At 63.0% G+C, this 57,152-nt stretch carries 54 protein-coding genes (2 of these 54 only partly in view); 31 read left to right on the top strand and 23 right to left on the bottom strand.

Annotation, left to right across the window (positions count from 1 at the left end; all coding sequences use genetic code 11):
* The 6 genes from VGE08_RS15810 to VGE08_RS15785 form a co-directional block, all read left to right on the top strand.
* Positions 1–509, top strand: the 3' portion of a protein-coding gene (locus tag VGE08_RS15810) for an NADPH-dependent FMN reductase (protein WP_331068874.1). Its footprint begins 70 nt before the window's first position; 509 of the gene's 579 nt are visible here — the last part of the coding sequence; the start codon falls outside the window, past its left edge; the stop codon is at positions 507–509.
* Positions 510–655: 146 nt separating this feature from the next.
* On the top strand, positions 656–1,741 hold the full coding sequence (locus VGE08_RS15805) for an efflux RND transporter periplasmic adaptor subunit (RefSeq protein ID WP_331068873.1): 1,086 nt from the start codon (positions 656–658) through the stop codon (positions 1,739–1,741).
* Between the two features lie 3 nt (positions 1,742–1,744).
* A complete protein-coding gene (locus VGE08_RS15800; protein ID WP_331068872.1) occupies positions 1,745–4,939 on the top strand; it encodes an efflux RND transporter permease subunit in 3,195 nt (1,064 codons plus the stop codon).
* Positions 4,940–4,960: 21 nt separating this feature from the next.
* A complete protein-coding gene (locus VGE08_RS15795) occupies positions 4,961–5,920 on the top strand; it encodes an MBL fold metallo-hydrolase (RefSeq protein ID WP_331068871.1) in 960 nt (319 codons plus the stop codon).
* A gap of 201 nt (positions 5,921–6,121) precedes the next feature.
* Positions 6,122–6,475, top strand: coding sequence for a hypothetical protein (locus VGE08_RS15790; RefSeq protein WP_331068870.1), 354 nt, complete (start codon positions 6,122–6,124; stop codon positions 6,473–6,475).
* 82 nt (positions 6,476–6,557) lie between these two features.
* Positions 6,558–6,824 carry a GlsB/YeaQ/YmgE family stress response membrane protein gene (locus tag VGE08_RS15785; RefSeq protein WP_293848062.1) on the top strand — a complete coding sequence of 89 codons (267 nt, stop codon included), beginning with the start codon at positions 6,558–6,560 and terminating at the stop codon, positions 6,822–6,824.
* A gap of 207 nt (positions 6,825–7,031) precedes the next feature.
* Here the strand turns inward: VGE08_RS15785 and VGE08_RS15780 are convergent, their stop codons facing one another.
* Entirely contained in the window at positions 7,032–9,113 is a 2,082-nt protein-coding gene (locus VGE08_RS15780; RefSeq protein ID WP_331068869.1) for a S9 family peptidase, read from the bottom strand.
* 198 nt (positions 9,114–9,311) lie between these two features.
* Between VGE08_RS15780 and VGE08_RS15775 the strand changes: the two genes are divergently transcribed.
* The 8 genes from VGE08_RS15775 (at position 9,312) to VGE08_RS15740 (ending at position 17,089) form a co-directional block, all read left to right on the top strand.
* The gene (locus tag VGE08_RS15775) at positions 9,312–11,282 is read left to right on the top strand and encodes an ATP-binding protein (protein WP_331068868.1); all 1,971 of its coding nucleotides are present in this window, start codon (positions 9,312–9,314) and stop codon (positions 11,280–11,282) included.
* 126 nt (positions 11,283–11,408) lie between these two features.
* Positions 11,409–12,221: a hypothetical protein gene (locus VGE08_RS15770; RefSeq protein WP_331068867.1), complete on the top strand. Its 813-nt coding sequence runs from the start codon at positions 11,409–11,411 to the stop codon at positions 12,219–12,221.
* A 96-nt stretch (positions 12,222–12,317) separates the two neighbouring features.
* Positions 12,318–13,604 (top strand): MFS transporter, encoded by a 1,287-nt coding sequence (locus VGE08_RS15765; protein ID WP_331068866.1) that lies wholly within the window; start codon positions 12,318–12,320, stop codon positions 13,602–13,604.
* A gap of 42 nt (positions 13,605–13,646) precedes the next feature.
* On the top strand, positions 13,647–15,251 hold the full coding sequence (locus tag VGE08_RS15760) for an ABC-F family ATPase (RefSeq protein ID WP_331068865.1): 1,605 nt from the start codon (positions 13,647–13,649) through the stop codon (positions 15,249–15,251).
* Positions 15,252–15,649: 398 nt separating this feature from the next.
* Positions 15,650–15,928 carry an RNA-binding protein gene (locus VGE08_RS15755; protein WP_331068864.1) on the top strand — a complete coding sequence of 93 codons (279 nt, stop codon included), beginning with the start codon at positions 15,650–15,652 and terminating at the stop codon, positions 15,926–15,928.
* 154 nt (positions 15,929–16,082) lie between these two features.
* On the top strand, positions 16,083–16,325 hold the full coding sequence (locus VGE08_RS15750; RefSeq protein ID WP_331068863.1) for a hypothetical protein: 243 nt from the start codon (positions 16,083–16,085) through the stop codon (positions 16,323–16,325).
* A 246-nt stretch (positions 16,326–16,571) separates the two neighbouring features.
* Complete coding sequence (locus VGE08_RS15745; RefSeq protein ID WP_331068862.1) at positions 16,572–16,823, top strand: hypothetical protein; 252 nt, start codon at positions 16,572–16,574, stop codon at positions 16,821–16,823.
* The gene (locus tag VGE08_RS15740) at positions 16,823–17,089 is read left to right on the top strand and encodes a DUF167 domain-containing protein (RefSeq protein WP_331068861.1); all 267 of its coding nucleotides are present in this window, start codon (positions 16,823–16,825) and stop codon (positions 17,087–17,089) included. The genes VGE08_RS15745 and VGE08_RS15740 overlap by 1 nt, the downstream gene beginning before the upstream one ends.
* 57 nt (positions 17,090–17,146) lie before the next feature.
* On the opposite strand, the gene VGE08_RS15735 is transcribed toward VGE08_RS15740, so the two are convergent.
* Positions 17,147–17,965, bottom strand: a complete 819-nt coding sequence (locus tag VGE08_RS15735; protein WP_331068860.1) for a class I SAM-dependent methyltransferase — start codon at positions 17,963–17,965, stop codon at positions 17,147–17,149.
* A 442-nt stretch (positions 17,966–18,407) separates the two neighbouring features.
* Between VGE08_RS15735 and VGE08_RS15730 the strand changes: the two genes are divergently transcribed.
* The 5 genes from VGE08_RS15730 to VGE08_RS15710 all read left to right on the top strand — a co-directional run bounded on the left by VGE08_RS15730 (position 18,408) and on the right by VGE08_RS15710 (position 22,790).
* Positions 18,408–19,049: a hypothetical protein gene (locus VGE08_RS15730; protein ID WP_331068859.1), complete on the top strand. Its 642-nt coding sequence runs from the start codon at positions 18,408–18,410 to the stop codon at positions 19,047–19,049.
* A gap of 112 nt (positions 19,050–19,161) precedes the next feature.
* Positions 19,162–19,368, top strand: a complete 207-nt coding sequence (locus VGE08_RS15725; RefSeq protein ID WP_331068858.1) for a hypothetical protein — start codon at positions 19,162–19,164, stop codon at positions 19,366–19,368.
* 134 nt (positions 19,369–19,502) lie between these two features.
* Complete coding sequence (locus VGE08_RS15720) at positions 19,503–21,329, top strand: PQQ-dependent dehydrogenase, methanol/ethanol family (protein ID WP_331068857.1); 1,827 nt, start codon at positions 19,503–19,505, stop codon at positions 21,327–21,329.
* 236 nt (positions 21,330–21,565) lie between these two features.
* Entirely contained in the window at positions 21,566–21,877 is a 312-nt protein-coding gene (locus VGE08_RS15715) for a DUF2845 domain-containing protein (protein WP_331068856.1), read from the top strand.
* Between the two features lie 37 nt (positions 21,878–21,914).
* Positions 21,915–22,790, top strand: coding sequence for an alpha/beta hydrolase family protein (locus VGE08_RS15710; RefSeq protein ID WP_331068855.1), 876 nt, complete (start codon positions 21,915–21,917; stop codon positions 22,788–22,790).
* A 51-nt stretch (positions 22,791–22,841) separates the two neighbouring features.
* Here the strand turns inward: VGE08_RS15710 and VGE08_RS15705 are convergent, their stop codons facing one another.
* Positions 22,842–24,251: an amino acid permease gene (locus VGE08_RS15705; RefSeq protein ID WP_331068854.1), complete on the bottom strand. Its 1,410-nt coding sequence runs from the start codon at positions 24,249–24,251 to the stop codon at positions 22,842–22,844.
* A 56-nt stretch (positions 24,252–24,307) separates the two neighbouring features.
* On the opposite strand from VGE08_RS15705, the gene VGE08_RS15700 reads away from it, so the two are divergent.
* The 3 genes from VGE08_RS15700 to VGE08_RS15690 all read left to right on the top strand — a co-directional run bounded on the left by VGE08_RS15700 (position 24,308) and on the right by VGE08_RS15690 (position 26,416).
* Positions 24,308–24,916: a 5'-nucleosidase gene (locus tag VGE08_RS15700; RefSeq protein ID WP_331068853.1), complete on the top strand. Its 609-nt coding sequence runs from the start codon at positions 24,308–24,310 to the stop codon at positions 24,914–24,916.
* Between the two features lie 42 nt (positions 24,917–24,958).
* Positions 24,959–25,576, top strand: coding sequence for a family 20 glycosylhydrolase (locus VGE08_RS15695; protein WP_331068852.1), 618 nt, complete (start codon positions 24,959–24,961; stop codon positions 25,574–25,576).
* Positions 25,577–25,798: 222 nt separating this feature from the next.
* Positions 25,799–26,416, top strand: a complete 618-nt coding sequence (locus VGE08_RS15690; protein ID WP_331068851.1) for a LysE family translocator — start codon at positions 25,799–25,801, stop codon at positions 26,414–26,416.
* Positions 26,417–26,422: 6 nt separating this feature from the next.
* Here VGE08_RS15690 and VGE08_RS15685 read toward each other — a convergent pair whose 3' ends face one another.
* A complete protein-coding gene (locus tag VGE08_RS15685) occupies positions 26,423–28,927 on the bottom strand; it encodes a TonB-dependent receptor (RefSeq protein ID WP_331068850.1) in 2,505 nt (834 codons plus the stop codon).
* A gap of 366 nt (positions 28,928–29,293) precedes the next feature.
* Between VGE08_RS15685 and VGE08_RS15680 the strand changes: the two genes are divergently transcribed.
* Entirely contained in the window at positions 29,294–30,337 is a 1,044-nt protein-coding gene (locus tag VGE08_RS15680; RefSeq protein ID WP_331068849.1) for an NAD(P)-dependent oxidoreductase, read from the top strand.
* A gap of 104 nt (positions 30,338–30,441) precedes the next feature.
* On the opposite strand, the gene VGE08_RS15675 is transcribed toward VGE08_RS15680, so the two are convergent.
* The 3 genes from VGE08_RS15675 to trxC form a co-directional block, all read right to left on the bottom strand.
* On the bottom strand, positions 30,442–31,740 hold the full coding sequence (locus tag VGE08_RS15675) for a serine hydrolase domain-containing protein (RefSeq protein ID WP_331068848.1): 1,299 nt from the start codon (positions 31,738–31,740) through the stop codon (positions 30,442–30,444).
* A gap of 221 nt (positions 31,741–31,961) precedes the next feature.
* Complete coding sequence (locus tag VGE08_RS15670) at positions 31,962–32,186, bottom strand: hypothetical protein (protein ID WP_331068847.1); 225 nt, start codon at positions 32,184–32,186, stop codon at positions 31,962–31,964.
* A 271-nt stretch (positions 32,187–32,457) separates the two neighbouring features.
* Entirely contained in the window at positions 32,458–32,916 is a 459-nt protein-coding gene (gene trxC / locus VGE08_RS15665) for a thioredoxin TrxC (RefSeq protein WP_331068846.1), read from the bottom strand.
* A 110-nt stretch (positions 32,917–33,026) separates the two neighbouring features.
* Here trxC and VGE08_RS15660 point away from each other — a divergent pair, with 110 nt between their 5' ends.
* Complete coding sequence (locus VGE08_RS15660; RefSeq protein ID WP_331068845.1) at positions 33,027–34,382, top strand: MATE family efflux transporter; 1,356 nt, start codon at positions 33,027–33,029, stop codon at positions 34,380–34,382.
* Here the strand turns inward: VGE08_RS15660 and VGE08_RS15655 are convergent.
* Positions 34,321–35,703 (bottom strand): sorbosone dehydrogenase family protein, encoded by a 1,383-nt coding sequence (locus VGE08_RS15655; RefSeq protein WP_331068844.1) that lies wholly within the window; start codon positions 35,701–35,703, stop codon positions 34,321–34,323. The genes VGE08_RS15660 and VGE08_RS15655 overlap by 62 nt on opposite strands.
* A gap of 155 nt (positions 35,704–35,858) precedes the next feature.
* Here VGE08_RS15655 and VGE08_RS15650 point away from each other — a divergent pair, with 155 nt between their 5' ends.
* Positions 35,859–36,380, top strand: coding sequence for a gamma carbonic anhydrase family protein (locus tag VGE08_RS15650; protein WP_331068843.1), 522 nt, complete (start codon positions 35,859–35,861; stop codon positions 36,378–36,380).
* Here VGE08_RS15650 and VGE08_RS15645 read toward each other — a convergent pair.
* The 6 genes from VGE08_RS15645 to VGE08_RS15620 form a co-directional block, all read right to left on the bottom strand.
* Positions 36,377–36,970 (bottom strand): GNAT family protein, encoded by a 594-nt coding sequence (locus VGE08_RS15645; protein WP_331068842.1) that lies wholly within the window; start codon positions 36,968–36,970, stop codon positions 36,377–36,379. The two genes, VGE08_RS15650 and VGE08_RS15645, sit on opposite strands and share 4 nt — an antisense overlap.
* Before the next feature lie 71 nt (positions 36,971–37,041).
* Positions 37,042–38,769: a GGDEF domain-containing phosphodiesterase gene (locus VGE08_RS15640; protein WP_331068841.1), complete on the bottom strand. Its 1,728-nt coding sequence runs from the start codon at positions 38,767–38,769 to the stop codon at positions 37,042–37,044.
* 208 nt (positions 38,770–38,977) lie between these two features.
* Positions 38,978–40,258: a dihydrolipoamide acetyltransferase family protein gene (locus VGE08_RS15635; RefSeq protein WP_331068840.1), complete on the bottom strand. Its 1,281-nt coding sequence runs from the start codon at positions 40,256–40,258 to the stop codon at positions 38,978–38,980.
* Positions 40,255–41,271 (bottom strand): alpha-ketoacid dehydrogenase subunit beta, encoded by a 1,017-nt coding sequence (locus VGE08_RS15630; RefSeq protein ID WP_331068839.1) that lies wholly within the window; start codon positions 41,269–41,271, stop codon positions 40,255–40,257. The genes VGE08_RS15635 and VGE08_RS15630 overlap by 4 nt, the downstream gene beginning before the upstream one ends.
* On the bottom strand, positions 41,268–42,512 hold the full coding sequence (locus VGE08_RS15625) for a thiamine pyrophosphate-dependent enzyme (protein WP_331068838.1): 1,245 nt from the start codon (positions 42,510–42,512) through the stop codon (positions 41,268–41,270). Before VGE08_RS15625 ends, VGE08_RS15630 begins: the two co-directional genes overlap by 4 nt.
* Before the next feature lie 2 nt (positions 42,513–42,514).
* Entirely contained in the window at positions 42,515–42,880 is a 366-nt protein-coding gene (locus VGE08_RS15620; protein WP_331068837.1) for a hypothetical protein, read from the bottom strand.
* Positions 42,881–43,044: 164 nt separating this feature from the next.
* Between VGE08_RS15620 and VGE08_RS15615 the strand changes: the two genes are divergently transcribed.
* The 3 genes from VGE08_RS15615 to VGE08_RS15605 all read left to right on the top strand — a co-directional run bounded on the left by VGE08_RS15615 (position 43,045) and on the right by VGE08_RS15605 (position 46,358).
* Complete coding sequence (locus tag VGE08_RS15615; protein WP_331068836.1) at positions 43,045–43,596, top strand: Lrp/AsnC ligand binding domain-containing protein; 552 nt, start codon at positions 43,045–43,047, stop codon at positions 43,594–43,596.
* A 214-nt stretch (positions 43,597–43,810) separates the two neighbouring features.
* Complete coding sequence (locus VGE08_RS15610; protein ID WP_331068835.1) at positions 43,811–44,287, top strand: hypothetical protein; 477 nt, start codon at positions 43,811–43,813, stop codon at positions 44,285–44,287.
* 388 nt (positions 44,288–44,675) lie between these two features.
* The gene (locus VGE08_RS15605) at positions 44,676–46,358 is read left to right on the top strand and encodes a serine/threonine-protein kinase (protein ID WP_331068834.1); all 1,683 of its coding nucleotides are present in this window, start codon (positions 44,676–44,678) and stop codon (positions 46,356–46,358) included.
* A 12-nt stretch (positions 46,359–46,370) separates the two neighbouring features.
* Here the strand turns inward: VGE08_RS15605 and VGE08_RS15600 are convergent, their stop codons facing one another.
* From VGE08_RS15600 to VGE08_RS15565, 8 genes are all read right to left on the bottom strand, one after another.
* On the bottom strand, positions 46,371–47,918 hold the full coding sequence (locus VGE08_RS15600; RefSeq protein WP_331068833.1) for a PH domain-containing protein: 1,548 nt from the start codon (positions 47,916–47,918) through the stop codon (positions 46,371–46,373).
* A complete protein-coding gene (locus VGE08_RS15595; protein WP_331068832.1) occupies positions 47,908–48,363 on the bottom strand; it encodes a PH domain-containing protein in 456 nt (151 codons plus the stop codon). Before VGE08_RS15595 ends, VGE08_RS15600 begins: the two co-directional genes overlap by 11 nt.
* A 225-nt stretch (positions 48,364–48,588) precedes the next feature.
* A complete protein-coding gene (locus VGE08_RS15590) occupies positions 48,589–48,999 on the bottom strand; it encodes a type II toxin-antitoxin system VapC family toxin (protein ID WP_331068831.1) in 411 nt (136 codons plus the stop codon).
* A 21-nt stretch (positions 49,000–49,020) separates the two neighbouring features.
* Positions 49,021–49,299 (bottom strand): type II toxin-antitoxin system prevent-host-death family antitoxin, encoded by a 279-nt coding sequence (locus VGE08_RS15585; protein WP_331068830.1) that lies wholly within the window; start codon positions 49,297–49,299, stop codon positions 49,021–49,023.
* 50 nt (positions 49,300–49,349) lie between these two features.
* A complete protein-coding gene (locus VGE08_RS15580) occupies positions 49,350–50,207 on the bottom strand; it encodes a DNA ligase (RefSeq protein ID WP_331068829.1) in 858 nt (285 codons plus the stop codon).
* Positions 50,208–50,464: 257 nt separating this feature from the next.
* Positions 50,465–51,082 (bottom strand): TIGR02466 family protein, encoded by a 618-nt coding sequence (locus VGE08_RS15575; protein ID WP_331068828.1) that lies wholly within the window; start codon positions 51,080–51,082, stop codon positions 50,465–50,467.
* A gap of 64 nt (positions 51,083–51,146) precedes the next feature.
* On the bottom strand, positions 51,147–52,628 hold the full coding sequence (locus VGE08_RS15570) for a nitronate monooxygenase (RefSeq protein ID WP_331068827.1): 1,482 nt from the start codon (positions 52,626–52,628) through the stop codon (positions 51,147–51,149).
* Positions 52,625–52,993 carry a DUF488 domain-containing protein gene (locus VGE08_RS15565; RefSeq protein ID WP_331068826.1) on the bottom strand — a complete coding sequence of 123 codons (369 nt, stop codon included), beginning with the start codon at positions 52,991–52,993 and terminating at the stop codon, positions 52,625–52,627. Before VGE08_RS15565 ends, VGE08_RS15570 begins: the two co-directional genes overlap by 4 nt.
* 177 nt (positions 52,994–53,170) lie before the next feature.
* On the opposite strand from VGE08_RS15565, the gene dgcA reads away from it, so the two are divergent.
* Positions 53,171–54,151 (top strand): N-acetyl-D-Glu racemase DgcA, encoded by a 981-nt coding sequence (gene dgcA, locus VGE08_RS15560; protein ID WP_331068825.1) that lies wholly within the window; start codon positions 53,171–53,173, stop codon positions 54,149–54,151.
* A gap of 256 nt (positions 54,152–54,407) precedes the next feature.
* Positions 54,408–55,610: an ornithine--oxo-acid transaminase gene (rocD, locus tag VGE08_RS15555; protein WP_331068824.1), complete on the top strand. Its 1,203-nt coding sequence runs from the start codon at positions 54,408–54,410 to the stop codon at positions 55,608–55,610.
* A gap of 82 nt (positions 55,611–55,692) precedes the next feature.
* Here rocD and azu read toward each other — a convergent pair whose 3' ends face one another.
* Positions 55,693–56,154 carry an azurin gene (gene azu, locus VGE08_RS15550; protein WP_331068823.1) on the bottom strand — a complete coding sequence of 154 codons (462 nt, stop codon included), beginning with the start codon at positions 56,152–56,154 and terminating at the stop codon, positions 55,693–55,695.
* A 166-nt stretch (positions 56,155–56,320) separates the two neighbouring features.
* Between azu and VGE08_RS15545 the strand changes: the two genes are divergently transcribed.
* Positions 56,321–57,152: the 5' portion of an autotransporter assembly complex family protein gene (locus tag VGE08_RS15545; protein ID WP_331068822.1), read on the top strand. It continues 932 nt past the right edge of the window; the window shows 832 of its 1,764 coding nt (coding positions 1–832); the start codon lies at positions 56,321–56,323; the stop codon falls past the right edge of the window.

The following is a 57,152-nucleotide window of genomic DNA, read 5'->3' as shown; positions in this document are numbered from 1 at the left end:
AGAAGGCGCTGCAGGCCTGCCTGGCCGCCGCCGCACGGCTGGGAGCGGCAATTGAGATCATTACCGGGGCGCAGCTGGCCACGCTGCCGCTGTACTCGCCGGAAGAAACCGCCCGGACTGCCCAGCAACAGCAATTCGTCGCCAGTGTGCGCGATGCGGACGGATTGATCCTGGCCACGCCCGCGTATCACGCCGGCATGTCGGGATTGTTGAAGAACGCCATCGATTTGCTCGAAGACTTGCGTGAGGCGCCACGGCCATACCTCGATGGCCGGGCGGTTGGCTGCATTGTGACGGCGTATGGCTGGCAGGGCGCAGGGACGACACTGACCTCCGTCCGGAGCATTGTGCATGCTTTGCGCGGTTGGCCCACTCCGCTCGGCGTCACCCTGAACACGGCGCTGCCGCTGTTCGATGCGGCCGGCGCCTGTACCGACGAGCGCACGCAAGCGCAGTTCGAGATGCTTGCGGCGCAAGTTGTCGGCTTCGCGAGGCGCTTCGCCGCATGAATTCGCCCCAAGCCTGTTCGGGGACCGCCCGAAAACCAGTGTTTGCCTGAAGTATTAAAGGTTTATCAGCTACGCCCGCGCCCACCGGGCGCCGAGTTACCATCGCGTCTCGAGTCCCGCGACAGTCAAGATTTACGGAAACCCTCATGGCAGATCGACGATTCCGCCCGCTCCCCTGGGCCCTGTGCGCGATGCTCGTGATCGCGGCCACGGGTTGCTCGCGCGAGCAGTCTGGCAACGGCCGGGCCATGGAGCGGGAAGCGGTCGATGTCGTGACCGCCGAAGCCATCATCAAGCAGCTCGGTGTCGAGGTCGAGGCGGTCGGCACCGCGCGTGCCAACGAGTCCGTCGAAGTCACGTCCAAAGTTTCGAACACCATCACGGCCATCCGTTTCAAGGAAGGCGATCGCGTGCGCAAGGGCGCCGTGCTGGTCGAGCTCGATAGCACCGAGGAGCGTGCCGCGCTGGCTGAAGCCGAAGCCGCACTCGCCGAAAGTCAGAACAATTTCAAACGCAGCCGCGATTTGTATGCGCAGCAGGCGCTGTCGGTGTCGCAGCTGGATCTGATCGAAGCCACCTTGAAGGCCAATCAGGCGCGAGTCGATGTGGCGAAGGCGCGCGTCGACAACACCATCATCCGCGCCAGTTTCGATGGCAACACCGGCTTCCGTCGCGTCAGCGTCGGCAGCTTGGTGAGTCCGGGCACCGTCATTACCACGCTGGATGACACATCGCTGATCAAGCTCGATTTCACGGTGGCGGAAACCAACCTGTACATGCTCAGGAAAGGGCTGCCGGTACTGGCGACTACCGCGGGCCTGCCCGGGCGCGAATTCACTGGCGAGGTCACGCAGATCGATTCGCGCGTCGATCCAGTGAGCCGTTCCATTGCGGTCCGGGCCGAGCTGCCCAACCCCAAGGGCGAGTTGCGTCCCGGCATGTTCATGACAGTGAAGCTGTCGGGTGCGGTCGCGCCGGCGCTGGTCGTGCCGGAGGGTGCCATCGTTCCCGAGCAGGGCCGCACCTATGTGTTCGTGGTCGCCAATGGCGAAGCAACGCGGCGCGAAGTGAAGTTGGGCAAGCGCCGCCCCGGTGAGGTGGAGATCGTCGAAGGCCTGAAGGAGCACGAGCGCGTGGTGGTCGAGGGCACGCATAACCTGCGCGATGGCGGGCCGGTGCGCGAGCATCAGGCTCGAGCGCAGCCGCAGGCCGAGCCGAGCACGAGTTCTTAAGTCATGAAGCTGTCCGAGATCTCGGTCCGCCGCCCGGTCTTCGCTACCGTCATCAGCCTGCTGCTGATCATTTTCGGCCTGGTGTCGTTGCAGCGCCTGTCGGTGCGCGAATATCCCGATATCGATCGCCCGGTGATCTCCATCACCACCACCTACACCGGCGCCTCGGCTGCGGTCATCGAGACCAAGATCACGCAGGTCATCGAGGATTCGATCGCCGGCATCGAAGGCATCCTGAAGATCGAGTCGGATAGCGAGGACGAGCGTTCCTCGGTGCGCATCGAGTTCGATGTGAGCCGCGAGATCGACGGCGCCGCCAACGACGTTCGCGATCGCGTGGCGCGAGTGCTGGCCAAGCTGCCGGAAGAGGCCGATCCGCCGGAAGTGCTGAAAGCCGACGCCAGCGCCGATCCGATCATGCACATCATGTTCGGCTCCGACAGCATGTCGACGCTGGAGCTCAACGACTATGCCGAGCGCAACCTGATCGACCGGCTCTCGACCGTGCCCGGCGTCGCGCGCGTTTCCATCAATAGTGGCCGGCGCTACTCCATGCGCATCTGGCTGGATCGGCAGGCGCTGGCGGCGCGCCAGCTGACGGTGACCGATGTCGAAGACGCGCTTCGCCGCGAGAATGTCGAGCTGCCCGCGGGGCGCATCGAATCGCGAACCCGCGAGTTCACATTGCGCACACTGGTCGGGTTGGATGACGAGCAGGACTTCCGCGATCTCGTCATCGCTCGGGGTCCGGACGGTCATCTCATCCGCCTGGGTGAAGTGGCCAAGGTGCAGTTGGCCGCGGAGAACGAGCGCTCCGACGCGCGCTTCGATGGGAAGTCCGGCGTGTCGATGTCGGTGGAAGCGCAGTCGAAGGCGAACACCCTGGACATCGTCCGTGGCGTACGCGCTGAAATCGAAAGATTGCAGGAGACGCTGCCGCGCGGCTCGACGCTAGTGATTGGCGTCGACAACGGCGTCGCCATCGAAGCAGCGCTGCGCGAGGTGATCATCGCGGTCGTGTTCGCACTGATCTCCGTGCTCTGCGTCATCTATGCTTTCCTCGGCAGCCTGCGTGCGACGCTGATTCCCGCAGTGACCATTCCAGTGTCCATCATCGCTTCGTTCACGGTGATGTATGCGATGGGCTACTCGGTCAACGTGCTCACCCTGCTCGGCCTGGTACTGGCCATCGGCCTGGTGGTGGATGACGCCATCGTGGTGCTGGAGAACGTGCACCGTCGCACCGAGATGGGCGAGCCGCCACTGGTGGCTGCCGTCACGGGCAGTCACGAAATCGGCTTCGCAGTGATCGCGACCACGCTGACGCTGGCGGCGGTGTTCGTTCCGATCTCGTTCCTGCCGGGCGAGATCGGCCGTTTGTTCAGCGAGTTCGGTTTCACCCTGGCGGCATCGGTGCTGTTCTCGGCGCTGGTGGCGTTGACACTGACGCCGATGCTGGCGTCCAAGTTGCCCGAGTCCAGGATGCATCGCAACCGCTTCGCGCGGGCGGTGGATAGTTTCTTTCGCAAGCTCGCCGAGGCGTACCACCGGCGCTTGCGCTCGCTGATTCGCCGGCCCTGGCTGATTGTCGGTGCGGTCGGTGCGCTGTTCGTGCTCGGTGCATTGACCTTCCTGTCGGTGCCCTCGGAATTCACGCCACCAGGCGATCCGGGCCGCGTCAGCGTGGGCATCGAAGGTCCGGAAGGCTCGAGCTTCGAATATATGTATGACTATGCCCTGCGGCTCGAAGCCATCGTGCTCGAGGAGCAGCGGCAGCATGGCGACATCGAGCATATTGTGCTGCGCGTGCCCGGTAGCGGTGGTGGCGGTCCGCTGCGTACCGGCGACGTGAATTCAGCGCGTGTCTTCATGATGCTCACCGACTGGCACGATCGGCAGCGTTCGTCGCAGGAGATCGCCAACACGATCGTCAGGAAGGCACAGCAGACCATGCCCGGCGTGCGCGTCATGGCCAATCAGTTCGGCAGTCTCGGCCGGCGCGGTTCGGGACGTCAGTTCGAGGCTGTGATCGGCGGTCCCGACTATGAATCGTTGGCTCAGTGGGCCTACAAGATGATGGACGTGGCGCGCCAGAATCCTGGGTTGCGCAATCTCGACAACAGCTACAAGGAGCGCAAGCCGCAACTGCGTGTCTCGGTGGACCGCAGCCGTGCGGCCGAGCTGGGCGTGTCGTTGCAGACCGTCGGCCGGACGCTGGAGACGGTGCTCGGTTCGCGCATCGTCACGACCTACGTCGATCGCGGTCGCGAATACAACGTGATCCTGCAAGCGGCCAGCGATGCACGCGAAACCATCACGGATCTCACGAATATCCGCGTGCGCTCGGCGCGCGGCGATGCGCTGATCCCGCTCTCGAATGTGGTGCGTGTGGAAGAGACGGCCGGCGCGGTGCAGTTGCCCCGGTTCAATCGGCTGCGGTCGGTGGAGATTCGCGCCGATCTGACACCAGGTTACACCATGGGCGAAGCCATCCGATGGTTCCAGGAGGCCGTAGCGCGCGAGTTGCCTCCCGAAGCGGTGCTGATGTGGGACGGCGAGTCCGAGCAGTATCTCCGCTCCGGCGAGCAGATGTACCTCACGTTCTTCTTCGCGCTGGCGATCGTGTTCCTGGTGCTGGCGGCACAGTTCGAGAGCTTCGTGCATCCGGCCATCATCATGGTCACCGTGCCGCTGGCGCTGCTTGGCGCGGTGTTCGGACTGAAGCTGTACGGCGCAACCATCAATATCTTCAGCCAGATCGCCGTGATCATGCTGATCGGCATCGCGGCCAAGAACGGCGTGCTGATCGTCGAGTTCGCCAATCAGTTGCGCGACCAGGGTGTGGAGTTCATGGAAGCGGTGGTGAAGGCGGCCGAAACGCGCCTGCGGCCGGTGCTGATGACCAGTATGTGTACCGCCTTCGGCTCGCTGCCGTTGCTGTTTGCGACGGGCGCCGGCGCCGAGCAGCGCATTCCCATCGGCATCGTGGTGTTCTACGGCACCATCGTTTCGGTGTTCCTGACGCTGTTTGCGGTGCCGGCGGTTTATTCGCTGCTCGCGCGGCGCACGAAGTCGCCGCAGTACGTCAGCAACTTGCTCGATCGGCTGCTCAGCCAACAGAAGCCCCTCGCAAGTCAGCATGCGCCCGGTGCTCAGGCTGCCGACGATCCGCAGGGCGACAGCAGACCCGCGGCGTAACGATTGGCTATGATGGCGTCCATGACCGCCACAACCGCCGATTTCTGCCAGCAGGTGAGCGAGGGCATCACCGTCATCGACACCGGCTTCGTCCGGCCTCGTTTCGATGCCGCGTATCTGCTCGTCGACAACGGCAGGGCAGCGTACATCGATACGGGTCCCAACAATGCGGTGCCGAGGTTGCTGGCCGCGTTGCAAATGGCCGGGCTCGATCGAAGTGCCGTCGACTACATCATTCCCACGCACGTCCATCTCGATCATGCCGGCGGTGTCGGGTTGCTGATGCGAGAGTTGCCGAATGCGCGAATGCTGATTCACCCGCGCGGTGCACGTCACATGATCGATCCAACGGCGCTGATGGAAGGCGTGCGGGCCGTGTATGGCGTCGAAGTGGCGAACCGCGATTACGGTGAGCTCGTGCCCGTGCCGGAAGAACGGGTGATCACGACCAGCGAGGGCATGGTGGTGACCGTCGGCAAGCGACCGCTGCGCTTCATGGATACGCCGGGCCATGCGAAACATCACCATTGCATCTGGGATGAAGCGACGCGCGGCTGGTTCACTGGCGACGCCTTCGGCATCGCTTATCCCGAGCTGTATACGGCGAAGGGACCGTACATGGTGCCGGCGACCGCACCCATTCAATTCGACCCCGAGGCATTGCACCAGTCGACCGAACGGTTGCTGGCGCAACAGCCGCGGCTCATGTATCTGACGCATTTCGGCGCGGTGAGCGATGCAGAGCAGCTGGCAGTGCAGTTCCTCGCGCAGGTGGACGAGATGGTGATCATCGCCCGGTCGCTCGCTGGCGTGCCGAATCGCCATGAGCAACTGAAACGAGCATTTGCCGATCTTTATATTGGCGAGCTGCGACGCTGCGGATCGACTCTGCCCGACTCTTTCCTACGCGAGGTGCTGGCCACCGATCTGGAGCTCAACGCGCAGGGGCTCGGGGCCTGGCTCGACAAGGCCGCCAGATAACAGCTGTCGGTAAAATACGTGCGGCGCTGCGCGGTCCGAAGACAGCGCGATGTTGTTCAAAACTCACGTCGTACTAAATTCAGAGTCTGCCTCAAGGAATCGCGCGCCGATTCGTGATGTATTCCCCTGATCATCGCAGTGCGGTTGCCGCATCCTGCGCGTGCTTCTTTCGGTCCTGGATCCAACATGTCCGCAGAATTGATGCCCATCATCGCCTTCTTGTCAGGCGCCATGGTCACGGCGATCTTGTCGTCGCTGTCGGTGTCCCGCGCCTCCCGCCAGCAGCAGGAAATCCTCAAACGAGGCCAGGTTGCCCATGGCCGCGTGCTGCGCATCTGGCGCCCGAAGTTGTTTGGCGCATTCCCGCGCATTTACTTCGAATTTTCGCTGCCGGGCATCGACGGCACGGTGCGCGGTTGCCACATCGATCGTCGTAGCGCCGCAGAACCGATTGCGTCGCTGCCGGCGGTGGGGACGACCGTGGCAGTACGTTATCTCCCCGAGAAGCCGCGGCAGGCGGTGATTGCCCGGCTCGTGTCCCGTTTTACCGACTAAAACCCCGGTCCGCACGGAACCAAGCGCCGGCCCGCCTCATTTCGTCGTCGACAGTGGTTACGACGCCCCGGAGGAGGGTCTTATGGGTATTCTCGTTTGGTTGATCGTCGGCGGCGTGGTTGGCTGGCTGGCCAGCATCATCATGCGCACCGATGCACAGCAAGGTGTGTTGTTGAACGTGATCGTAGGCATCGTCGGCGCGTTGCTGGCGGGCTTCATTATTTCGCCGATGGTTGGCGTGGGCACCATCAACGAGGGCATCTCGCTCGCGACCTTCCTGGTCTCGTTGCTGGGCGCCGTCATCCTGTTGGCGATCGTGAATCTGTTCCGCCGCGGCAGCGTGCGATAGCGCACTTCCGACAGGGGCAGAAACAAAAGGGCCGGACGCACGTCCGGCCTTTTTTTATGGACGACCGATCGGACCTCCTGTCACGACGGTCGTGCTCCGGGAAAGAAGCGAGGTCATTTCCCTCCGCCGCCACCTGTGGTGGCGGGGTACATCCTGGTACCCGAACGGGCCCAATGAAACATTCCTGATGAGTCGTCTGCGCAGCGGCTACCGCGCGCTCATCTGGCTGGCGGCCGGCTTGCCCTTGTAACGGTCGAACCACGCCAGGATGGCGCTGGCCTTGGCCGCCGACTGCGACGGCCGCGAGGTGAAGCCGCCGTGGGATGCACCCGGCACCTTCACCAGTGCAGTGGGCACGCCGGCCAGTTGCAACGCCTGGTAGTACTGCTCCGAATCGCTGAGCGGCGTGCGGAAATCCTGATCGCCGACCACGACCAGCGTCGGTGTCTTCACCGAGCCCACCAGCGACAGCGGCGAGCGCGACCAGTACGCGTCCGGATCTTCCCAGGGCATCTTGCCGAACCAGTACTGGGTCATGAACTGGCCGCCATCGGTGGTCAGCACCATGCTGGCCCAGTTGATCACCGGCTTCTGCGACGCCGCCGCCTTGAAGCGATGGGTCTTGCCGACGATCCAGGCGGTCAGGACGCCGCCGCCCGAGCCGCCCGTGACGAACAGGTTGTCCGGATCGACGAAGCCCTGCGCGATGGCGGCGTCCACGCTGCTCATCAGGTCGTCGTAGTCATTGCCCGGATACTTGTGATGGATGAGATTGGCGAACTCGTCGCCATACGACGTCGAGCCGCGCGGGTTGGTGTACAGCACGACGTAGCCAGCGGCGGCATACAGCTGATAATCGGTCGAGAACAGCGGACCATAGGCCGCGAAGGGGCCGCCATGAATCTCCAGGATCAGCGGATATTTCTTGCTGCGATCCATGTTCGGCGGCAGCACCAGCCAGGCGTCGATGTCGCGCTGGTCGAACGAGGACTTCACTTTGAGCGGCTGCACCTGACCAAGCGTCTTGCTCGCCAGCAAGCCTTCATTGAGCTGTGTGAGTTTCTTGACGCGGCCGCCGCGCGCGATGGAAACATCCGACGGACGAGTGGCATCGCCGCTGGTGAAGGCAATCGTGCCGTCGTTGGCGAGGGAGAATTCGCCACCGGTATAAGGACGGTCGAGCGATGCGCTGCTCAGCCCTTCCAGCACAGGAGCGATGCGGCCGTTCAGCGTCACGCGCGCGATCTTGGTGACGGCGAAGTCGTCGTAACGAATGAACAGGCTGCGGCCATCGGGGGCCCACTCGACGTCGTCGACGGAACGATCCAGTGACGCGGTCAACGAGCGCGCGTTGCCGCCGTCTGCATCCATCACATACAACTCGACGTTCTGATACCCCATGAGCTTGTCTTCGAAGCTCAGGAACGCGATGGACTTGCCATCGGGCGAGACGCGGCCGGCGCTGTCCGGACCTTGGCGGCTGGTCAGGGGAGTGATGGAGCCATCCGCGAGAGAGATGCGGTACAGCTCGGAGTCCACGGGCTCGCGCCGCCAGTTCTCGTCACGGTTGCCGGTGGCGACGATGTAGCTGCCGTCCGGGCTCCATGACAGCGGACCGGATTCGTTGAACGCGCCGAACGTCAGCTGGCGCGGCGCGCCGCCATCGGCGGCGACGACATAAACATGCGTGTAGCCGGGCTTGAGGTAGCCGTCGCCGTCGGTGCGATAGGTGATGTCGGTGATTACTTCCAGCGGCGGCGCCCATTGCGCGTTCTCCGGCTTCGGCGGCGCTTCACCCAGCGGCTGCTTGGCATCGGGGGCAAACATGGTGAAGGCGATCCACTTGCCATCCGGCGACCAGGTCAGCGAGCCCGGCGCGTCCAGCAGGTCCGCAAGCTTGGCGGTCTGGCCACTCTGCATCCAGCGCACGAACAGCTGCGGCCGGCCGTCCATGGCGGTGGACACATAGGCGAGGCGGTCGCCCTTGGGCGACCAGCGCGGCGAGCTGTGCGAGCCACTGCCAGTCACCAGTGGCGCCTGGGTGCCGGTCTCGGTGTCGATCAGCCAGATGGAGCTGCGGCCGCGGTCAGTCACGATGTCGAACGAGCGACGCGCATAGGCGACGGCCCGGCCGTCCGGACGGATCTGCGGATCGGTGGCGTACTGCAGGGCGAACAGATCCGCGCCTTGGAACAGCTTTTGAGGGGCTTCAGGCGGTGCCGCCAACGTCGCGGTCAGCGGCGTGGAGCAGGTCATGAGCAACGCAAGCAGGAGCGTCGACGGGCGCATGGGGTCCCTCGGGTTGGAATGGAAAAATCGGGTCGGTAACGCTAACGTCCCAAGCCGCGACCGTCCAGCGCCGCGGCGGTGGTTGCGGGGCCAAGCCCGAGTAATAGCAGCCAATGAAACCGGAGCGGGATGGGCGGCGAAAACCCGCCTTGGAATGGGAGGTAGGGCGCGGCGGTGGCTTCGAGCCCGGAGACTTTTTTGCCTATATCGACGGCCGAGCTGTCGTGGCGTGTGCTCGGCTTCGTCAATGGGCTGCGGCTGCTCGCGTCCACGGCGCTCGCGACTTTATTCGTGTCCATCATGCCCGAGACCGTCGGGCAGCTCGATCCGGCGCTGTTCGCCGGCGCGGCCACGGCCTATTTCCTGTATGCAATCATCTCGGTCGGCAGCATCCGGCGGCGCACGCCCGATATCGTGCTGCAGACCTGGACCGGTGTTTTTGCCGATGTGCTGGTGTTGTCGCTGCTGACCTACGCCAGTGGCGGCGTGAACGGCGGCATCTCGGCGCTGGTGGTGCTGTCCATCGGCGCGGCCAGCTTCATTTTGCGCCGGCGGCTGGCGATGTCGATCGCCGTGACGGCCGCGCTGGCCATGCTCATTCAGCCTGGCATCACGATGCTGGCCAGCACCGATGCCACGGCCGACTTGACCACTCCCGGCATTTCCGGTGCCTTGACCATCATCATCTCTTTGGGCATCTCGCAACTGGCGCGTGTCATGCGCCACAACGAAGAGCTCGGCCGCAAGCGTGAATCGGCCAACGCGGAGCTGGCCGAGCTGCATCGCTCTCTGTCGCAGCATCTGCGCGAAGGCGTGCTGGTGGTCGACGGCGACAATCGCATCTCCATGATCAGCGATGCAGCCGCTCTGCAACTGCAGGGCGGCAGCGTGCTGCAAGGTGCCGACCTCGGCGAAGTCTCGCCGCGGCTCGCCAACCTGCTCGATACATGGCGGCGTTCCTATTGCGACGAAGGCCGCAGCACGCCGACCATGATGGGCCTCGACGGCGAACGCCGGCTGCAATTGAAGTTCGTGTCGCTCGACAATAGCGTGCAGGGCCCGGCGCTGATCTTCGTCGAAGACAAATCGAGCGTGGCTTCGTGGCTGGCCGCGTCGATGGCTCCAGCGTCCGTACAGGTCAACCAGGTTCCCGTGCCGCGCGAGCCAGCGCCCCGCGAATTGCCGCCGCGTGAGCCGGTCCGTCGTGAGCCTGCGTTGCGTGAAAGCATGCGTAGCGAAGCGCCACGTGCCAAGTCGGCTCGTGTTTCGTATGCCGCTGCCGCGGCCAGTCTTTCGCCAGTCAGTGCGCTACGCACGAGCAATCCGCGCATCAATCCCTTCGAAGATTCTTCCTATCCGGAAGTGCCGAGCCGACAAAGCGCGCGGTTCGGCGATTCCGTGCGTCCCGATATCGACAGCGACCCGGAGGAACCTTATCGATCCAGCTCGATTCGCGAAAACCTGGCGCGACAGAACTCATTCCGTGCCGCGCTCCAGGAAATATCTCCTTGGGAGAATGCTCCCCGGCCGGCGAAGCTACCGCCGGCCGCTGTTCCCGCGCCGGCCGCGTCACAACCCCGTCGACCACAGCAGCAGCCGGCTCGCCCGCCCGGCAGCATGCTTACCAACAACGACCCCCGTCTGCGCATCATCATCGGCAATGCATTGAAGCTCGGCCAGCGCGAGTCGCTGCGGCTGGAGCGCGTCGATCTGGCGTCGTGGTGCAAGGAATTCGTCACCGAGCTGTGGCAGACCGAAGAGATCGACGCCGACATCCTGCGGCTCAGCGCGCCGCGCGAAAGCGTGCCGGTGCGCGCCGATCCAGCTCATCTGCACAAGCTGCTGTGGACGCTCTGCATCGATCTGCTGAGGTATGGCCGCGCCAGCAATGCGACCGATCCAGTGGAGATTCGCGTCGGCCGCAGCTCGACCACGCAACGCCGCTATCTCGATGTCATCGATCGCGGCTCTGCGATCGGACCGGTGGATTCCAAACGCGTGTTCGAGCCTTTCCTGGCTGCGGGCAAGGCGGGCACCGGCATTTCCATGTTCGTGTCGCGCGAGTTGTCGCCCGGCGTGCGCTCCGGCGCCAACAATGATCCCCGGCCGGGCGGCGGCGTCGTATTCCGGCTGGTGTTCGCCGAAGCGGCCCCACCCAACACCAAGTAGGGGCATTGCTGGGGCGGCGCTCCGACAAGTATGCTCGCGCCGGCCAGAATGCTGGCACCGACGGAGAGGCCGCCGATCAGCCGACGCAGCAATAAGTCGCGCGGCTCCGGCAAGCGTCGCCGGAGCTTGCGCTTATCCAAGTTCCTGCCGAGCGCAGCCACGCGCAGGCGTTGGCTGCGCATTCTGCGTTCCGCGCCGCTCACGCTCCAGGCGGTCGTCGTGCTGCTGTTGACCGTGTGCCTCTGGTTCGCGGTCAACTGGATCTATCAGGTGGTGCGCAAGCCGTCCGAGTTGTTCTTTCCCGTCAGCGGCACGCTCTACAAGACGCCGAACGAGACGTGGACTTCGTACGAGCCCATCTTCCGCAAACATTCCACCGCCACCATCAGCCCGGAATTGCTGGCCGCGCTCGCGCAGGTGGAAGGCTCGGGCAATCCCATCGTGCGCACCTACTGGCGCTGGTCGTTGACGCACAAACCTTTCGAAGTCTATCGGCCGGCGTCCAGTGCGGTGGGCATGTATCAGATCACCGATGGCACATTCGAATATACGCGCCGGCTGTGCATCCACGACAACAAGGTCGTGGAGGATGGGCCGTGGCACGACTTCAAATCGTGCTGGTTCAATAGTCTCTACATGCGCGTGATTCCCTCGCATGCGGTGGAGATGACCTCGGCATATCTGGATCGCCAGGTCGCGGCCATCCTGTCCAAGCACGGCATCAAATCCGCGACGCTGCGGCAGAAGGAGGACCTGGCTGCCGTCATTCATGTGTGCGGGGCCGGGGCGGGCGCGAGCTTCGCGCGTCGGGGCTTCCGTCCGCGCCCGGGCCAGCATTGCGGCGATCACTCCGTGCAGGGCTATATCGATCGCGTCAACCGCATGAAACAGGTTTTTGCCAGGCTCGCGCAGCGTCCCAAACCGTCGCTCTGGTCGTAGCGGGCCGGGATTTCCGGCCCGCACCGGCCAAAACGGACGATTCGTGCGAGAATCCGCGCCCGAATTCCCCCAAGAACCCTCGAACCTCGGGAAGCAATGAGCCAGACGTCGGTGTCGGGCGGCGCAGGCAACTCGCCGCGGCGGGTGCTGTTTGCGAGCTTGATCGGCACCACGATCGAGTATTTCGACTTTTATATCTACGCCACCGCGGCGGTGCTGGTGTTTCCGCGGCTGTTTTTTCCGGCCGGCGACCCGGCCTCGGCCACGCTGCAGTCGCTGGCCACGTTCGCGCTGGCTTTTTTCGCGCGGCCGCTGGGCTCGGCGCTGTTCGGGCATTTTGGTGACCGCATCGGGCGCAAAGCCACACTGGTGGCGGCGCTGCTGACGATGGGCCTGTCGACCGTATTCATCGGTTTGCTGCCGACGTATGAATCCATCGGCTTGCTGGCGCCGTTGCTGTTGGCCTTATGTCGTCTCGGCCAGGGCCTGGGGTTGGGCGGGGAATGGGGCGGGGCGGTGTTGCTGGCCACCGAGAACGCGCCGCCCGGCAAGCAGGCCTGGTACGGCATGTTTCCGCAACTCGGCGCACCGCTCGGGTTCTTGTTTTCTACGGGTGTATTCCTGCTGTTGAGCGAATATTTGAGCGATGCGGAGTTCTTCGTCTGGGGCTGGCGCGTGCCGTTCATCGCCAGCGCGCTGCTGGTGTTCGTCGGCTTGTACGTGCGCTTGCGGCTGCACGAAACGCCGGCCTTTCAGCGCGCCATCGACAACGACGAGCGCGTGCGCCTGCCCATGCTGACGGTGTGCACGCAGCATCCGGCGACGTTGTTGCTGGGAACGTTCGCAGCGACCGCGACGTTCGTGGTGTTCTATCTGATGACGGTGTTCTCGCTGAGCTGGGGCACGTCCGCGCTCGGCTATTCGCGGGAGCAGTTCCTGATCCTGCAGATGATCGGCGTGCTGTTCTTCGCGCTCACCATTCCGTTCTCGGCGGTGATGGCAGACCGGCGCGGCCGGCGCGCGATGCTGCTCGCCGCGACGCTGGGAATCATGGCGTTCGGATTGTTCTTCGAACCCCTGTTCAGCTCCGGTGCGCCGCTGCGTGTGGTCGTATTCCTCGCCCTGGGGCTGGGCCTGATGGGCCTCACCTACGGCCCCTTGGGGACGGCACTGGCGGAACTGTTTCCCACCTCGGTCCGGTACACTGGCGCCTCTTTGACTTTCAACCTTGCCGGTATCGTCGGCGCCTCGCTGGCGCCGTATGTGGCCACGTGGCTCGCCACGCGCCATGGCCTGGCCTATGTCGGCTATTACCTCACGACCGCGGGGTCGATTTCGCTGCTGGCGTTGCTCTTGATCCGGCCGCAACAGCCACAACCTTGAGCTTTCTTTTGGGTCGTTCTTTTTAAAATACTGACAGACGCGATGCTCTCTACCGCCAACGTTTCCATTCAATTCGGCGCCAAGCCGCTGTTCGAACAGGTCTCGGTCAAGTTCGCCGACGGCAACCGTTACGGCCTGATCGGCGCCAACGGCTCCGGCAAATCGACATTCATGAAGATCCTCGGCCGCGAGCTGGAACCCAGCTCCGGCGAAGTGATGCTGATGAACGGGCTGCGCATGGGCAAGCTGCGCCAGGATCAGTTCGCGTATGAAGATCAGCGCGTGCTGGACGTGGTCATGCAGGGCCACGTGGAGATGTGGGAGGCGATGGTCGAGCGCGATCGCATCTACGCCAATCCGGATGCGACCGACGCGGATTACATGCGTGCGGCCGAGTTGGAAGCCAAATATGCCGAGTACGGCGGCTACGACGCCGAAGCTCGCGCGGCGAGCATTCTGAAGGACGCCGGCATCGATCCGGCTTATCACAACGGTCCGATGCGCGAAGTCGCGCCGGGCTGGAAATTGCGTGTGCTGCTGGCGCAAGCGCTGTTCTCGCGCCCTGACGTTCTGTTGCTCGACGAGCCCACCAACAACCTGGACATCCATTCCATCCGCTGGCTGGAAGGCGTGCTCAACCAGTACGACGCCACCATGGTCATCATCAGCCACGACCGGCACTTCTTGAACCAGGTGTGCACGCACATGGCGGATCTGGACTACGGTCAGATCAAGATCTATCCGGGCAACTACGACGACTTCATGCTGGCTTCGGTGCAGGCTCGTGAGCGCGTGGAAGCCGCCAATGCCAAGGCCAAAGAGCGCATCGCCGACCTGCAGGAGTTCGTGCGACGCTTCTCGGCGAACGCGTCCAAGGCGCGCCAGGCGACTTCGCGCCTGCGCCAGATCGACAAGATCAAGATCGAGGAGGTGAAGCCCTCGTCGCGCCAGAACCCGTACATCCGTTTCGAGCAGGAAAAGAAGCTGTATCGGAACGCGGTGACGGTGGAGGAGTTGAGTTTCACTTATCCGGGCGCGGACGCGCCGGTGCTGACCAATGTGAATTTCAACGTCGAGGCGGGCGAACGCATCGCCATCATCGGCCAGAACGGCGTGGGCAAGACCACGCTGATGCGCTTGCTGGCCGGCGAGTTGCAGCCGAGCAAAGGCACCATCACCTGGGTGGAGAACGCCAAGGTCGGCTACATGCCGCAGGATCCGCAGGCGGAGTTCGCCGAGAAGGTGGACCTGTTCACCTGGATGACCGAGTGGCGCGGCAAGAGCGATGACGACCAGATCGTGCGCGCCACGCTGGGCCGCTTGCTGTTCTCGGGCGACGAGACGCGCAAGTCGGTGAAAGTGCTGTCCGGCGGCGAGAAGGGTCGCATGATCTACGGCAAGCTGATGCTCATGAGACCGAACGTGCTGCTGCTGGACGAGCCCACCAACCACATGGACATGGAAACCATCGAGTCGCTGCAGATCGGCGTCGAGAAATATCCGGGCACGGTGGTGTTCGTCTCGCACGATCGCGAGTTCGTCGGCGGCATTGCCAACCGGATCATCGAGTTGAAGGCCGACGGCAAGCTGCTCGACTTCAAGGGTACTTACGACGAATACCTGCGCTCGCAGGGCATCTCACCCTGAACCAGAGGCCGCCGTGACGCCGTCGCGGCGGCCTGCCATGACATTTCTGCCCGGTTGCGCGCAGTTCCCGGGCATTCATGCACGGCGTCAGGCCGGATCGACAAGAAATAGAGCAAGAATATTAGGGAGAACAGCCCAAATCCGTGGCAAATCCGTGTATAGTGCCTGCGGCTCGTCACCTTTCTCTTTATCTTTTCTTGGTCCGCGGTCTCCAATGCCGCAGCGCTCCGGCGCAACCAACTCAATCTAAACCGAATCGTTGCCGAACCATGGTGGGCCCTGCTGTGGGCAGTGCCCGATTACTTTTGCGGCCTGTTTAGGCGCCCCTTTTTGAAAAATGGGGGGCGCATTGAGTGCCGGTTTCATACCGGCGGGTTCGCGCCTTGTTGGAGTTTCGAATGAGCAAGATCTACGTGGGCAATCTGCCCTTTTCCGCCGATGAAGATGCGGTTCGCGCGCTGTTTGCGCAGCATGGTACCGTCGATTCAGTGGCCCTTATCATGGACCGCGAGACCGGCCGCCCCCGTGGCTTCGGTTTCGTGGAAATGCCGCGTGCCGATGCCGCTCGCGCCATCCAGAGCCTGAATGGTCAGGACATGGGCGGCCGCGCGCTCAAGGTCAACGAGGCGCAAGACAAGCCTCGTGGCAATGGCGGCGGCGGTCAGCGTCGCTGGTGATTCGTCGCCCCGCGCTGCCGTTACGGCGGCGCGGGGCGGTCCCACCCAGTGTCGGCTCGCTCATCGTGGGCCACCGGTTGGAGAATGTCATGAATTTGTATGGATGGACCGCCGCTGAAGCCTTCGGCGTCGCTGCGGTCCGAGGCGGTCGACAGTGGCGGTGAAAAACGCGATTGCGACCGAAGCCTGGCTCGAAGTGCCGTTCGTGCGTCAGTCGGTGACGCCGGTGACGGCCCCCGAGGGTTGTGAAGGCCCCTGGCACAAGTATGTGATCAGCCAGGGCGAGAATCAGATCACCGGCTTGCGCGCCGGCACCATGGCGGATGTCATGCGCCAGGTGGACGAGATGACCGAGCGCCTCAACGAGCGCCGCGTCGGCAAGCAAAAGCGCAAGTAAGCCCCAACACGATCCCAGATAGGAGCTGCATCGAGCGACGGTGCGGCGCCGGCTTGCCGCGATTCATCGTCCGCGACTAAAGTCTCCGCATGCATGCGGTGGAGACGCTGAAATATCTTTTGATCCCGCTGCGCAGTGCCGCGCTCGTGCTGATCGTTGCGTTCACCTTGCTGCTGCTGATCGCCGCCAATGGCGGTCTGCTGGGCCTGCCACTGGCTTTGCTGGTCATCTCCTGGTTCTTCAAGTATGGCGATTCTTGCTGTGCTGGCTACTCGTCGCACCGGAGACGCATTGAACATCGCGCGAGCACGGTTGCAGGCCGACGCTGCTTTCAAACCCATCGCCAGCGGCGACACGATCAAGCTGATCGAGCTGGCTCGCGATGCCGGGGACGGGCGCACTGCTCGCAAGTTGCTCGCTGGATTCGCCGAGCGTTACGAAGAAGATGAGGTGGCACGGCGCATGGCCGGGCACCTCGGTCGTCAGTTGGAGCGTTGATGTCGGAGTCAGCTCGTATCAATGTGTATGTGCAGCCACGTGCCAGCAAGACAGCTGTGGTCGGCATGCACGATGGCGCCGTAAAAATCCGCTTGGCCGCGCCGCCGGTCGATGGTGCCGCCAATGCTGCCTTGGTCGAGTTCGTGGCAGATCAATTGGGCGTCGCCAAATCCCGTGTACGCATCACCGCCGGGCTCGCCAGCCGGCGCAAAACGGTCGAGGTGGACGGCATTTCGGCGCAGCAGTTGGCGGATGCGCTGAAGTAGTGGCAAAGATCCGGCACGGCCACTTCAGGAATGACTGATGCGCCATGCGCCTGCCCTCTAAGCGGGCTTGCGGCCGCTGACGATCGGGATGTGCCATACCGCGTACTGACGCGGATCGACAATGGCGGCGATACATTGATCGAACAGCGCACGCAACTCGTCTTGTTGCAGCTGGGTGTGCCGGGCAATCGCCTCGAGGTAGCCATCCCGCCAGGCCTGGATGATGGTGCCAAAGGTTTGACGCGGAACGCGCAGCGAATCGACGATCACATAGTCGACTCGCAACTCCTGCCAGCCCAGCTCATTCATGATCGGCCAGGTTCGGCGGCCGATGCGAGCATCGGTATGAGTATGCCGCGCAAATTCGATCACACCGGCATGCCACAGCCGGTCGGGATCGACCGAGCCGGCCGGCATGTGCAACATCCCGTAGTCCTCGCTGAGTACGTGGACCCAGCCGCCTGGCTTGCAGATCCGGTACAGCTCGGCCAGGACTTTTTCCGGTTCCGGCACCGCCTGTGTCATGTGCCGGCATACGACCAGATCGAGCTCGCCCGTGGCAAAGCGCAACTCGAACGCGTCGCCTTGCTCGAACTGCACGCGAGGCGCGAGCGATGCATGTACACGGCGGGCGTGCGCGACCGAGCTTTCCAGGATGTCTACGCCAATGATGCGCGCTTGCGGATAGCGGGCGGCCAGGCGGCTGGTGATTTCGCCGCTACCGCAGCCTATGTCAGCAATGCAGGACGGGTTGCCATAGCGCTCGAGTAAAAGTTGCTCCTGCGGCCAGATGGCTTCGGCCTGGGCGCGCAGGTTGCGAAGCATGGATTCGTCCGCCATCTGCTGCGCTTGAGGATTGCGGTGCTGGGTCGTCATGAAGTCATCATGCGCGTTCGCGCGCGCCAAGTGAATTTGTCCAGCAAGTGAATTTGTCCAGCAAGTGAATTTGTCCAGGGCAACTGGCTCGGTGCAACTTTCCGGATCAGTTAACGCAGAGCAGTAATCCAGAGCAGTCAACCCAGAGCAAGAGCAATCAGCCCAGAACCCTGGTCGCAATGCAATTTGCAAAGATCGCAAGCCAGACCCCCTGTCCGGCAACCTGAATGAGCCGCGAAGCGGCGTCCGGACGACCCGTCGGCGGTGGCGTTTTGCAGGTCGGGCCGTCACGAATGGCGACCACGTCACATTCGTGCCCGATTGTCCGCGCCAAACTACTGTCGCTTAAGGTTTCATCGTACAGCACGCCCGTCAGACACTCGCTAAGATGCCTGCGGCCGAGGCTTCGGCTCATCGCTGCCTGCCCGAGGGAAATCTGAAAGTGAATGGCCGCCTTTTCCTGGCTTTCGCCGCCGTCGCAGCTCTGGCGTGCCAGGCTGCGCGAGCGGAGGGCGAGCAGAGCCTGCGAGTACATTGGAATAAATCCTCGGAGACGGATCTCGCTACCGTGGTGGTCGGCGACTACGACGCTTCGCCGGAGTCCAATTATCTGTTCGGAGCGACGTACGGCTATCAGTTCAGCGATACGTTGTTTACGCTGCCGCTGGAGATGACGGCCAACGTCGGCGTGCAGTACCTGGACGAGCGCGGCTATCAGAACGACGGTTTTGGCGTCACCGCTTTTATCAAGGCCCACTACCGCTGGGAGCTGCCGTGGACCGATAAGGAAGTGCGGCTGGGGCTGGGCGAGGGTTTGAGCTACGTGTCGCGCATTCCGGTGAGCGAGCGGCGCGATTTCGCGAAGAAGGGTGCAGAGTCGGAAAGGCTGATGAATTACCTGGAGTGGAGCATCGAGCTGCCGCTGCGCCAGTTCGAGCCGCTGCACGGCTTGTTCCAGGGCGGCGCCATCGAGGAAATGTCGCTGGGCTTCCTGGTGTGGCATCGCTCCAGCGTGTTCGGCATTTTCAGCGAGACCGGCGGCGGCGTGAATTTCATGGGCTTCAGCCTGGAAGCGCGGTTCTGAGCGCAGCACCAGAGGCGCCGGGCTCGAGTCCAAGAGGAGGGCAGTGGCTGGCTGACCGGCGGCTGTCATGCATCGATTCGATCGGTAATAACAACTGGGATGGATTCGGGATATGAAGCTCGAAGTGATGTCGATCAGTTTCCTGCGCAGCGGTGCGCTGTCCGTCGAGGTCGGAGCGCAGTCGCAGAAGGACGCGCCTGCCGAGCCTTCACTCGATGTGGTGAAGATGTGGGTGTATCTGCCTTCGTATAACAAGACCGACAGCATGGCCGACATTCTCGAGTCGGCGCTGAACATCGCACGCCAGTCGCTGCGTTGAGCCTCTACGCCCGGGCTTGCCGCCCGGGCGGACCTGCCCTCTTGTGATGTCCTGCCGGATTTCCTGATCCGGCCGCCCGTATTACATTGCCTTCGCCGTGCCGGATCGAGGCGCGGACCACGTTGGGGGATGCGATGCGGCCCTTCCGTTCAACGGTACAGCGAGTGCTGAAGGGCACGGCGGTTGGCCTGGCGCTCACTCAATCCATCGTCAGTCTCGCGGGCGAAGTCGATGCGCCGCGCCTGCTCGCCGCGTCCGGCAACACCGCGGATTGGCTGACTCACGGTCGAACCTACGACGAACAGCGGTTCAGTCCCCTCGCGCGAATCGATCAAAGCAATGTGGCCGAGCTGAAGCTTGCGTGGTTCTATGACTTCGACACCACGCGTGGCCAGGAGGCCACGCCGCTGGTGATCGATGGCGTCATGTATGTCACGTCTGCCTGGAGCAAGGTATTCGCACTCGACGCCCGCACGGGGCGCGAGTTGTGGCGGTTTGATCCGCAGGTGAAGCGCGCCAAGGCAATCGATGCCTGCTGCGACGTGGTCAATCGCGGTGTCGCGGCCTGGGGGCATCGCGTGTTCGTGGGCACGCTCGACGGTCGGCTGATCGCACTCGATCGCGACACCGGCGCGCCGGCCTGGTCGGTGCAGACCACGGACCCGAACAAACGTTACACTATCACTGGCGCGCCACGCGTGATCGGCGGCAAAGTCATCATTGGCAATGGCGGTAGTGAAATGGGCGTGCGCGGCTATGTGTCCGCCTATGATGCTGACGATGGCCGGATGCTTTGGCGCTTCCACACTGTCCCGGGCGATCCCAAGCATGGATTCGAGAACGCCGCGATGGAACGCGCCGCCAAGACCTGGCGCGGTCAATGGTGGAAATACGGTGGTGGCGGCACCGTGTGGGATTCGATGGCCTATGACCCGCAGCTGGATCTTCTATATATCGGCGTGGGCAACGGCAGCCCATGGAATCATCGTATCCGCTCGAATGGCGAGGGCGACAATTTGTATCTGTCGTCCATCGTGGCCTTGCAGCCGGCCAGCGGCGAGTACGTCTGGCATTTCCAGACCACGCCGGCGGAGTCGTGGGACTTCACTGCGACTCAACACATCATTCTCGCCGACCTGAGCATCGGCGGTCGCCTGCGCAAGGTACTGATGCAGGCGCCGAAGAATGGCTTTTTCTATGTGCTCGACCGTGCTACGGGCGAATTCATTCACGCCAGCAACTACGTGAACGTGACCTGGACGACGGGGCTCGATCCGAAAACCGGACGTCCTCACGCCGTCCCCGAAGCGCGTTATCTGCATGAGCCGGCGATGGTGGCGCCCGGGCCGCTCGGTGCGCACAACTGGTACCCGATGTCGTTCAGTCCGCAAACGCGGCTGGTTTATATCCCGGCGCTGGACGCGTCGGGCTACTACCAGCACGACGACGATTTTCAGTGGGGCGAGCGAACATTGAATACGGGTTTGGCAGTGTCCCGCGATGCTGCCAATGCCAGGACTGTTGCCGAGGCGGCAAAGAGCAAGGGCGGCGCCATGTTGCTGGCGTGGGATCCGATCGCACAGCGGGAAATGTGGCGAGTGAACCATGAGCGCGCCGGCAACGGCGGCGTGCTCACTACTGGCGGCAAGTTGGTGTTCCAAGGCACGGCCGACGGCTTGTTCAATGCATACGCTGCGGATACCGGCGCTCGCTTGTGGTCGCACGATGTGCAGAACGCCATTCTTGGCGGCCCGGTGACATTCGAGCTGGACGGTGAACAGTATGTCGCCGCACTGGCTGGCATCGGCGGCGTCGCTGCCACTAGTGCTGCCGGTGGCCCGCAGTCGCGCAGTGCATTCGGTCGCGTCGTCGCCTTCAAACTGGGCGCCAAGGCGAAGTTGCCGCCATTACCTTCTTACTCGCCTCGTCGCCGACCCGGCGGCAAACGTGACTTTCGATAGCACGGCAAAGTTTACGAAGCAGGAGCCAGGCGAATGCCTGGCCAGTCGCTCCCATCCCGTCATTCACTTGGCCGCGAAGCGCCCCTCATGGAGGGGCGCTCGCATTTGGCTGTGGCCGACGCCTGCCCTGACAGCTGCAGCGCCGCCCTAATTCCCGCGTAATCTTGATAAGCTTGGCCTCCACGAGGGGGCAGCCCAGGAGTCGCGGCGTGTTGGGCGATCACCGATTCAGATTCGTGCGTCTTACGGCCTCAATGTTGGCCCTGTTGGCTGTAGCGGCCCCGGCCGGCGCCGATTCCATGCGCTGTGGCAAATGGGTGGTCAACGAATCCGTCACCGTGGACGAGCTGGTGAGCAAGTGTGGGCAGCCGCGCAGCAAGGACATCACCAAGGAAGATGTCTACATGACCAATGTGAACGGCATGCGCGTGAAGACCGACAGGGTCACCATTACCGAGCGATGGATCTACCAACCGTCTCCACGCTCCCTGCCGATGGTGGTCGTGATCGTCGACGGCAAGATCGTCAGTCTGACGCGCGCCGACTGACCCCGGGTCAGGGCCTTACGATCCCGGGAGGACCTCGATGTTTCTTCTGCGTACTCGTTCCCATGCATTTTTCGCATCCGTCTGCCTGGTGCTGTTGGCAGTGCCAGCGCTCGCGAGCGAGATGGTCTCGCGCGAGCTCGAGTCGCCAACGTTGCAGCGAAGCTGGGCCTACGAGGTCTACTTGCCTTCCGGATACGACAGATCGCGATCGAGCTATCCGGTCTTCTATCTGTTTCATGGCAATGGCGGCAGCCGCCACGACTGGTTGCAGAAGGGCAGGATTCAGCGCACCGCCGATTCGCTGATCGCGCGCCGCGAGATCCCGGCGACCATCATCGTGATGCCGGATGCCGGCACCAGCTGGTTCGTGGACGGGCGCGAGAAGATGGAGACCGCGGTGATTCGCGATCTGATTCCGGACGTGGAGAAGAACCTGCGAGTGTTGAAGTCCCGGGACGGGCGCTTGATCGGCGGCCTGTCCATGGGCGGTTACGGCGCGCTGCGCTTTGCGCTCAAGTATCCGGAGATGTTCGCAGCCGCCGCGCTATTGTCGCCCGCGATCTACGACCCGCTGCCGCCGCCGAAATCGAGCGCCCGCACGGTGGGTACCTTCGGTCGTGGCGAAAAGGAGTTCGACGATCAGGTTTGGCAACGTTTGAATTATCCCACCCTGTGGCAAGGCTACCTGGCAAAGCGGACGCCGGTGCCCATGTATATCAACTCCGGCGACGATGACGAGTTCATGATCGAAGCGGAAGCGACCAGGCTCTACTCGCTGCTGCGAGCCAACGAACAGCCTGCCGAGCTACGCATCGTCAACGGCACGCACTCCTGGGAGGTCTGGGAGGACACCATCGACGACGCGATGAGATACATCTTTCGCTTCGCTGCCAAGCCCACCGCGGCGGAGTGACGATCGCGCCGTAGGAGGGCGGCAGTCTGCCGCCGCTCCTGAATTTTCAAATCACGCGCGCGCCAACGCGCTCTGAAACCGGGCGTAAATGAAATACACCGCGATGCCGATCGCGTTCCAGATCACGAAGGTGGTTTTCGTCACGCTGGGCAGGCTGTTGAACAAGTACGCGCAGCCGATGATTGCAGCGGCCGCCACGGTCGTCGCAGCCGGCGTGCGGAACGGGCGAGGGGCCGTGGGTGCCTTGTTTCGCAGCACCAGCATGCAGATCGCGACCGCGATGAAAGCCACCAGCGTGCCGGCGTTTGCAACTTCGGCGATCCGTTGCAGCGGCAGAAATCCGGCCATGATCGCGACAATCACGCCGGTGATCATCGTCATCAGCACCGGCGTGCCGGACTTCTCGCTGACCACGCTGAGCCGCTGCGGCAACAGGCCATCGCGAGCCATGACGAAGAAAATGCGTGACTGGCCGTACATGAACGCCATGATCACCGTGGGCAGCGCGATGATGGCGGCAAAGCCGATCCAGCGCGCGGCGACGGGGTGTTCCAGGTTTCGTAACACCATGGCGAGCGGCTCGGAGCTGGCGGCCAACACGTCGGTGCGAGTGCTGCCGATCGCGGCGGTAGCCACGACCATGTAGATGAGCGTGCACGCGACCATGGAGCCGATGATGCCGATCTTCAGATCGCGGCCCGGATTCTTGGTCTCCTCGGCGGCGGTGGACACGGCATCGAAACCATAGAACGCGAAGAAGATCAGCGCCGCGGCCCCCATCATGCCGTACTTGGCACCATCGACTTCGTTGGCGCCGAAGCCATGGGGAGCGAACGGCTCGAAGTTGCCGACATCGAACGCCGGAATCGCCAGGGCGATGAAGGTGGCCAGCGCGAGCAGTTTCACGAACACCAGGATCATGTTGACCGTCGCGCTTTCGCGGGAGCCGGCCGCGAGCAAGCCGGCGACGGCCAGGGAAATCACGATGGCGGGCAGATTGATCACGCCACCCGCCGCGGGGCCGGCGAGCAACGCCTTGGGAACGTCCAGTCCGAGCGAGAGAATGAATCCCCCGGCATAGCCCGACCAACCGACGGCCACGACACTGCACACGACCGTATATTCGAGAATCAAGGTCCACCCGACGAACCACGCCGGCAATTCACCGAGCGCCACATAACTGTACGTGTACGCGCTGCCCGCCATGGGCATCATGGTCGACATCTCGGTGTAGGCCAGCGCGGCACAGGCGCACACCAGCCCGGCCACGACGAATGAAATGATCACGGCCGGTCCGGCGAGGCCCGCACCCACGCCGATCAAGGTGTAGATGCCGGTGCCGACGATGCCGCCGATGCCGAGGCACACCAGGTGGATCCAGCTCAATGTGGGCCGTAGCGCGCTGTGCGTCTCCCGGGCGCTGACGGACTCGAGACTCTTGCGGCGGTTCCAGAAGGCCATGGGGCTCCCCGTTGTTCGTATGGCGCCATTGTACGGGCTGTTATGATGCGCGTGACATGACCGACAATCTTTCCCACGAGCTCCCCAATCCGCTGCTGGTGATGGCGCTGCCGCTCGAAAGCCAGGGCGTGTTCGAGGCCGCAGGCATTCCCATCTTGTATACCGGCATCGGCAAGGTGAACGCGGCCTATGCGTTGACCCGCAAGCTCGCCGAGTACGCACGGGCCGGCCAGCCTGTGCCGCAAGTCATCAACTTCGGTACCGCGGGCAGTCGCCGGCATCGCACCGGCACCGTCCTGGAATGCAATGCCTTCGTGCAGCGGGACATGGATGTGACTGGCCTGGGCGTACCGCTGGGTGTCACGCCGTTCGAGGACATTCCCTCGCGCCTGGAATTTCCAGCCCGCTTCGATCAGCTGCCGAGCGGCTGCTGTGGCAGCGGCGATTCCTTCGTGATGTCCGAAGCCGCGCTGGAGTGCGACGTGGTGGATATGGAAGGTTACGCGCTCGCCAAGGTTTGCTGGATGGAGCGAGTGCCCTTCACCTCGGTGAAATATGTGACCGATGGCGCGGATCACGCCTCGGGCCAGGACTGGCACAGCAATCTCAAGCTCGCGGCGGATCAGTTCCTGGCGCTGTATCGACAGATCTCTGCTCGGCCCTGAAGCCCGCCAGCGGCGCCGGGCAGTGCCACCAACCTCTACAACGTGGAAGAAGAAACGTTCGTGTTCTTCGACGATGTCTTTGCTCACATCGCCGCGCTGTTCCCGGCTGAATACATTCACATCGGCGCGGGCGACGTCCCCAAGGATCAATGGAAACAGTCGGCCAGGGTGCAGGCTCGGATGCGCGAGCTGGGCATCATCAACGAGTCGCGGCTGCAACGGTATTTCTTCGAACGAATCTCCGGAGTGGCTTCCGGGTACGAAGTGATCGTTTCGTCCGCCGAGCAGCTGAGCTTCAATCGTCCGCAGAGCAGCGGCAGGCGAGCCGATGCCGGCGAGATTGTCAGCCTGGGCGATGTGTATCGCTTCGATCCGGCGCCCGCGGCCTTGTCGGCGCAGGATCGCAGCCGTTTGATCGGTGTGCAGGCCAACGTCTGGACCCGCCGCGACGGCAACGAGGAAGAAATCGAATCTCTGACTTTTCCTCGGGCCGCTGCCCTGGCGGAGATCGGCTGGGTGCATTCGATACGACTGCATTGGCCCGATTTTCAGCCACGCATGGCGGCGATGCTGGGGCGCTATTCGCGACTGGGTGGCGAGCCCTTGTCCAGGGCCACCTCGATCAATGTCAGTGCGGACATTGCGGGTGATCGGATGTAGTTGACGGAAATACTCGACGCGTCCGGCGGCATCGTCCGACGCTCCCGCCCGCTCCTGCGCTTGCAAGCGGAGGACACGAATGACAATCGCCCCGATTGCTGAAACTGAGGGCTGGAGCTCCCTCATTGCCGCTACCACGAGCTGCAAGCATTGCTGGCGCTGGCGCGCGCCCGGTAAGCTGGCCGCTCCCGGCACGGACGAGCCACGGGCAGGAGGACTGATATGTCTTTGTATGGGCTTCTGGTTTTTTCCGCCGTTTACGCTCTGGCCGTCGCCTCGCCCGGGCCGGGTGTGGCGGCCGTCATTGCCCGCTCGCTCGCCAACGGCACGCGCGGCGCGCCGGCGTTCATCGCCGGCTTTCTGGTGGGTGATCTCATTTGGTTTGCATTTGCGGCCACTGGCTTGGCGGCGCTGGCTCAAAGCGCTCACGCCGTGTTCGTGGCGGTGAAGTACGCGGGCGCGGCGTACCTATTGTATCTGGCGTACAAGATGTGGACCTCGCCAGCCGTGGCGGCGGACAACACTCCCGGCCTGGAAAAAGGTCAGAAGCCCTTTCAGTTGTTTCTCGGCAGTCTGGCGCTGACGCTCGCCAATCCCAAGACCATGGTGTTCTTCCTGGCGTTGTTGCCGACGGTGGTGTCGCTGGAGCGCCTGACGTTGCTGGGTTTCGCGGAAATGGTCGTTGCGATTTCCATCTTGTTGCCGCTGACCTTCAGTGCCTACGTCGTGCTTGCCGATCGCGCGCGCCGCGTGTTCAAGAGCACCAAGGCCGTACGCAGAATCAACCGTGGTACGGGGGCGGCGATGGCCTGTGCCGCCGTCGTTGTTGCTACCCGGTAGCCAGGCTCAGAAGGTGTAGCTCAGGCGTCCATAGACGAACCGTCCGGAGCGGCCGAACGGCGAGTAGTTGGAGAACGATTGCGTGCCGGTGAGATTGTTCGCCGGCGGCAGCGGATCCGGATACTCGTCGGTAATGTTGTCGGCGCCGAGGGCTACTTTGATCCTGTCGGTGATCGACAGGCGTGCCTCCAGGTCCACCAGGGTCGTGGGTGAGAGGGTGAAGTCCAGCGCGGGATTGGGATCCGGCGAGAGAACTTCACCGTAGCGCGTCGCTCGCAGCGTCGCGCCCCAGCCGCTCAGTGTCCAGTTGATCGCCGCCGTGTACTTGTCTTTCGGCGTTCCCTCCTCGTAGCTCAGTACGTTGAAACGATTGAACAGGATTGGCGGGGTCGGCAATGCCGAGAGTTGCGGTGTGGTCGGCACGCGAGTGACATCGGTCGAGTTGAAGTTCGCAGTCACTATGAAATCGAACTGCCCGAGAGCGTCGGTCGACCACGGATAGCTGAGCATGATGTCGACGCCTTCGGTCTCGGTGTCCACACCGTTGATGAAAAAGCGTCCGCCACCGATACCGACGAAACCGAGGCTGGTGAGATAGTCCACCACGTCGCTGGAAGTGAGGTTCTCCGACAGCACGATGCGATCGTCGATGTCGATGCGATAGGCGTCGATGGTGAGTGTCAGGCCGCCGAGGCGCGCGACCGCGCCCAACGAGTAGTTCAACGATTCTTCCGCGTCGAGTGGCTGCGCGCCCAGGGCTCTGGCGGCCGGGTCGTGTACCGGGAAGGTGGCGATATCGTATGGAATGCCGCCGATGAAGTTGGTCGACGTGGTCGAGAAGTACTGTTGCTGCAATGACGGCGCCTTGAATCCGTTCTGGACCGAGGCGCGCAGCGCGAAGCTCTCGGTGAAGTCATAGCGCAACGACAGCTTGCCGGCGAGATTCTCGCCGAAGTCCGAATAGCTCTCGCCACGGAGCGCCACCGACGCCAGCAGTTGCTCGGTGACATTCGCTTCCAGATCGATATACGCGCCGACCGCCGTGCGGTCTTCGTCCACTTCATTCGCCGGGCGAAAGCCGGGGAGTACCTGCGCGCCGGATTGTGTCGGCGATCCGTCCGGCAGCAGCACGCCGCCGTTGCGATACGAGTCGGGCTCGCCGGCGTGAATGCTGAAGGTTTCCCGCCGCGCTTCCACGCCGATCGCGATGTTGAGCGGCGAGGCCAGCCCGACCTCGACAGTGCGCACGCCGGCCACGTTCAATGTCAGCTGGTCGTAATCGAAGCCGCCGGAATCGAACGAGGTCTTGCTGGCCGGGCCGAGCGAGCGGTTCAGCGAATGTTTCACCGTGTAGTCCATTTCGTTGCGCCCGTAGCTCAGCGACGAATCCATCTGCCACGGCCCGAGCTGCCAGTTCACGCCGAACGCCGCCGACAGGTCGATCACTTCCGGCGCAATCAACGGCAGGAAGCCGTCGGGATAGATCTCGATCGTGTTGCGAGCATCGTTGGCAATGCGATAAAAGCCGGCCGACAGCGCGTCGCGATCCTGGTAGCTCGCCCAGCCATACATCGTGGCACCGCTTGCGACCTGGTATTCCGCGTTCACGAACAGCGTCTTCTGCTCGATCTCCGGTTCGCCGTACCACGAGTTGAAGCGGTTGAAAGTGGTTTCTCGCGGATCGTAGGCGCCGTTCACCAGAGGATACTGCTGACGTATGTCGTAGCCGCCGCGCTCCGTGTGCTCCTGATCCTTGTACTCCGCGGCGATGACTACCGAGCCCGTCGTGCCGATCGGCAGACCTTTCCAGGCAGACACGGTGAGTGTTTCGCCATCGGACCTGTCGCGGCTCAGTCGCGACGGTGCGGACCACGTGGCATTGGGTGCGGTGACAGCGCCCACCAGCACGTCATAGCTGGTTTCTCTCCAGCCGTATGTGACCGTCCCGTCACCGCCATCGTTGTTGGTCTTGAGCCGCAAATTGATGACACCGGCGATGGCATCGGAACCGTACTGAGCCGAGGCGCCGTCGCGTAACACTTCCACGGACTGGATGATCGCATTGGGAATCGTGTTGAGATCCACTGCCGTGGAGCCGCGGCCGATGCTGTTGTTGATGTTCACCAGCGCGGCTTGATGGCGGCGTTTGCCATTCACCAGCACGAGTGTCTGGTCCGGTGCGAGACCGCGCAATGTCGCTGGACGTACCGTATCGGTGCCGTCGCTCAAGCCAGGGCGAGGAAAATTGAATGAAGGCACCGTGACGGACAGAGCCTGGCTCACTTCGGTGACGCCGAGGTTCTGCAGTTGCTCGCCGCTGACGACATCGACGGGAACGGCAGTATCCAAGGCAGAGCGATTCGCCACGCGCGTTCCGGTGACGACGATCTGCTCGATCTCGCCGCTGCCACCGCCGGCACCTTCCTGCGCGGGCGCGGCTGGAGTCAGCAAGATCAGGGGCAAACTCACCAACGCTCTGCCAGCAAGACGCGGCCAGTAGTCGCGATCCATGACGGTCTCCCTGCGGTGGACAAGAATTCGGTTTAATACCAATGGTGCTTAGTTAACCGTCTTTGTCGCAGCGGATAGCGGATAGCGGTTAGCCAGAAATGAGCTAAATCCTGGCCTCCGTTCTGCCCTAACCGCTAACCGCCAACCACCAACCACCAACCACTGCAGGGCGCTAACTAAGTGCCATTGGTTTTAATACCATCTCGATCAAATGGCAATTGCACGCGTGTTGCTACGCACCGACAAAGACGACCGCTGCCGACATTTTCGGCAGCGGTAGGGAACGAGTACACGGACTCATGCATTTGCATGGGTCGCGTATAAATTTTTCCATGTGTATCTAACGACCGGCGGCTGCATATGCGGATGTTCGTGACTGGCGCCAGCGGCTTCATCGGTGCGCACTTCGTCGAGCGCGCCTTGGCAGAGGGTCACGACGTCGCCGGGCTCTATCGCAGCGATGGGCCAAAACACCAGGTCAGCATCGAGCAACTTCGCAACCGCGGCGCGAGTCTGCGACGTGGCGACATACTGAAGCCTGAAACATTCGCCGACGCATTGAGCGGCGCGGACTGCGTCTGTCATTTCGCTGCTGCGTTTCGCGAGTCCGGCGCGGACGAGGCGTACTTCGAGCGCATGAATGTCGAAGGCACTGCGAACGTGGCACGCGCGGCGGTAGCCGCTGGAGTCAAACGATTCGTTCATTGTGGCACGGCGGGCATCTACGGTCAGCGAGTTGCCGGCACTATCGACGAGCGAACACCGATCCGGCCCTGGAACAGCTACGAGCGCAGCAAACTCGCGGCGGATGAAAGGGTGCGCGAGATCGCCAGCGGCGCGGGCATGGAGTACGTCATCCTGCGGCCCACTGCCGTGTATGGGCCGCGTGACGAACGGCTGTTGAAATTATTCCGTTCGGCGGCAAAAGGCCGTTTCCCATTGTTCGGGCGCGGCGATGGGCGGCGGCACCTGATCTATGTCACGGATCTCGCGGATGCGTTTCTGCGCGCGTGTACGGCGGCATCTGCGGCGAATCAGGAATTGATCGTCGCTGGACCGAAGGCTGTGCCGTTGCGCGAGATGTTACAAACGATCGCGCAGGTCGCGAATCGTCCGGCATTCGGGCCCAGCCTGCCGTTGAAACCCATGCTGGCGCTGGCGGCGGTGGTGGAAGACACCTGCAAGGTGCTGAAGATCCAGCCGCCGATCTACCGCCGCCGCATGGATTTCTATTTGAACGATGCGGCCTTTGATTCGAGCCGGGCGCAGAGCGTGCTCGGGTGGCAGCCGAAAGTGGATCTCGCCGAGGGCTTCTCCGCAACGCTGCAGGCCGTGCGGCGGGAAAAAGGCGCCCCCACGCTGGCGCAGGCGTCTGTCTTGCTCTCGTTGCTCACGTTGTTCACGGATTGAGAGAGAAGTGACTGATGAATGGTGACTGATGAAGGGTCGGAACCGGAGGCGAAGAAATCCTCTTCTGACTATTCATCGTTCATTGGTCACCAGTCACTTCTTTCTTATTCGATCAGTAGCGATTGATACACGAGGTTCGCGAACTTCTCGCGAAAGTCGGTCTTGTTGGGCATGAGCTGGAGCATCAGCACCACCACCAGGCCCGAGCTCGGGTCGACGCGATAACTGGTGCCATAGGCGCCGCCCCAACCGAACGAACCGGGGGCTTCCAGGCCGCTGGCGCCATATTTCTCCACGACTTCGAAACCGTAGCCGAAGCCCATGCCGGTCTTGTAGAGATCGCCGATCTGATCGGTAGTCATCAGTGCGACGCTGCGGGGTGAGAGGATGCGCGTGCCGGACAGAGCGCCGCCGTTACGGAGCGCTTCGAGAAAGCGAGCATAGTCGCTCGCAGTAGAGAGCAAGCCTGCGCCACCCGCGAAATTCCTGCGGGGGCCTTCAACGTAGTGACCTTGCCCCTTCGAGTCATCTGGTGCGCGTACGATCTTGCCGTTGGGGCCGGTGGCGTACACGGCGGCCAGACGGCGGCGCTGATCTTTCGGCAAGAAGAAATTCGTGTCCTTCATGCCCAGTGGCTGAGTGATGTTAGTGCGGAAATATTCGTCCAGCGGCAGGCCCGATGCCCGCTCGACGACGCAACCGAGAATGTCGGTGTTGTAGCCGTACACGAACGACTCGCCAGGCTGTGCCACGAACGGCACGGACGCGAGTCTTTCCATGGTCGTGCAAGTCCGTTCGTTCTTGTCGGCGGTGTACCAGCCATTGCCTGCGTTGGGACCGAGTCCCTTCTCGGCGTACAGCGCCGCCACCCGAGGTTCCGTGCCATAGGAGATGCCGGCGGTGTGCGTCAGCAAGTCGCGCAACGTGATGGGCCGCTTTGCCGGGACGGTGCGGCCGCCGGCATCGTTCTTTTCCAACACGGTGGTCGTGGCGAACTCGGGAATGAATTTGCTGACCGGGTCGGTGACCAGCAGCTTGCCTTGCTCCTGCAATTGCAGGATGGCGACGCTGGTGAGCGCCTTGGTCTGGGAAGCGATGCGAAAGATCGTATCGTGGCTCATGCGCGTGCCGGCTTCCTTGTCCGCCCAGCCGGCGGCCTGCTGATACACGGGCTGGCCGTTCTGCAGGATCAGAGCGACCGCGCCGGCGATGAGATTTTCATCGATGTACTGCTGCATCAGCGAGTCGATGCGGGCGAGGCGTTCCCTGGAAACCGTGCTGGCAGCGCTGATCTGGGCTCCAGCGCCGTTCGCGGCAATCCAGCTTTGCGGTTGCGGCGTGTCGGCATAGGTGACGGTGCTCAACACCGTGACCAGCAGAGTCGTCAGCAAGCGGGTGCGCATGGCGGTCCTTGATGTTCTTTGCCCGCGGCGATTGTTACCGATAGCGTCCCGTTCAGCCAGACGTTCAGCCAGACGTTCAGGCAACCGTTCAGGCAGCGCACGATCGTCGGCAAAAAAAAGAGCCACCGCCGCGAGCCCCGCGACGATGGCTTCCGGGAAAAACGATGTTTGTCGACGAATACGAATTCGATCAGGACAGTGGCTGCGGATTCACGAAATCGTCACGGGCGCGGCATCACCGCGATGTGAGAAACATCGGCAGCGATGGGGCCGCTCGTATCCGGATGCGGCGTGGTGAGTCCGGTTTGCTCCCCCGATATCGCGAGGTTGCGGCCTTCTGGAGCATCGTCGATGGCATGCGGGTGCGCGCCGACGATCGTCACAGCCAATAGCGATGTGGTCATCGCCATCGCGGCCCAGGCGGCGGATGTTCTGGTCGATCTCATGAATCCTCTCGGGAAGTGACTGGTGATTGATGACTGATGACTGCTCAGATCGGCTTCGTTCAGGCCTGGGGCGGCCGGGATGCATGTTCTGACCATTCACCATTCATCAGTCACGAGTCACTTCTGGTTCGTCGCGAGAGAGCGACTGCGCTCCTGCCGGCATATTCGGCAACGCGCCAGCGTTCGGATGCATTCGTCGCTGGGTTACGGAGCGCGGGCGGGCCGGGGATATATCAGGCATGACACGGGCGCAAGGATGTGCCCGTCGCAGTCAAAGCACCTGTTGCAGCCATTGGAGCAGGCTGCCGAGATCCATCGCGCCCGATTGACGGGCGATCTCGCGGCCTTGCTTGAATGCAATCAGGGTCGGGATGCCTCGAATCCCGAAACGCGCCGACAGCGAGGGCTCGCTATCCGAGTTCACCTTGGCGAAGCGCGCCCGGAGCCGCAGACGCCGCGCCGCTTCCTCGAAGTGGGGCGCCATCATCTTGCAGGGACCGCACCAGGGCGCCCAAAAATCCACGATCAGTGGCAGATCGTTGCGGCTGGCGTGGCGGTCGAACGAGGCCGTCCTCAATTCCAGGGGCCGGCCCTCGAACAGCGGCTGGTGACATTTGGGACATTTGGGCCCCTGGTCAAGGCGGTCGGCGGGAATGCGCACGATGGCATCGCAGTGTCCACACACCAGGTGGACGCGGTCGCTTGCTGGGGAGGAAGGGGAAGAGCTCATGATTGCACACGATTTTGCGCCTGGCAGGGGCGACTTCAAGCACAATAGCCCACTTCCCAGTCTTCTTGACCTGTGGTCGGCCCGGACCGGCCGGCCCTGACCGTTCACTCATGAAAGATTTGACTCAAGGCTCGATTGCCGGGCACGTGATCTCGCTCGCGGTGCCCACGGCGGCGGGCATGCTGTTCCAGACCCTGTATTTTTTCGTCGATCTGTATTTCGTGGCGGAACTGGGCGATGCCCCGGTCGCCGGTGTGAGCGCGGCGGGCAACATCATGTTCATCGTCGTGGCGCTCACCCAGGTGCTGGGCGTCGGTACCGTCGCGCTGATTTCGCACGCGGTGGGCCGGAAGGATCAGCAGGACGCCAACCTGGTGTTCAATCAATCATTGCTCATCGCGGCCCTCTCCGGCCTGATCGCGCTGGTGGGCGGATACTGGATGACGAACCCCTATCTGCGCCTGGTGGCGGCAGATGAGCAAACGATTGCGTACGGGCGTGCCTATCTGTTCTGGTTCCTCCCGGGCGTGGCGCTGCAATTCGCCATGGTGGCGATGGCGTCGGCGCTGCGCGGCACCGGCATCGTCAAGCCGACCATGATCGTGCAGGTGCTGACGGTGCTGATCAACACCGCGCTCGCGCCGGTGCTCATTGCTGGTTGGGGAACGGGCCGCCCGCTGGGCGTTGCCGGAGCCGGTCTGGCGAGCACCATCGCCATCGTGGTCGGCGTGGCGTTGCTCTCGATCTATTTCTTCCGGCTGGAAAAGTACGTGTCGTTCCATCCCGAGCAATGGCAGCCGCGGCTGGCGGTGTGGAAGCGGATGTTCACCATCGGCTTGCCCGCCGGTGGCGAGTTCGCCCTGTTGTTCGTCTATACCGGCCTTACGTATTGGGCGATCCGCGACTTCGGTGCCGCGGCCCAGGCAGGCTTCGGTATCGGCACTCGGATCATGCAGGGTATCTTTCTGCCTGCCATGGCCATTGCCTTTGTGGTCGCGCCAATCGCAGGCCAGAACTTCGGCGCCAGGCGCCCGGAGCGGGTGCGCGAGACGTTTCGTGTGGCGGCGACCCAATCCGTGAGCGTCATGCTGGTGCTCATGGTGCTGTGTCAGTGGCAACCCGAAGCCCTGGTGTCGTTCTTTACCAAAGACCTCGAGGTGATCCGCGTCGGCGCGCTGTTCCTGCACCTGATCTCTTGGAACTTCGTCATGAGCGCATTGATCTTTACCTGCTCCGGCGTGTTCCAGGCGCTTGGGAATACAGTGCCCGCGCTGCTCAGTTCGGCATCACGAATCGTCGTTTACGCGTTGCCGCTGATGTGGGTCACGGCACGGCCCGGTTACAAGATCGAGCACGTGTGGTACCTGTCGATCGCGGCCAGCGCCGTGCAGACTGCGCTCAGCTTCACTTTGCTGCGGAAGCAGATGCGTCTGCGGCTTGGCTCACCTGCGAGTCAGCCGGCGTAACCCGCCACACACAGTTGCCGACATCATCGGCGACCAGCAGTGCGCCATCATGGCCGACCGCGACGCCGACCGGTCGGCCGCGCGCCGCGCCTTCGCTGCTGAGGAACCCGGTCAGCACGTCTTCGGGCAACCCGATCGGCCTGCCATTGGCGAAGGAAACGAAAATGACTTTGTAGCCGCTGCGCGGCTTGCGATTCCACGAGCCATGCAGACCGATGAACGCGCCATTGCGATATTTTTCAGGCAGCAGGTCGCCTTCGTAGAACACCAACCCCAGCGCGGCGGTGTGCGAGCCAAGCGCGTAGTCGGGGACGATGGCTTTGGCGACCAGGTCGGGACGCTGCGGCTCGACACGGTCGTCGACGTGCTGGCCGTAGTAGCTGTAGGGCCAGCCATAGAAGCCGCCTTCCTGCACCGAAGTCAGATAGTCGGGCACGAGGTTGGGGCCGATCTCGTCTCGCTCGTTTACGACGGTCCACAACACACCGGATTGCGGCTGCCAGGCCATGCCGTTGGGATTGCGCAGGCCGGAGGCGAAGACGCGGCTCGTGCCGGTGGCTGCGTCGATTTCGAGAATGGCGGCGCGCCGCTCTTCCGCCTCGATGCCGTTCTCGGCAACGTTGCTGTTCGAGCCGACGGTGGCATAGAGCTTATCGCCGGTGGGGCTGGCGATCAGGTTCTTGGTCCAATGATGATTGAGCGTGCCGGCGGGCAGGTCGGTCAGCTTGACGCCGGGTTGTTTGATTTCGGTGCTGCCCTCCTGATAGTCGAAGCGCAGCACCGCGTCGGTGTTCGCTACATAGAAGCGATTGTCGACCAGCGCCATGCCGAACGGCGATCTCAAGTTCTCGATGAAGCGTGTGCGCACTTCAGGTGTGCCGTCACTATTGGCGTCGCGCAGCAGAGTGATGCGATTGGCGCTCGGCGTCTGTGCGCCGGCTTTTTTCATCATTTTTCCCTTGAAGTAAGCCTTGATGCCTTTGTTGTCGTCGGGGCGCTCGGGCGCATTCGTTTCCGCGACCAGGACATCGCCATTGGGCAGCACGTACAGCCAGCGCGGATGATCGAGGCCGCACGCGAAGCGCGACACCGCCAATCCCCTCGCCGGTGTCGGCGCTTCATCCGCCTGCCACGGCTTGGCTTCTGCCACTGCCACCGTCGGAATCAGTGATTTCTCGGGTGCCGGCAAGTGCGGGTGCGGGCCGTAGCCTTGATCGGCCGTCATCTGCGAGGTGACTTCCGAGGCGAGCGCGGGGCTTGCAATGCAGGTGGTTGCGAGCAACGAGTGAATGGACGAGGCGAGGGCAGATCTTGCACGCATGACTGAGCCCACCGGCAACCGATACATCGCTTCAAGAGGCGGGACGGCGCTGGAGTTCCTTTAGCCCGGCAGCCAGCGACCTTGCGAATGCGGGCATTTCGCTGGCGGCGGGTTAGAATGCGTGCGCAGCGAGAACGAAGTTGTCTGGAGTTTCCATGCCTTTGTATCGATTGGGCGAGCATGTTCCTTCCGTGCACCAGAGCGTGTTCATCGCGCCCGGCGCAAGCGTGATTGGCCGCGTGGTGCTGTCGGAAAACGCCAGCATCTGGTTCGGCGCCACGATTCGCGGCGACAACGACACCATTACCATCGGACGCAACTCCAATGTGCAGGAAGGCGCGGTCTTGCATACCGACCCGGGAATTCCTTTGACGGTCGGAGAGAACGTCACCGTTGGCCATCAGGCGATGCTGCACGGATGCACCATCGGCGATGGCTCATTGATCGGTATTCAAGCCGTGATCCTGAACGGTGCCGTCATCGGCAAGAGTTGCCTGGTAGGCGCGGGTGCCGTCATCACCGAGCGCAAGGTCTTTCCCGATCGCTCGCTGATCGTCGGCGCTCCGGCACGCGTGGTTCGCGTGCTCTCGGATGAAGATGTGGAGACGCTGCTGAAGAGCGCGCATATCTACGTCGAGCGTCGCGCGCGCTTCCTGGCGGATCTGCAGGAAATCTAGCGCTGGCGACTGAGCTGGTGGCGCAGGTGCGAGCGCACGGCCGGCCATTCGCTGGCTATGATGCTGTAAACGCAGGTATCTCGCACCGTACCGTCGCTGGCACGGCGATGATTGCGCAGCACGCCATCGAGCCTGGCCCCCAGCCGTTCGATGGCGCGCCGGCTTTGATGATTCAGGAAGTGCGTGCGGAACTCGACCGCGATGCAGTCGAGCTCGTCGAACGCGTGTGCAAGCAGCATCAGCTTGCACTCGGTGTTGAGGGCCGTGCGCTGCACGCTCTTGCGATACCAGGTTGAACCGATTTCCACGCGGTGCTGCTCGGCGTCGATGTTCATGTAAGTCGTCATGCCGACGGCCTTGCCGCTCCTGGCCGCCACCACCGTGAAGGGCAGCATCGATCCTTTGCTTTGCTGTTCCAGCCGCTTGTCGATTTCGGCTCGCATCTTGTCCGGCGCTGGAACGAACGTGTACCACAGGTTCCACAACTCGCCGTCGCGCACCGCCTCGACCAGCTCGTCGTGCCTTGCGTGAGTCAGCGGTTCCAGGGTGACGTGTTCGCCGAGCAGAGTGACGGGTTCGGGCCAGGGCATGGTCGTGCACGCGCGTTGAGTGTGAGGCCCAACATGATAGCGCGGCGCGGCGGCCGTCGACGTTTGTTTTGTCAGCTGGCGTGCAACAAACCGGCCGTGGGCGCGAGGATGCCGTTGAGGGGACGAGGTTTGCCGATGGCGTAGCCCTGGCCGTATTCGACCTCCAGCTCGATCAGGCGCATGCAGATTTCCGGAGTCTCGACGTATTCGGCGATGGTTTCCATGTCCATGGCGCTGGCGAGTTGCGCGACCGCGCGGACCAGGGATTGCGAGCGCTCGTTATGCATGAGGTCGCGAATGAACGAGCCGTCGATCTTCAACGACGAGAATTGCAGGTTCTTCAGGTGCGTAAGCGAGCTCAGTCCAGTGCCGAAGTCATCGAGGGCGAAGCGGCAACCACGCGCGCCCAGAGTGCTCATCAATGTCCGGGCATGTTCCATGTTGCTGACCGCGGCCGTTTCGGTGAGCTCGAAGGTCAGTGTCGCGCCGTCGATGCCACTCTGGTCGAGCTGCGCCTGCAGCCAATCGAGAAAGCCATCGTCACCGAGGGTCGCGCCCGAGAGATTGATCGAGACGTGTAACGGCTTGTAGCCGGGGTGTGCGCTGGCCGCGCGCAGATGTTTGAGCACGTCGCTGATGACGCAGCGGTCGATCTGCGGCAACAGCTGATAGCGGTTGGCGGAGGCCATGAAGCTCGCCGGCAACACCAGCCGGCCCTTCTCGTCGATGATCCGCAACAGCATCTCGTAGCGGTGCACGGAGTCCGGGGTCAGTAGCGAGGCGATCGGCTGGCCGAAGATCTGATAGCGGCCTTGTTCGAGCGCGCTGCGCAGCCGCCCGACGATGGCGATGTCGTCGCGCCGTCGAATGATGCTGCTATCGGAGACCTGGTAGATCTCGACGCCATTGCGTCCGCGCTCCTTGGCCGCTTTGCAGGCGGCCTCGGCGGCGGCGAGCGCGTGATCGAAGCTGCGCTCGCCCTGGCGCAGGGGTGCCGCCCCGAAACAGATCGACAATGGAATTGCTTCAGCGCCGATGGTCAGCGATCGAGCCTCCACGGCATCGCGCAGTCGGGCGCCGATCTGCTGCGCTCTCGGCAACGGACAATCGGGAAGGAAGATGGTGAAGCGGTCGCCGGACAAGCGGCTGAGGACGGCATCTTCGTTGGCCAGCGCCGCCGACAACGCATGCGCAACCGCGGCGATGGCGCGGTCGCCGGCTTCGAAGCCTACGATGTTGTTGATGACGTGCAACTGATCGATGTCGCCATGGAGCACGCTCGATTCGGAATCACCGAGCGACTCCAAGCGCCAGCCGATCAGCTTCTCGAGGCCGACGCGCGTGATGAGTCCGGTGATGGAATCGGCTGGCAGCGACAGCAGGCGAGCGAGCTGGCGGCTCAGCTGAGCGGCCACTGGCAGATGATCCTGATTGAACGGCTCCGCGCTCATCGGGCGGAACAAGATCACTATACCGGCCAAGTCGCCGGCCGCGTCCGGGACAGGCGCAACCAGGAAGCGACCGATGAGCGGGCCGCCGTTCTCGTAACGAACCTTGTTGCGAATCAGCGGCGCGCTCGCGTCGGCGCCGGTGCGATTGCGAGCTTGCATCAGGAAGGTATCGGCAATCCCGCTCAGCATCTCTTCGGCGGTTGCTCCGATGGCGAGCGGCACATCCGACCCGTCGCAGTGGCAATGGAATGCATCGCGCGATGGCGTCGTGAAGGCGGCCGCATGGCAGCCAATGCGCCGCTGCGCTTCGAGCAGAAACTGACGAATCGTGCTTGTTGCCGAATCCATAGGAGAGGGCCCGCCCCAACCCTTGGGCCCGCACGGGAAATGTTAAGTTGATGGGGGCGGGCGCGGTGAGAAGCTGTTCGCAAACGACTCAGCGGAGCCCGCGAATCGCAGTGCCGCAGGCTGACCGGCAACGGGCCGTGTGAAGAACATCACACGGCCCGCGGCGCTGTTTCTTAGGGGAATGGACCAACCGGGCCCGGCCCAGATCTCAGTCGCGAATGAAGATCGCGGCCGGCTGTTCCAGCTTTTCCTTCAGCGCCTGGATGGCCTCGGCGGCATCATAGCCGTCGATGAAGCGATGATCGAACGAGGAGGAGATGTTCATCATCAGCCGCACCGCCACGGCGCCGTTGACGATCACCGGCCGCTCTATGGCCTTGTTGATGCCCACGATGGCCACCTCCGGCGCATTGATGATCGGCGTCGACACGATGCCGCCGAGCTTGCCCAGGCTGGTGATGGTAATGGTCGAGCCCTGCAACTCGTTGCGGCTCGCCGTGCCATCGCGTGCCGCGCTGGAAACGCGTCGGATCTCGGCGGCGATCTCCTTCAGGGACAGGGATTCCGCATGCCGCACTACCGGCACCTTGAGTCCGTCGTTGGTTTGAGTGGCGATGCCGACGTGAATGCCCTCGTGGCGCACGAGCACGTTGCGCTCCGAGTCATAGCGCGAGTTGATCTTGGGGAACTGCTCGACCACTCGCACCAGCGCCATCGCGAGGAACGGCAGGTAGGTGTATGAAGGCGAGCCCTTGGGCAGCTGCGAATTGAGATGTTTGCGCAGCCGCTCCAACTCGGTGAGGTCGACTTCCTCGACGTAAGCGAAGTGCGGAATGTTTCGCTTCGAGTCGGCGACCCGCTGCGCACTCACGCGGCGCACGCCGAGAATGCGGATCTCCTCCGTGCCGGTGCGCGCTGCAGGCCGGCCAGTGGAAGAAACTCTTGGGGCCGGTGCCTTGCCGACCTGTCGCTCCTGAATCGCAGCCTCGAGATCCTGGCGCTGAATGCGGCCATCGCGGCCTGTGCCAGTGACCGTCGTCAGATCGATGCCCGATTGCTTGGCGCGCGCGCGAGTGGCCGGCGATGCCATCACACGGCCTGATGACTTGCTCGGGGCTGGAGCGGCACCGTTGCCGTTGCTGGCAGGGCTGCTCGACTTCTCGGGAGCGCTCTGAGCTGCGGACTTACCGTTAGCCGCCGGCGCTTGCGCGGGCGCTGCCGCCGACTCTGCCTCGGCAGAGGCTCCGGCTTCGGTTTCGAGCACGTACAACTCGGCGCCGACCGCGATCTGATCGCCTGGCTCGCCGGCGAGCGACACGACTTTGCCTGTGACCGGCGCCGGCAATTCAACGACTGCCTTGTCGGTGGACATCTCCACGATGGGCTGGTCTTCGCCGATCTGATCGCCGACCTTGACCTTCCAGGCCACGATCTCCGAGGACGTCGTGCCTTCACCGAGATCGGGCAGCTTCACCACATGACGGCTCATGACGCCTCCATTGTTGCTTTAATGGCGGCCATGACGCGCGCCTGACCAGGAAAGTATTCCCACTCGAACGCATGCGGATAGGGCGTATCCCAACCCGCCACGCGCAGCACAGGCGCTTCCAGGTGCCAGAAACATTCCTCTTGAATGGTGGACACGACTTCGCCGCCGAAGCCACCGAAGCGCGTGGCCTCGTGCGCGACGATGCAGCGGCCGGTTTTCTTCACCGAGCTCACGATGGTTTCCACATCGAGCGGCACGATCGAACGCAGGTCGATCACTTCGGCATCGACGCCGGCTCTTTCCGCGGTGGCGACGCACACGTGCACCATCGTGCCGTAAGTGATGATGGTGAGCTGGCTGCCGGGGCGAACGACCTCGGCCACGCCGAGGTCGACGCGATAGTGGCCGTCGGGAACATCGCCGCGCGGATGTGAGCTCCAGCCTACCGCCGGTTTGTTCGGATCGCCGTCGAAAGGACCGTTATAGAGCCGCTTGGGCTCCAGGAAGATCACCGGATCGTCTTCCTCGATGGAGGCGATCAACAGCCCCTTGGCGTCGTACGGATTGGAGGGGATCACGACTTTCAGGCCGGAGACATGCGCGAAGATGGCTTCCGGGCTTTGCGAGTGCGTCTGGCCGCCACGAATGCCGCCGCCGCACGGCGTGCGAATCGTCACGGGGGCGCAGAAATCGCCGCCGCTGCGATACCGGATACGCGCCAGCTCACTGACGATCTGGTCGTAGGCGGGATAGATGTAGTCGGCGAACTGGATTTCCGCCACGGGACGCAAGCCGTTCACGCTCATGCCGATGGCCGTGGCGACGATGCCGCCCTCGGAGATCGGCGAGTCGAGCACGCGATGCTCGCCATACTTGCGCTGCAGTCCGTCGGTGACGCGGAACACGCCGCCGAAGTAACCTACGTCCTCGCCCATCAAGACGACGCCGGGATCGCGCGCCATCATCACATCCATGGCGGAGTTCAGCGCCTGGATCATGTTCATCTGAGTCATTTCTGCGCGCGCTCCTTCAGTTCCTGCAGCAGCTGCATGCGCTGCCGCGCCAGGGCGGGTGTCATTTCTTTGAAGACATCCTCGAACATGGTTTCAGGATCGAGCTGCGGGCCGTCGGTGAGGGTGCCGTAGGTCACGGCTTCCTTCCACGCCTGGCTCACCTGCTTCTCGCATTCTTTGAGCAGCGTCTGGTCGCGTTCGTCGGACCATTCGCCCAGCGCGATCAGGTGCGACTTCAGGCGCTGGATGGGATCGCCGAGCGGCCAATGCTCGTGCTCGTCCTTGGGGCGATAGCGCGACGGATCGTCGCTGGTCGAGTGCGGCGCGGCTCGATAGGTCACCAGCTCGATCAACGTCGGGCCGGCGCCGGTGCGGGCGCGCTCGGCGGCCCACTGGGTCACCGCGTACACGGCCAGGAAATCGTTGCCGTCGACGCGAATGCCAGGCATGCCGTAGCCCGGTCCGCGCGAGGCGAACGAGCGGCCTTCACCGCCGGCAAAAGTCTGAAAGGTCGAGATCGCCCATTGATTGTTCACCACGTTGAGGATGACGGGTGCTTTGTAGATCTGCGCGAACAGCAGCGCGTAATGGAAGTCCGCCTCAGCGGTGCTGCCGTCGCCGAGCCAGCTGGCGGCGATGTGATCCTCGCCCTTGATGGCCGCGGCCATCGCCCAGCCCACGGCCTGTGGGAACTGCGTGGCGAGATTGCCTGAGATCGAAAACAGATTGGCTTCGGCCGAGTGATACATGACGGGTAGCTGACGGCCTTTACACATGTCCCGCGTGTTGGACAGCAATTGGCACATCAGGTCGACGATTTTCATGCCGCGGGCGATATGCAGGCCCTGTACGCGGTAAGAAGGAAACAGCATGTCGCTCGGATGCAGCGCCATGTTCGCCGCGACGGCCACGGCTTCTTCGCCAGTCGACTTCATGTAGAAGGTAGTCCTTCCCTGACGCTGCGCGCGATGCATGCGATCGTCGAATACGCGTGTCAGCACCATGTGGCGCAAACCAAGCTCCAGATCAGCCGGCGCGAGATGCGGATTCCAAGGCCCGACGGCCTGGTGCTTGTCATCGAGCACACGGACCATGTCGCGTGAAAGGAATTCCGTATCGGTCAGCGACGCATTCGGGTCCGGCCGGGCGGCGGCGCCGGCGGGCGATATCGCGACATAGCTGAAGTCCGGCTTTTCGCCGGGACGAGCCGGCGGCCTCGGTACGTGCAAACGGGATCGCATCATCAAGCCTCCGCGAGCAGCTGGCGCGCCGTCTCGTCCTCCAACTCGCTGGTGGGACGATGGGTCGCGCTGGAGCGCGCAAAAATTTCCCTAAGTCGGACGGGAATTCGAAGGATCTCCGCGGTGACGGACTCGAGCGTCGCACCGCCGAGATAGTCACGACCAACGCTGATGATGCCACCTGCGTTGATCACATAGTCGGGCGCATACAAGATGCCGGCCGCATGCAGCTTCGCGCCATCGACGTCGAGCGTGACCCCCGTCTTGCCGCGGCCCGGCGGCATGGCCGCGATCGCTCGCAGGCCGATGGCAGCGTCGTGCGCGAAGACCATGCGCTCGTGCTGATCGAACGACGGATGATCGAACATGCTGGTTGGCAGATGATCTGTGCTGTCTGAGCCGGCGTTATCGTGCCGGCTGGCTCGCTGGTGCGCTCCGTCTGCTCCGGAGCATAATGCGCTACAATACCGACAGATTCGTAGCATAGTCTGCCAAATGAGCGCGCATTAATAGTGGACTCTACTGGACCATCATGAGCAGCAATTCTCCTTTCCGCGACTCGGGGCGCGAGCTGGACCGGGTCGACCGGCAGATTCTGTCGCTGTTGCAGGCGGATGGCCGGCTGACCGTCGCCGAGCTGGCGCGCAACGTGAACCTGACGCTCACGCCATGCATCGAGCGGGTACGGCGCCTGGAGCGCGAGGGGTTCATCGATGGCTACTACGCGCATCTGAACCCGAAACGGCTCGGGCAGACCATGCTGGCGTTTACGGAAGTCACGCTCGATCACGCCACACAGGATGTGTTTCAGCGCTTCAAGGAAGCCGTGCAGCTGGTCGAGGAGATCGTGGAATGTCACATGGTCGCCGGTGGTTTCGACTATTTGATCAAGACTCGTGTGCAGGACATGGATGAATACCGGCGCGTGCTCGGCGACAAGATCGTCAACGTGCGCGGTGTGCGTCACACGCAGACCTACTTCGTGCTCGAAGAAGTGAAGTCGACGCATGCGGTCCGCGTGCGTGTCGGCGACGCTGGACGTGCGGCTGCGCTGGCGCCGAAGCGCCGCCGCGTCAGAAGTTGAGGAGAAGACCCTCGCCCGGCTCTTTCACTTGCGCCAGGAGGAACTGCCAGCCCGCGGAGAACCGCGGCCGGTGACCTTCGAACTCGCGCGGCTACGTGAGCTTCTTCCGTGCGGGCGAGGGTCTTCTGCCGACCATGCACTAGAGATCGAGGCGCGTGAGACAGTTGTCCCCCGCACGTGCCACGATAGCGGCACGGCAGACAGGAGCGGTGCAATGACTCGATCCGACTCGCCCTTGCAGGCATTGGAAGAAGCGAGCCGCGCGTTGCGCGGTCTCCTGGGAGTAGTCATTCAGGTGGAGCGGCGCTTCGGGCGCGAGCAGTCGCCGTTAGCTCTGTTGCGCCAGATTACGGAAGATCCGGAGTGGGCCTGGCTGCGGCCGCTGTATCAGTTGATCGCTGACGTCGATCACGCTGTGCACGACGGCGATCTGCCGGTGACTGAAGTGGCTGCGATCGGATCTCATGCAACGGCGCTGCTATCGGGCGTCGGCGCGCCGATCGAGCAGGCGTTTCTGGAACGTTATCGGGATCTGCTGCAAACCGCCCCGGAGGTGGCGATGGCGCACTCGACCGCCTTGCAGGCCATTCGCAAGCTACCTCCGGAATCCGATAACGAAGCCGAGCGCCTGCATGCCCGTCATCAATGGGCCATGCGTTGCAAGCATCGACGTGAGGGCCAGCAGAGATGAACGCGCCGTCGGGCCGTTCAGCGTTCATGTTATGTCGTGAACGGAGCGTGCCAACGACGCTCGACGCGCGCTGATTTGCGCAAACGCGTGCGCATTTGGCGACACGGGTCGCATTTTCGGCGGCCCGCCGCCATCTTGCCGAAAACTCATCGCCCGACGACCGGCAGCCTGCGGCCGATAACTGGTTGAAAAACTCCTCGAGACGGTCGCTGAGCGCTGTCTTTATCAGCTTTCGGGCCGCTTCGGCAGTGTCTGCTTGTGGAGGCACTTTTCAAGCTGTCAGTGCTAGTGCAATGTTGTCGTCCCCGGAATCGACAGCGCGGGAATATAAAATGTCCGGGACGAACTTTTTGCCTTTGGCCTTTGCACGGAAGAATTGCTAACTACTATGTCCAGCCGTCTGGAGAATGCTCTGATGCTGCTTGGGCTGGAGTCAGCCGACGATCCGGCCACGTTATGGCAAAACTATACGGATCGCCTGGCAGTCCTGCAGCACAAGCTCATCAATGCCGAGACTCCGGCTGCCCAGGAGGCCGCCCAGCAGGATCTGGCGCGCCTGGTCGCCGCCTATCAAACGGCGCGTAGCGCTACCGAGCCGGCCACGCGTCAGGTGAATCGCGATGCCGTCACCATGATGCGCATGGATGACCTGGCCGAGCCCGAGCTGCAGGTTCATCAAGGTTCCAATGTCGTCATCGGTCCCGGTGTGGTTCTGCAGGGCCGTTATGAGATTCAGGCCGTGCTGGGCGACGGCGGCATGGGTCGCGTGTTCGCGGCTCGCGATCGCTTGAAAGACGAAGAAGTCGCGATCAAGGTGCTGCGTAACGAATTGCTTTCCAGCGCCGCGGCGCGTGGCAGATTCCTTTCCGAAGCGAAAGTCTCCTGCAAGCTCGCCCATCCGAACATCGTGCGAGTGTTCGACGTCGGCGTGGCGAGCGGCCGATATTTCTTCACGATGGAGCGCCTGCGGGGCGTGAGTTTGCGGCGTCGTATGCAGGCGCAACTTGCGACCGGCAAACCCTTCCCGGTGGAAGAGGCGACCGCGATCGGCGAACAGTTGCTGGAAGCCTTGCGTCACGCGCATCGCTTCATCGTCCATCGCGATCTCAAGCCCGAGAACGTATGGATCGACAGCAGCGGCGTCGTGAAGCTGATGGATTTCGGCATTGCGCGCGCCTACCAGTACAACGAGCTGACTCGCACCGGTATGAACCTGGGCACGGCGTACTACATGGCGCCCGAGCAGCATGCGGACGCGAAGGAAGTCGACTGGCGTGCCGATCAATATGCTTTCGGCGTGCTCATGTATGAATTGTTGACCGGCCGCGTGCCGATGGGCGCGGTGCAGCCGATCGAGAAGGTCCGTCGCGATATTCCGCGTCAGCTTGCTCGCGCCGTCATGCGTGCGATGTCGATGCGGCCAGAAGCTCGATTCGATTCGCTACGCGAGCTGCAGAGTCGCATCGTCGCGCGCCGCGAAGACGATGTGCCTGGCGTGATCTACAACGCCTTCGGTCGCTCCATCGCATTGGGCACCATCGCCGGCGCGTTGTTCGCCTACTTCGACAGCTTGAGCATCGGGCGCATTCACGAATGGATGTATCCATCCGGCATCGCGGTCGGCATAGGCACGGCCTTGATGGTGGAGTTTTGCGAGACATTCTTCCGCTCGCGCTATCGCAGTCACGTGATCGGTGCGTTCGTAGCCACGGTGGCATGGATCGCCCTGGTGCTGGTCGTGGCGCAGAAGCTCAGCGGTCTCAGCAATGGATTGGTAATGATGTTGTGCGGCTCGGTGTGGGCCAGCAGCATGGATTACGTGACGCGCCGTTGGCGCATCGCCGCCGGGCGTTTCCGCATCGAAGTGGCATTCATAGGCGCGGTGTTCGGCAGCTTGCTCGGACTTGCACTGCTGGTGCAGGCCGATCAGGTCACCGAGCGGAATTATCTCTACAGCGCGCTCAGCGGCATCTTGCCGGGCATGATCATCGCCATGGCGTCGCTGCGACGGCGCTTGTGGCGCAAGACTGATTCGTCGTTCTCGCGGATCTTGTCGCTCGCGCGCGATTAGTCGATCTCTCGGCTATCGGACTGCCGGGCTGATTGCTGGCGCCTGGTTCGAAACGGCCTGCGCGCCGGCGGTCCGATACAGCGCTGCCGCCAGCCTCTCGGCCACTTCCGCGCCCAGATAACAGATCCTGATGCCGCCACTCCTTGGGCTTGCGCCGGCGGTATCCACGTAGAGTCGGGCCATGCGACTGCGTCGATCGAACGGTGACGCTTCGACGCTCAATGTTTGCACGCGATCGCGTGGCACGATGGTAAGGCGGCGAGTCAGCCATCCCGAGCGGAACAACACTGCGTCCGCCGCCAGCGCCCAACGCGTGTGCTTCACATACAGATGAGCGTGCGTCCAGGCCAACGGAATGCAGCTCAAGATAACGGCCACTGCGCCCTCGCGCAGGTACCAGATGGCGGGTGCTGTCACGATCAGCACCGACCACGCCAGGCTCTTGCGGAAGATGCGTCTTCGAGCGCCGCGTGCGAGCGGTTGCCAGTCGGGTTCGGTGCTCCAGTCGAGCGCTGGCAGAGCTGCGGCGATCAGTTCCGGTGCGGCGGCAACAGGGCAGATCAGCGCCAGCCAGCGCGTCTTCGTGCGCACATCGTTGCGATCGCCATCGCCTCCACCGCTATCGCCGGCGAGATCGACATCGAGCGACACTCGTTTGAACCAGCGATGCAGCAGCGACTCCGTTTGATGCACCGCCTGAATGCGCCGTGTTCGCAGGGTCAGTGCGACGCGAGTAAACAATCCGTAGCGAGCGCGCAAGTCGCCGCCCACGCGCGTCAGCTTGAAGTCGTGGAATGTGACGATGGCCAGGATTACCGACAGAGCGCGCAGCCCGATGATGGCTGCGAGTATCGTGAACACGCCCAGCGCAATCTGCATCATCAAGCCGAGCGCCGCCAGGTCTGCGGCCGGTGATGATGCGAGCAGTCGATCGAGCAGCACTTGATCGAGTACGAAGACGCCGCTCTCGTGCAGTATCCCTAATGCGGCGGCGACCAGAATCATGCCGCGATTGTCGATCAGGCCCTGGCGCACCAGCTCACCGAGGGGAAGGTGAAGCAACAACTGCTCGTCGGGAGTAGCGACCGATTGTTCGGCCGGTTTCTCTTCGGAGAAAATACGGTCGCGCATGTCTTGAACGGCGCGGAGATCCAGTACGCTGATCAACGCCTCGGGTTTGCCGCCGGTGGACGTTTGCACGCGTACCTCGGCTACGCCGAGCAGGCGTTGTAGCAGGCCACGCTCGGTATCGATGTTTTCGATGCGCGCGTATTCGATGTGCCGCACGTTACGGAAGATCAATCCCTCTCGAATGACCAGTCCGGTGGGGCCGAAGCCGTAGCGATACGTCAGTTGCAACCACACGGCGCGGACCAGCAGCGCGGCCAGGAGGATCGGAAGGATCCAAAGGCCGAACGGCCCCGGCGTGTCATCGCGGACGTTGAAGAAGAGCACGGCGATGAGCGGCAGCACCATCTGCTTGATGGCGCCGCTGAGACCGAACAGCCACGACAGCCCGTGCAGCCGAAGCGTCGGCTGGAAGTTGTCCCTAGACGCCACTGCCGCTGCCTTCCGCGAGCAGCGCGTCGCGCAGGGCGATGGCCTCGTCGTAATTCAAACCGGGAAGCTCGATCTTCGTGTGGCGGCTGCCCGCGGTGTACAGCTTCAATGTGCCGATGCCGTAGCGCCGCTCGAGCGGACCTTGCGATACGTCGGTGTGTTGAATGCGAACCCGCGGCAATGCGATGCGCGAGCGCCAGAGCACGCCGCTCTCGATGGCAATGCCCGTGTCGTCGATCCCATAGCGCAGATGCCGATACGAGAGCGGCGGCCAGCGCCAAGCCAGCAATACACCGCCGACCGCGACCAATAGCGGTGCGAGCGGCCAAAGACCCGGAATCGGAGCGCTGAAGACGGCGATGATCGCCGTGACAAAGAACGTCGTGATCGCCGCGTGCCAACGCCAGACGCCGATGATCGCGGGGTCCACGTGAGAGAGCTGCAAGGGCGCCCGTCCTGAAAGTTGGAAACCGGCGCCGATTCTAACCCGCCGCGAGGCTTGGCTCCGGCCGAGCGCAGGCTAGCTAGGCCCAATGGTGCTTAGTTAACCGTCTTTGTCGCAGCGGTTCGCGGATGGCGGATAGCCAGAAATGAGCTAAATCCTGGCCTCCGTTCTGCCCTAACCGCTAACCGCCAACCACTGCAGGGCGCTAACTAAGTGCCATTGAGGCTAGGCCCAGTTTTCCACTTTCAGGCCCCTGAAAAGCGCGAAGTCGCGCACGTTGGCTGTGACCAGCACCAATTCGTTGCTTTGCGCGATAGCGGCGATCTGACCGTCTACGAACGGCAAGGTCTTGCCGATGCGCTCCAGCCGCTCGCGTTCGGCCGCGTGGACTTTGGCCGCGCGTTCGTCGTACGGCAGGATGTCGAGCGTATGCACTACCTCGGCCAGATAATCTTCCAGCGCTTCGCGGCGCTTGCCCGGCGGCAGGCGTCTGCAACCGTACTGCAACTCATGCCAGACCGGCGCGGCCAGCGCGCATTGGTCGCCTATGGAATTGAGCCGGCGCACGATTCCGGCGTTCGGCACCTTCGCCGCCGCCAGCGACAGCACATTGGTGTCGAGCAAGTAGCGCAGCATGACGCTTGCTGGTGGCCTGGCTTACAAATCGACCTTGCGCCCGGGGCTGCGATCGCGCAGCTTGCGGGCGAAATCGGGCTCCAGGCCCACTTCCGCCAGGGAATGTTTTTTCAGGAACTGCTGATAAGCCTCCCGAAAGCTGGCGCGCTTGCTGTGCAGGCGTTGATATTCGGCGACTGAGATCATGACTGCTACCACCTTGCCTCTTCGAGTCAATTCAACGACCGCACCCGCTTCAACCTCGTCGATGAGGGTGGGCAGGTTGGCTCGTGCCTCGGCGATGGCATAACGTTGCGCCATTCGCCAAATGTACACCTAGATGTACATAAATTCAACCGCGCGCCAGCGCGCTAGTCCGGCCGCGTCCGCAAGAAGCGCGCGAAGCGCGGAATGCCGCGGGCAGTCAGATTCTGATAGCTGTACGTCACCCAGCTGCCCACGGGCGGCGGCTGGCGACGCTGCTCGTCCGTGAATCCGGTGCCGATACGGAACTGCGTGCCATCCGGATTGCGCACGAGCAGGGCGCCGAGCATGCCTGCATACTTTCCCTGGCCGGGCAGGTGTGCGATGACCTGTGCTTCCGCGTCCTGGTAGGGCTTCAGCTTCAACAGATCGTCGCTGCGCTCCGCGCGGTAGAGCGAGTCTTCTCGGTGCAACATCAATCCTTCGCCGCCGGCGCGCGCGATCTTCGCGAGCTGATGGCTCAGGGCGGTCTCGTCAGCGACCCGCAGGTGATCTACCGCGCGCAGCCAATCGAAGGACTGAGATGGCAGTAGCATGCGCAGCGCATCAAGCCGTTCGTTGAATGTTCCTCCGTGCGCCGGTAGATCGAAAACCATGAACCGAATGCGGCGCCAGGCCGTGTCATCCGGATCGAGGTCACGCACCGTTGCCGTGACTCGTTCGAACTGACCGCGGCCTGCCCACAGTTCGCCGTCCAGTGGTGTGTCCGGCCAGTCGCGCGTGAACCATTCCGGGGCATGGATGGTGTTGCCGGCGCGAGTGAGCAGTTTCGTGCCATCCCAGTAAGCGCGGACACCGTCATACTTCTCACTTACCCAATAGCGGGACAGGTCGACGCGCGCATCTTCGTAGTCGTTCGCCAGCAATAGCGGCGGAGGCGCGGCCTCGGCGCATACTGGCGCGCCAACCGTGACGCTTGCGATAGCGGCCATGACCAGTGTCATTGCCGCAGTCGTGCTCGTCATCGAGGGTGATTTGTGTAGAACGTCCATGCTTCCATCCGGGGCCGCGCTCGAGTGTGGCTATGAAAGCATTCGGCGAGGTGGCAAAAATGACGTTTTAACGGCCAGTTTGCCCAGAAATTACCGATCTCGTGCCGGGCGATCGCGTGATATGGGCGAGCGGAAACACGCGCCAGTCACGGTGATCGAGTACCAAGAGATACATCCGCATGCGCTGTACGGTGTCTGCGGCATCGCCAGGATCGTGCTCAGCCAGGCAGTCAGAACCAGTTGTAATTGAAGCTGATGCTGATGCGTTCCGTGGCCACGGGGTTCGCCGGCACTTCGTGCCGGAGCCAGCTTTCGAACAGCACCACCTTGCCTGCTTCAGCGGGCACCACCGACCAGAGTTGATTGGCGGGGCTCGCATCCGCGCGGCGCGGCGGCGCGGCCATGAATTTCTCCAGTCTCGGATCTTCGAACTTCAAACCCGCGCAGCCCTTCGGGGTTTGCACATAGTAGGTGCCGCTGATCGTGGACAGCGGATGCAGGTGCATGCTGTGCGCCACCTGCTGCGGCATGATGTTCACCCAGCAATCGGTCATGGCCAGCTCGCGTCCAGTCATGTCCAGCTCGAGCGCTTTCACAAACGCGCTCACGTGCCGCTGCAGCCGTCGTTCCAGCTGCGCGAACGTCGGCGAGATCTGTTGCATGCGATGGGCCGAGTGATACGAGGTGTATCCGCCCGGATAGTTCTTCTTCGACCACTTTCGTCCCGATTCGTCATCCAGCTGCAATTGCAGGCACTCGCGCAGCAATTGCCTGTTGAACTTGCGCCAGTCGCCCTGCTGCAGCAGGGCGGTGTAGATATGGGTCGGGAACAGCGATTGAATGGCCATGGGCGGCCATTCTACCCGATGGCCATGCTGCCGTTGGCCGGTGGGCTGGACAAACCGGAATGCGTTAGCGTCCAGGTATCTTCAGGCTGGTATTGACGCGGTCGATGTTGCGCTCATGCGCGACGAGCATGCTCGACAAGGCGCGGTGCAAAGAGTCGTCCCGCACTTTGGGCAACAGCGCTCGCAGGCGTTTCACCACCCAACCCTGCCCGCGATTCAAGAACGCGAGCCGCTCGGGCAGGGCGTCGATGGCCATGGCCTTTTCATGAAAGGCGCCGATACGCGACGATGGCTTTGCGCCGAGTGCCAGGATGGCCTTGGTCAGCACGGCACACCAGTGCGCTTCGTCGCGTTGGATGTCTTCCACCAGCATTTCCAGCGACGCATCTGCCACTTCCGCCGCGGTGCGCAGGCAGACACGAGAGCCGGCGCGTTCGGCTTCGAGCAATTCGTTGAGCGCCTCCAGCAGTTCTTCTCGGGATGCATATCCCATGTAGCTGTCATCCGCAGTATTTGCGTAACAGACGGACGAGGCGGATTCTGCGCTTTCCTCGTTGTTGACGCTTTCAGCAGCGAGGATGGCGCTCGCGTCGGCAGCGATGGTTCGAAGCCGGTCGCCTGCATTCACGATCGCGTCGATGCGGCCGACGCCCGTGCCGGAGTACAGCGCCATGGCTTCGAAATCGCCGCTCATGGAGCGAAGCGGCGAATCGGTGCTGAACAGATAGATGGGCCGGCCTTCCTCCTCGCCGATGGCAGTTCGAGTCGACCCGAATGGGTCACCGCGCTCGCCCTTCGTGACGCTGTTGGACAGCACGCGAACCTTTGCTCCGCGCGGCCAGTTGATGTGGAAAATATCGGTGAGCACGGTATCCGAGCCGCTCGCGGTGAGCAGGCGCTCTTTGTGATACGAGTGTGCGAAGGACTCGTGTGTCGCCATCAGCGCCGTGCCGAGCACCGCGCCTTGTGCGCCAAGTGTAAGTACGGTCGCCACATCGCGGCCATCGCTGATTCCCCCGGCGGCGAGCACTGGACAGTCCACTGCCGCAACGATTTGCGGCAGGATGTCTTCGAGCGGAGAGGTGCCACGCACGTGGCCGCCCGCTTCACATCCCTGAGCGATGATGACCTGGGCTCCAGCCTGTCTCGCTGCCACGGCTTCTTCCACCGAGCCGACCTGGCAAATGACCACGATGCCGGCGTCACGCAACCTGCGAACGGTCTCCGAGGAAAGGTCCCAGAACAGCGCTACCACTGGAACTTCGAGCTCGATGCACGCCTGGAGCTGTGCGTCGAGCAGGTCTGGCGGCGTCGCTGCGGGAATCAGATTCACGCCGAAGCGCTGCACGCCGCGCGATCGCATCGCCTGCACTTCACTGCTAATCAGCGCGACCGGCTCGCGAACCATGCCGAGAAATCCGAATCCGCCTGCTTCGGCCACTGCCGCAGCCAACTCCGAGCGGGCGACTCCGCCCATGCCGGCGAGCACCAGGGGATAGGAGCAGCCGAGCAGGTCGCAAACGGGACGATACAGTGCGTGGGTCATGATCCTTTCTTGGCGTGAGTGCGCAGATACTCTGCGAGCACGCGGGCCTGGTTGTGTTCTTCGTCGTGCGCGCTATACAGCAGCGTTACGCGCTTGCGCTTTTGTAACTCGTAGAGCGGCGCCAGGGCTGCCGAGTTGGCCTTCAGCTCGGCGCGATAGCGGGCTTGGAATTGCTGCCAGCGTTCCGGATCGTGGCCGAACCACTTGCGCAACTCCGGGCTGGGCGCGACTTCCTTTAGCCACAGCGTGAGCTTGGCCGCCTCCTTGCTGATGCCGCGTGGCCAGAGTCTATCCACCAGCACTCGGGCCCCATCGCCAGCGGCGGGAGGATCGTAGATGCGCTTGATGTGAAACGTGCCGGCCATGTGCTCATTCGAGCAAAGATGCGCCCGGAAGTCATGCGCAAATGGCGCAAGGGCGCTGCCATTCCCGCTTCGAGGGCTGTTTTCTGTATCCTGGCGGCCCTGCTGCCGGATATTCTCAACTGGCGGCGATATCGCCACAAGGCGATGGCAGCCAACCGGATTGAGTCGGGAGTCGGTGTGAAGCTAACCGTTCAAAAGAAATCATGGCGTTTGCGCGAGCCGTTCATCATTTCGCGCAAATCCTATACCCACAGCGACGTCATCATCGTCGAGCTGGGGGATGGCCAGTTCGTCGGTCGAGGCGAAGCGGCCGGTGTCGACTATCACGGCGAGACACAGGACAGCATGGTCGCGCAGGTGGAAGCGGTGCGAAGCCAGGTGGAGGCGGGCATTACCAGAGCTGAATTGATGCAAGTTCTGCCGATCGGCGGCGCGCGCAATGCGCTCGACTCGGCGTTGTGGGATCTGGAGGCGAAGCGCACGGGACGGCGAGCATGGGACCTGGCGGGTGTGGGCAACACACGCGAGGTGGCAAGCGCGATGACCATCGGCATTCGTTCCATCGCAGGCTACGAAGAGGCGGCTCGAAAGCTGGCGCACTATCGATGGATCAAGATCAAGGTCTCTGAAGAGAATCCGCTGGCGTGCGTGGAGGCCGTGCGGCGGGGCGCGCCGAACTCCCGACTGATTGTCGATGCCAACCAAGCCTGGGATGTGCCGACGCTGTATGCGTTGGGACCGAAGCTCGCGGCGCTGCGAGTCGATCTGCTGGAGCAGCCGGTCCAGGTCGGTGGCGATGACGATCTCGAGCTGGGCCGTTCGCCCATCCCGGTCTGTGCTGACGAAGCCATCGACACGATTGACGATTTGCCGCGTTTGAAGACGCGCTACGAGTTTGTGAACATCAAACTCGACAAGACCGGCGGGTTGACGGCGGCGCTGGAACTGGCACAGGCGGCGCGAGCGCAGGGCATGCGATTGATGGTGGGCTGCATGACTGCAGGGTCAGTGGCACAGGCGCCCGGCATGGTGCTCGCGCAGTTGTGCGAGGTGGTCGATCTGGATGGGCCGTTGCTGCAGGCGGAGGATTGGGAGAATCCGATTCAGTACGATCGCACTGGGGTGATGTCGTGGCCGTCCCCGGCGCTGTGGGGCTGAGGCCGGTGCGAACTTACCGTACCTCCAACCGATGAATCTCGACTGTTGAAAGCGGAACAGCGCTGAATATCGACTTTTTCGCCATTAGATCCAATTCCGGCTCCCGCCAATTTGGCGCATGTCCCAGGCAGCATCATGGGCTTCGTCCCTGACGACGCTTGAAATCACTTATACCTTGCCCGCCCCGGCGCGCGAGGTTACTCGTCTATAGTGTTACCTTATTGGTAGAACGGCCGGCCCGTTCCGGTTTGCCATCATGAAGCTATCCGCCAGCGATCTAAGCGCCATTGAGGCCCGTCTCGGGGCGCGCAACTACAAGCCGCTCGAAGTCACATTGACTCGCGGTGAGGGAGTCTGGGTCTGGGACATCGAGGGCAAGCGCTACCTCGATTGTCTGTCGGCGTATTCGGCCCTCAATCAAGGCCATTGCCATCCCAAGATTCTCGCCGCCATGACCGAGCAGGCGCAGCGCCTCACGCTCACCTCGCGTGCCTTCCGCAACGATCAATTGCCGCTGTTGTACGAGGACCTGGCGAAACTCACCGGCGCCCGCAAGATCCTGCCGATGAACAGCGGCGCCGAAGCCGTCGAGTCGGCGCTCAAGGTCACGCGCAAGTGGGGCTATGAGGTCAAAGGCGTGGCGTCCAACCAGGCCAACATCATCACGTGCTCCAACAACTTTCACGGGCGCACCCTCGGCATCATCGGCTTCAGCACCGACCCGCTGGCGCATAGCCACTATGGTCCGTTCGCGCCGGGCTTCAAGACCGTGCCGTTCGGCGACTTCGATGCCTTGGCCGCGGCTATCGATGACAACACGGTGGCGTTCCTGGTCGAGCCCATTCAAGGCGAGGCTGGCGTGTTGCTGCCGCCGGCAGGTTATTTCCAGCGCGTGCGAGAGCTATGCACCAAAAGCAACGTCGTGCTGGTGTTGGACGAGATCCAGACCGGCCTGGGCCGCACCGGCAAGCTGCTGGCACAGGAGCACGAGGACATCCGGTCCGATCTCACCTTGCTGGGCAAGGCGTTGGCGGGCGGTTTCTATCCCGTGTCCGCCGTGCTGGCCAACAACGATGTGCTCGATGTGCTGCAGCCGGGTACGCACGGCAGCACCTTCGGCGGTAATCCGCTCGGCTGCGCCATCGCTCGAGCGGCACTGCGCGTGCTGGTGGAGGAAGGAATGATCGAGAACGCGCGTGTGCAAGGCGAGTATTTCATGGGCAAGCTGCGCGCGCTCGAGAGCCCGTTGATTCGTGAAGTTCGCGGTCGGGGTTTGATGCTGGCGATCGAGCTGCATCCGGAGGCGGGCGGCGCATACAAATATTGCGAGCGGCTGCGTGACCAGGGGGTGCTTGCGAAGGATACGCACGTCGACACGCTGCGCCTGGCGCCGCCGCTGATCATCAAGCGGGCCGAGATCGATTTCATCTGCGAGGCGCTCTCGAAAGTCTTCGACTGATAAGGTGCGCTTGCCCCGCGTGAGCCGGTGCAAGCGGCCGCGCCGCTCGCACCGAGCTCGGTGACCAATCCCTGAGCGGGCTTCAGCCGAAGGTCAGCTTGCCCTTCATCACCGACCAGTGGCCGGGGAAGGAACAGAAGAACGTATAGTCGCCGCCCTTCTTCAGCGCCGAGGTCGAGAAGGTCACGCTGGTGCTTTCACCGCCGCCGATGATCTTGGTGTGCGCAATCACGCGCTTGTCGTCCTTCGGCACATAGTCGTTCGCCAGGCCCGCGGACGTGCCGGCGGTCGCGACCGCCTGGAACACGGCAGTCTCGGTCAGCACCCAGTTATGTCCCATGGCGGCAGCGGGCAGCTTGCCGGTATGCGTGAGTGTCAACTTGACTTCGGTGCAGTCGGCGGCAACCTCCAGCGACTGCTTGTCGTACTGCATGGCGTCGTTGCCAGCGATGGTCAGCTCACAGGTCTTGGCATAGGTGAGCGGCGCGAACACGCTCAGTGCGCCGAGCAGAACGGTGGAGGCGAGAATTCTGGAGATTGTCATCGGTTTACCTGCTGGGAAGGTTAAGATTCGCGAACACTGATTGTCCGGCGCCGCCGGCCGGCTTTCAAGTTCTTGCGTGCCTTCCACGTAGTGCTTTGTGGAACATCGCAGGCGGTAAAACGTCCCTACTCAATGAAATTCGAGCCCAACCTCGGCTACCCGGCCCATGACTTTTCTTGAGTGGATGCCCCAACGCCCCGGGTTGCGCTCGCTGCTGGCGCTCGCAGCCTGCCTGTCTTGTGCCGCAACCGCGTTTGCCGACCGGGTCGCGGTCACCATCAACGGTCTCGAGGAAGCGATGCTCGAATCGGCACGCGCCAATCTCGAGCTCAAGCACTATGAGGAGCGCGACGTGTCGCCGGCCCAGACGCAGCGGCTGTTCGATCGCGGCAAGGAGCAGATCGCGCGTTCGCTCGAGCCCTTCGGCTATTACAACCCGACCATCGAAGGCCGGCTGGAGCGGCCGGAGCCGGGCAAATTTCACGCGATCTTCGCTGTCCAGCGCGGCGATCCGGTCATCGTTCGGCAAGCGCGCATCGAGGTGAGCCCGGACGCCGCCGAGCTGGCGCCCGTCAAGCTGGCGCTGGAGAAATTCGAGCCCAAACATGGCGCGCGGCTCGATCATGGCGCCTACGAGCGCAGCAAGCAGCTGATCGCCACCGCGCTGGCCAATGACGGTTACCTCAGCGCGCAACCCATACGGCACAAAGTATCGGTCGTGCGCAGCGCCAACACCGCCGATATCGATCTGGCGTTCGATGCGGGGCCGCGCTATCGCCTCGGCGAGCTGCGCTTCTCCAAGTCGCAGTTCCCCGACTCGTTCCTGCAGCAGTACAAGCTCTGGGAGGACGACGAATACTATTCCGCGGACAAGCTGCTCTCGCTGCAGCAGTCGCTGGTGGACGCGGATTATTTCACTTCCGTGGGAGTGGCTCCCGATCTCGAACACGCGACCGACGGTGTCGTGCCGATCGACGTGATGCTGATTCCCGCCAAGC

Source organism: Steroidobacter sp. (assembly GCF_036406195.1).
Lineage (GTDB): Bacteria > Pseudomonadota > Gammaproteobacteria > Steroidobacterales > Steroidobacteraceae > Steroidobacter.
This window is presented reverse-complemented; position numbering and strand designations above follow the sequence as displayed.

Bases quoted from the DNA above. Each gene is read 5' to 3' on its own strand.
- VGE08_RS15785 (WP_293848062.1), top strand. From the start codon at position 6,558: ATGGGTATTCTCGTTTGGTTGATCGTCGGCGGCGTGGTTGGCTGGCTG.
- VGE08_RS15740 (WP_331068861.1), top strand. From the start codon at position 16,823: ATGTCGGAGTCAGCTCGTATCAATGTGTATGTGCAGCCACGTGCCAGC.
- VGE08_RS15745 (WP_331068862.1), top strand. From the start codon at position 16,572: ATGGCGATTCTTGCTGTGCTGGCTACTCGTCGCACCGGAGACGCATTG.
- VGE08_RS15735 (WP_331068860.1), bottom strand. From the start codon at position 17,965: ATGACGACCCAGCACCGCAATCCTCAAGCGCAGCAGATGGCGGACGAA.
- VGE08_RS15755 (WP_331068864.1), top strand. From the start codon at position 15,650: ATGAGCAAGATCTACGTGGGCAATCTGCCCTTTTCCGCCGATGAAGAT.
- VGE08_RS15605 (WP_331068834.1), top strand. From the start codon at position 44,676: ATGTCCAGCCGTCTGGAGAATGCTCTGATGCTGCTTGGGCTGGAGTCA.
- VGE08_RS15675 (WP_331068848.1), bottom strand. From the start codon at position 31,740: ATGCGCACCCGCTTGCTGACGACTCTGCTGGTCACGGTGTTGAGCACC.
- VGE08_RS15585 (WP_331068830.1), bottom strand. From the start codon at position 49,299: ATGGCGCAACGTTATGCCATCGCCGAGGCACGAGCCAACCTGCCCACC.
- VGE08_RS15760 (WP_331068865.1), top strand. From the start codon at position 13,647: ATGCTCTCTACCGCCAACGTTTCCATTCAATTCGGCGCCAAGCCGCTG.
- VGE08_RS15630 (WP_331068839.1), bottom strand. From the start codon at position 41,271: ATGACTCAGATGAACATGATCCAGGCGCTGAACTCCGCCATGGATGTG.
- VGE08_RS15720 (WP_331068857.1), top strand. From the start codon at position 19,503: ATGCGGCCCTTCCGTTCAACGGTACAGCGAGTGCTGAAGGGCACGGCG.
- VGE08_RS15790 (WP_331068870.1), top strand. From the start codon at position 6,122: ATGCCCATCATCGCCTTCTTGTCAGGCGCCATGGTCACGGCGATCTTG.
- azu (WP_331068823.1), bottom strand. From the start codon at position 56,154: ATGACAATCTCCAGAATTCTCGCCTCCACCGTTCTGCTCGGCGCACTG.
- VGE08_RS15700 (WP_331068853.1), top strand. From the start codon at position 24,308: ATGACCGACAATCTTTCCCACGAGCTCCCCAATCCGCTGCTGGTGATG.
- VGE08_RS15710 (WP_331068855.1), top strand. From the start codon at position 21,915: ATGTTTCTTCTGCGTACTCGTTCCCATGCATTTTTCGCATCCGTCTGC.
- VGE08_RS15795 (WP_331068871.1), top strand. From the start codon at position 4,961: ATGACCGCCACAACCGCCGATTTCTGCCAGCAGGTGAGCGAGGGCATC.
- VGE08_RS15690 (WP_331068851.1), top strand. From the start codon at position 25,799: ATGTCTTTGTATGGGCTTCTGGTTTTTTCCGCCGTTTACGCTCTGGCC.
- VGE08_RS15640 (WP_331068841.1), bottom strand. From the start codon at position 38,769: ATGGATTCGGCAACAAGCACGATTCGTCAGTTTCTGCTCGAAGCGCAG.
- VGE08_RS15580 (WP_331068829.1), bottom strand. From the start codon at position 50,207: ATGACGAGCACGACTGCGGCAATGACACTGGTCATGGCCGCTATCGCA.
- VGE08_RS15635 (WP_331068840.1), bottom strand. From the start codon at position 40,258: ATGAGCCGTCATGTGGTGAAGCTGCCCGATCTCGGTGAAGGCACGACG.
- VGE08_RS15610 (WP_331068835.1), top strand. From the start codon at position 43,811: ATGACTCGATCCGACTCGCCCTTGCAGGCATTGGAAGAAGCGAGCCGC.
- VGE08_RS15765 (WP_331068866.1), top strand. From the start codon at position 12,318: ATGAGCCAGACGTCGGTGTCGGGCGGCGCAGGCAACTCGCCGCGGCGG.
- VGE08_RS15655 (WP_331068844.1), bottom strand. From the start codon at position 35,703: ATGCGTGCAAGATCTGCCCTCGCCTCGTCCATTCACTCGTTGCTCGCA.
- VGE08_RS15625 (WP_331068838.1), bottom strand. From the start codon at position 42,512: ATGCGATCCCGTTTGCACGTACCGAGGCCGCCGGCTCGTCCCGGCGAA.
- VGE08_RS15800 (WP_331068872.1), top strand. From the start codon at position 1,745: ATGAAGCTGTCCGAGATCTCGGTCCGCCGCCCGGTCTTCGCTACCGTC.
- rocD (WP_331068824.1), top strand. From the start codon at position 54,408: ATGAAGCTATCCGCCAGCGATCTAAGCGCCATTGAGGCCCGTCTCGGG.
- VGE08_RS15645 (WP_331068842.1), bottom strand. From the start codon at position 36,970: ATGCCCTGGCCCGAACCCGTCACTCTGCTCGGCGAACACGTCACCCTG.
- VGE08_RS15570 (WP_331068827.1), bottom strand. From the start codon at position 52,628: ATGACCCACGCACTGTATCGTCCCGTTTGCGACCTGCTCGGCTGCTCC.
- VGE08_RS15575 (WP_331068828.1), bottom strand. From the start codon at position 51,082: ATGGCCATTCAATCGCTGTTCCCGACCCATATCTACACCGCCCTGCTG.
- trxC (WP_331068846.1), bottom strand. From the start codon at position 32,916: ATGAGCTCTTCCCCTTCCTCCCCAGCAAGCGACCGCGTCCACCTGGTG.
- VGE08_RS15725 (WP_331068858.1), top strand. From the start codon at position 19,162: ATGAAGCTCGAAGTGATGTCGATCAGTTTCCTGCGCAGCGGTGCGCTG.
- VGE08_RS15660 (WP_331068845.1), top strand. From the start codon at position 33,027: ATGAAAGATTTGACTCAAGGCTCGATTGCCGGGCACGTGATCTCGCTC.
- VGE08_RS15620 (WP_331068837.1), bottom strand. From the start codon at position 42,880: ATGTTCGATCATCCGTCGTTCGATCAGCACGAGCGCATGGTCTTCGCG.
- VGE08_RS15565 (WP_331068826.1), bottom strand. From the start codon at position 52,993: ATGGCCGGCACGTTTCACATCAAGCGCATCTACGATCCTCCCGCCGCT.
- VGE08_RS15705 (WP_331068854.1), bottom strand. From the start codon at position 24,251: ATGGCCTTCTGGAACCGCCGCAAGAGTCTCGAGTCCGTCAGCGCCCGG.
- VGE08_RS15805 (WP_331068873.1), top strand. From the start codon at position 656: ATGGCAGATCGACGATTCCGCCCGCTCCCCTGGGCCCTGTGCGCGATG.
- VGE08_RS15685 (WP_331068850.1), bottom strand. From the start codon at position 28,927: ATGGATCGCGACTACTGGCCGCGTCTTGCTGGCAGAGCGTTGGTGAGT.
- VGE08_RS15650 (WP_331068843.1), top strand. From the start codon at position 35,859: ATGCCTTTGTATCGATTGGGCGAGCATGTTCCTTCCGTGCACCAGAGC.
- VGE08_RS15670 (WP_331068847.1), bottom strand. From the start codon at position 32,186: ATGAGATCGACCAGAACATCCGCCGCCTGGGCCGCGATGGCGATGACC.
- VGE08_RS15590 (WP_331068831.1), bottom strand. From the start codon at position 48,999: ATGCTGCGCTACTTGCTCGACACCAATGTGCTGTCGCTGGCGGCGGCG.
- VGE08_RS15615 (WP_331068836.1), top strand. From the start codon at position 43,045: ATGAGCAGCAATTCTCCTTTCCGCGACTCGGGGCGCGAGCTGGACCGG.
- VGE08_RS15780 (WP_331068869.1), bottom strand. From the start codon at position 9,113: ATGCGCCCGTCGACGCTCCTGCTTGCGTTGCTCATGACCTGCTCCACG.
- VGE08_RS15680 (WP_331068849.1), top strand. From the start codon at position 29,294: ATGTTCGTGACTGGCGCCAGCGGCTTCATCGGTGCGCACTTCGTCGAG.